Raw genomic sequence first — 57,671 nt, 5'->3', positions numbered from 1 at the left:
CTCGGTGAGGCCGCGCAGCACCGCGTTGGTGCCGAGGACGGCGACGATGCCGATGCCGAGGGGCAGCAGGGCCGCGACCGCGCTGCCGAAGACCGTCACCAGCAGGACGAGGGTCACGGGCAGGGCGATCAGCTCGGCCCGGACCAGGTCCTCCTGGATGATCGTCTGCATCTCGTGCCGCACGGCGACCGGGCCGCCGACGGTGACCTCCACCGGGCCGTGAGCGCCCCGGTAGCGGGGCGCGAGGCGGTCGAGGGTCTCCCCCGCCCGCTTCTCGTCGCCCGTGATGCGGGCGGCGATCAGCGCCTCGTGGCCGTCCTGCGCGCGGAGGGCGGGTGTGCCGGACCGCCAGTAGGAGCCGACGCCGGTGACGCCCCGCTCGCCGGCGAGGCGCTCCGCGAGGCGCCGGGCCTGCGCGGCGACGGCCGGGTCGTCGACCGAGGCGCGGCCCGCGTCGACGAGGAGCAGCAGGTTGGGCCGGGAGCCGGGGAACTCCCGCTCCAGCGCCCTGGTCGCGTAGGTGGACTCCGCGTCCGGGTCCTCCCAGCCGCCGGCCCCCAGGCGGTCGCCGACCCCGCCGCCGGCCAGCACCGCGAGCGCGGTGAGCACCAGGGCGGCCAGCAGCGACAGCCGGGGCCGGGCGGTGACGAAACGGATCCAGCCCCGGACACGCGGTGGCGTGTTGACTTCGGTCATCGTGCGGTGTCCCCTTCACCGTGCCCGTGTCCGTGCGCAGCCGGACGGCGCGGAGCTGCCCTAGACTGGAGAACACGAGAGCTCGCTCGCATTTTCGTCCACCACCAGAATGCGAGCGACATCTCGCGTTTGTCAATCGCGTCCGAGAACCGAGGATCACGCGTGCCCGAGAAGCCCGAGAAGCCCGACAAGGAGACGGCCGAGCAGGGGACGTCCGAGCAGGGGACGTCCGGGGAGGACGGGGCCCCCGAGGCCCGGCCGCGGCGCCGGCAGGCGCGCGGCGAGCGGCGGATCACCCAGCTGCTGGAGGCGGCCGCCTCCGTCTTCTGTACGACCGGCTACACGGCGGCCAGCACCAACGCGATCGCCCGCGAGGCGGGCGTCTCGCCGGGCACGCTGTACCAGTTCTTCCCAAACAAGGAAGCGATCGCGATCGAGCTGGGCGGGCGGCTCATGCACGAGATGCGGGAGGCGTACGGGGAGGCGCTGGCGCCGGTCGATCCGGCCACCCCGCTGGAGGAGGCCGTCGCCGCGGCGGTCGACCGCTTCATCGACTTCAACTGCCGCCATCCGGTCTTCTTCGCGCTGATGCACGGCCCCGACGTCCCGGGCCGCATGGCCGAGGAGCACGACGCGCTGCACGCCACCCTCGTCGGCCGCATCGAGGCGCTGCTGACGCCGTTCCTGCCGGAGGACACCCCGCCCGCCGAGACCGCCCGCGTCGCGCGGATGTGCCTGGGCATCTACAAGTCCGGCCTGGAGCTGGTCCTGGCCCACGAGGGGGCCGAGCGCGAGGCCTACGTCCGGGAGCTGAAGCACGCCGTCTTCCGCTACCTCGACCCCCTGGTCGTGGACTAATACCCCCTAGGGGTATAGTCTGGTGAGCGTGGAGCCCCCTGGGGCTCCCTCCGTCCCACCTGCCTCGAACGCCCGATGAGGAGTACGACATGACCGCCCACACCGACACCGAGGGTTCCGTCGTCACCGTCTACAAGGTGAGCGGGATGAGCTGCGGACACTGCGAGGGCGCCGTCTCCGGGGAGATCTCCTCGATTCCCGGCGTCAGCTCGGTGCAGGCCGTCGCGTCGAGCGGCGAGGTCACCGTCACCTCCGCCGCCCCGCTCGACGAGGAGGCCGTGCGCGCCGCCGTCGACGAGGCCGGCTTCGAACTGGTCGGCAAGGCCTGACCACGCCCGAGCCGCGGGGGCGCGGACCCCGGGCCGCACCGGCCCGTCCGGCCCGGCCCGCCCCCGGCGTCGTGGACTTCCTGGAGTACGGACATGACCAGCACCACCGACCGGGCACCGGCGGACACCGGACCGCAGGCCCGTGAGGTCGAGCTGCTCATCGGCGGCATGACCTGCGCCTCCTGCGCGGCCCGCGTCGAGAAGAAGCTCAACCGCATGGACGGCGTCACCGCCACGGTCAACTACGCGACCGAGAAGGCCCGGGTGACCTGCCCCGCGGACCTGGACGTCGGCGACCTGATAGCCACCGTGGTGAGGACCGGGTACACCGCGCAGGAGCCCGTGCGGGAGGAGCCGCCGGCGGACGGCGCGGACGGGCCCGGGGCGGACCCCGAGCTGACGGCCCTGCGCCGGCGCCTCACCGTCTGCGCGCTCCTCGCCCTGCCCGTCGTCCTGCTCGCGATGGTTCCGGCCCTCCAGTTCGACCACTGGCAGTGGCTCTCCCTCACCCTCGCCGCGCCCGTGGTCGTCTGGGGCGGCCTGCCCTTCCACCGGGCCGCCTGGACGAACGCCCGGCACGGCGCGGCCACCATGGACACGCTGGTCTCGATCGGCACGCTGGCCGCCTTCGGCTGGTCCCTGTGGGCGCTGTTCCTCGGGGACGCGGGCATGCCGGGCATGCGGCACCCCTTCGAGCTCACCGTCGCGCGCGCGGACGGCGCCGCCACGATCTACCTGGAGGTCGCCGCCGGCGTCACCGCCTTCATCCTGCTCGGCCGCTGGCTGGAGGCCCGCTCCAAGCGCCGCGCGGGAGCCGCGCTGCGGGCCCTGATGGACCTGGGCGCCAAGGACGTGGCCGTCCTGCGGGACGGGCGCGAGGTGCGCGTCCCGGCGGACCGGCTGGCCGTCGGCGACCGGTTCGTCGTGCGCCCCGGCGAGAAGATCGCCACCGACGGCACCGTCGTCGAGGGCGGCAGCGCCGTGGACGCCTCAATGCTGACCGGCGAGTCCGTGCCGGTGGACGTCGCGGTCGGCGACGCGGTCACCGGGGCCACGGTCAACGCGGGCGGCCGGATCGTCGTCGAGGCCACCCGCGTCGGCGCCGACACCCGGCTCGCCCGGATGGCGAAGCTCGTGGAGGACGCGCAGAGCGGCAAGGCCGAGGTGCAGCGGCTGGCCGACCGGATCGCCGGCGTCTTCGTGCCGGCGGTGCTGCTGGTCGCGGCGGGCACGGCGGGGGCCTGGCTGGGCCTCACCGGGGACGCCGTCGCCGCGTTCACCGCCGCCGTCGCGGTGCTGATCATCGCCTGTCCGTGCGCCCTGGGCCTGGCCACCCCGACCGCGCTGATGGTGGGCACGGGACGCGGGGCGCAGCTCGGCATCCTCATCAAGGGCCCGGAGGTGCTGGAGTCCACCCGCCGGATCGACACCGTCGTGCTGGACAAGACGGGCACGGTCACCACCGGCCGGATGACCCTCCAGGAGGTGCACGCCGCCGACGGCACCGACGAGAAGGAGGTGCTGCGCCTCGCGGGCGCCCTGGAGCACGCCTCCGAGCACCCGGTCGCGCGGGCCGTCGCCGCGGGCGCCGAGGAGCGGATCGGGCCCCTGCCGCCGGCCGAGCACTTCGCGAGCGTCCCGGGAAGGGGCGTGCGCGGGCGCGTGGCGGGCCACGAGGTCGCCGTGGGGCGCCTCTTCGACGACCTGCCCGCGGAGCTGGCCCGCGCCCGGGAGGAGGCCGAGCGCGCCGGGCGCACGGCCGTCGTGGTCGGCTGGGACGGGGCGGCGCGCGGCGTCCTCGCCGTGGCGGACGCGGTCAAGGAGACCAGCGCCGAGGCGGTCCGCGCGCTGCGCGCGCTGGGCCTCACGCCGGTGCTGCTGACCGGGGACAACCGGACGGTCGCCGAGAGCGTGGCGCGCGGCGTCGGCATCGACCGGGTGATCTCCGAGGTGCTCCCCGAGGACAAGGTGGACGTCGTCCGGCGGCTGCAGGCCGAGGGGCGGTGCGTCGCCATGGTGGGCGACGGGGTCAACGACGCGGCCGCGCTGGCCGCCGCCGACCTGGGTCTGGCGATGGGCACCGGCACGGACGCGGCGATCGAGGCCGGGGACCTGACGCTGGTCCGCGGCGACCTGCGGGCGGCGGCGGACGCGATCCGCCTGTCGCGCCGGACGCTGGCCACGATCAAGGGCAACCTGGTGTGGGCCTTCGGGTACAACGTGGCCGCGCTGCCGCTGGCCGCCGCCGGCCTGCTGAACCCGATGATCGCCGGGGCGGCGATGGCCTTCTCGTCGGTGTTCGTGGTGACCAACAGCCTGCGGCTGCGGGCATTCCGCTGACCCGGCACCGGGACGGCGCCGGAACGGGATTCATCGCCGCGGAACCGGGAGCCGCTATGGAGTCCGGTACGACCCTCACATAAGCTCTTCACAAGCCTTGCGCATCATCCTTACGCTTGGACCTCGTTCGCCGTACCCGGTACTTGCGTACCTAACGGACAAATGCAAGAGACGCAGATCACAGTGATGTGAACGTAACCATCGAAGGGGTTCGAAGGTCTAAGTTGGCGATGTCGGGCAGCGTCTTGGGGGGCGCTTCCTGGCATCTGAGGATGTCTTGGGGGACTTCCTCAGAGGTGCGTTGCCGGGACACGTACACCGGGAAGCTTTGAGCGGCCCTCCCGACGTGCGCTGTCCCGGCAGACCGCACAGCACGACGGCATCACCCGAGCGCGACGAGTTTTGCTCGTTTCGCTCACACAGCGATTCAGGCGCTGTCTTCAGACGCCCGGCCGGATCCCGTGGGGGGAATCCGCACCGGGACATGGGAAGGCGCCCTGGTCGCCGGCCCGTGGGGGGACCGGCGCCAGGGCGCCTTCTGCTGCGTGCGGGACCGCTCGGGCCCGACCCGGCGGGTCAGGCCCGGCGGGTCAGGCCCGGCGGCCGGCGGTCAGCGCTCCTCGACCGGCACGAAGTCGCGCTGGACGACACCCGTGTAGATCTGGCGGGGGCGGCCGATGCGCGAGCCCGGCTCCTTGATCATCTCGTGCCACTGGGCGATCCAGCCCGGCAGGCGGCCGAGGGCGAACAGGACCGTGAACATCTCGGTCGGGAAGCCCATGGCCCGGTAGATCAGGCCGGTGTAGAAGTCGACGTTCGGGTAGAGGCTGCGCGAGACGAAGTAGTCGTCGGAGAGCGCGTGCTCCTCCAGCTTCAGCGCAATGTCCAGCAGCTCGTCGGACTTGCCGAGGGCGGACAGCACGTCGTGCGCGGCGGCCTTGATGATCTTGGCGCGCGGGTCGAAGTTCTTGTAGACCCGGTGGCCGAAGCCCATCAGGCGGACGCCGTCCTCCTTGTTCTTCACCTTGCGGATGAAGGAGTCCACGTCGCCGCCGGAGTCGCGGATGCCCTCCAGCATCTCCAGCACGGACTGGTTGGCGCCGCCGTGCAGCGGGCCCCACAGCGCGTTGATGCCGGCGGAGATCGAGGCGAACATGTTCGCCTGCGAGGAGCCGACCAGGCGGACGGTGGAGGTCGAACAGTTCTGCTCGTGGTCCGCGTGCAGGATGAGCAGCTTGTCCAGGGCGGAGACCACGATCGGGTCGAGCTCGTACTCCTGGGCGGGGACCGAGAAGGTCATGCGCAGGAAGTTCTCGACGTAGCCGAGGTCGTTGCGCGGGTAGACGAACGGGTGGCCGATCGACTTCTTGTACGCGTAGGCAGCGATCGTCGGGAGCTTGGCGAGCAGGCGGATCGTGGAGAGGTTGCGCTGCCGCTCGTCGAACGGGTTGTGGCTGTCCTGGTAGAAGGTGGACAGCGCGGAGACGACCGACGACAGCATGGCCATCGGGTGGGCGTCGCGCGGGAAGCCCCGGTAGAAGTTCTTGACGTCCTCGTGCAGCAGGGTGTGCTGCGTGATGTCGTTCTTGAACGCGGTGAGCTGGTCGACGGTCGGCAGCTCGCCGTTGATGAGCAGGTAGGCGACCTCCAGGAAGGTGGAGCGCTCCGCCAGCTGCTCGATCGGGTAGCCGCGGTACCGCAGGATGCCCTGCTCGCCGTCGAGGTAGGTGATGCCGGATTTGTAGGCGGCGGTATTGCCGTAGCCGCTGTCCAGCGTCACCAGACCGGTCTGGGCGCGGAGCTTGCCGATGTCGAAGCCCTTGTCACCGACGGTGCTGTCGATCACCGGGTAGGTGTACTCGTTGCCGTCGTACCGCAGTACTACAGAGTTGTCGCTCACGTCTTCCCTCACCGACGTTGTGCCTCATCTTCGAGGTGCCCTGACTGTCTCTACCATCCCCCACTTGGCTCAGGAGAGTGCACTCGGGGTCGACCATCGGGCCTATTGGCGGCACTCAGTGCCGTCAACTTGCTCATCCTGCCCCTTGTGTTCCCCTTGGGGAAGTGCCTTGTGACCTTCACGACTCGTTTGATCGATCATTTTTTCCGGGGGGCCGCTCCGGAGGGCGATTTGCGGCGGATCGACCGGCGGCGGTCCGGGGCCGGCCCGCCGGTCAGGATCCGGCGAGCCGGAAGTCCAGGGCCGTGCAGCGCCGGCCCGCCGACACCGTGCGCACCGCCTGCCCGATCGCCTTGCGGGAGCCGACGAGGACCACCAGCCGCTTGGCGCGGGTGACCGCCGTGTAGAGCAGGTTGCGCTGGAGCATCATCCAGGCGCCCGTGGTCACCGGGATGACGACCGCCGGGTACTCGCTGCCCTGCGAGCGGTGGATGGTCACGGCGTACGCGTGGGCCAGCTCGTCCAGCTCGTCGAACTCGTACGGCACCTCCTCGTCCTCGTCCGTCAGCACCGTCAGGCGCTGGTCGACCGGGTCGAGCGCGGTGACCACGCCCACGGTGCCGTTGAAGACACCGTTCTTGCCCTTGTCGTAATTGTTGCGAATCTGGGTCACCTTGTCGCCGACGCGGAAGACCCGGCCGCCGAACCGCTTCTCGGGCAGGTCGGGGCGGCCCGGGGTGACGGCCTGCTGGAGCAGGCCGTTGAGCGTGCCGGCGCCCGCCGGGCCCCGGTGCATCGGCGCCAGCACCTGCACGTCCCGGCGCGGGTCGAGGCCGAACTTGGCCGGAATCCGCCGGGCCGCGACGTCCACCGTGAGCCGCCCGGCGGCCTCCGTGTCCTCCTCGACGAAGAGGAAGAAGTCCTTCATGCCGTCGGTGACCGGGTGCTGTCCGGCGTTGATGCGGTGCGCGTTGGTCACCACGCCCGACTGCTGGGCCTGGCGGAAGACGCGGGTCAGGCGCACGGCCGGGACCGGGCCGCCGTCGGCCAGCAGGTCCCGCAGGACCTCGCCGGCGCCGACGCTGGGCAGCTGGTCCACGTCGCCGACGAACAGCAGGTGCGCGCCCGGCGGCACCGCCTTGACGAGCTTGTTGGCGAGCAGCAGGTCCAGCATGGAGGCCTCGTCGACCACCACCAGGTCGGCGTCGAGCGGACGGTCCCGGTCGTAGGCGGCGTCGCCGCCGGGCTTGAGCTCCAGCAGGCGGTGGACGGTGGAGGCCTCGGCCCCGGTCAGCTCCGACAGGCGCTTGGCGGCCCGGCCGGTCGGCGCGGCCAGCACCACCTTGGCCTGCTTGGCACGGGCCAGCTCCACGACCGAGCGGACCGTGAAGGACTTGCCGCAGCCCGGGCCGCCGGTGAGGACCGCGACCTTCTCGGTGAGGGCGAGCCGGACGGCCGCCTCCTGCTCCGGCGCGAGGTCGGCCCCCGTACGCCCCTTGAGCCAGGTCAGCGCCCGGCCCCAGTCCACGTCCCGGAAGCCCGGCATCCGGTCCTCCTCGGTGCGCAGCAGGCGCAAGAGCTGGGCGGAGAGGGAGAGTTCGGCGCGGTGGAAGGGGACGAGGTAGATCGCGGTGACGGGCTCGCCGCCGTCGGGACCGGGGACCTTCTCGCGTACGACGCCGGGGTCCTCGCCGTCCTCCGGCGGCACGGCCAGCTCGGCGAGGCACTCGATGACCAGGCCCGTGTCGACCTGGAGCAGCTTGACCGCGTCCTTGATCAACTGCTCCTCGGGCAGGTAGCAGTGGCCCTGGTCGGCGGACTGGGACAGGGCGTACTGCAGACCCGCCTTGACGCGCTCGGGGCTGTCGTGCGGGATGCCGACGGACTGGGCGATCCTGTCCGCGGTGAGGAAGCCGATGCCCCAGACGTCGGCGGCCAGCCGGTAGGGCTGGTTCTTCACCACGGAGATCGAGGCGTCGCCGTACTTCTTGTAGATCCGCACGGCGATCGACGTGGACACCTCCACCGTCTGGAGGAAGAGCATGACCTCCTTGATCGCCTTCTGCTCCTCCCAGGCGTCGGCGATCTTCTTCGTCCGCTTCGGGCCGAGCCCGGGGACCTCGATCAGCCGCTTCGGCTCCTCCTCGATGATCCGGAGGGTGTCCGTCCCGAAGTGCTGGGTGATGCGGTCGGCGAAGACCGGGCCGATGCCCTTGACCAGGCCGGAGCCGAGGTAGCGGCGGATGCCCTGGACGGTGGCGGGCAGGACCGTCGTGTAGTTCTCGACGTGGAACTGCTTCCCGTACTGCGGGTGCGAGCCCCAGCGGCCCTCCATGCGCAGGGACTCGCCGACCTGGGCGCCGAGCAGCGCGCCGACGACCGTGAGCAGGTCGCCCGCGCCTCGGCCGGTGTCGACCCGGGCGACCGTGTAGCCGTTCTCCTCGTTGGCGTACGTGATGCGCTCCAGCACGCCTTCGAGGACGGCGAGCCGTCGTTCGCCGGTGGGGTTCCCCGACTGGTTGGTCATGATCCGACGGTACCGGTGGGGTGTGACAAGCCCGCGGCTCAGTTCCTCTTCAGGGCTTCGAGGAAGGGGGCGAAGACGGAGACGGGGAAGGCGAGAGCGGCTCGGGCGGGGGCTTTCGAGTCACGGAGAAGGACGTGGGTGGGGGTGGTGGCGATCTCTACGCACTCGTTGCCGTCGCCCGGGCCCGAGTAGGACGACTTCCGCCAGTTGTCGGGGGTGTCCATGGCAACTCAGAGCTCCTTCGCCAGCCTGCGGATGAAGTCGCGCGACTGTCCGGGGTCAAGTGACGCGGCCTCCACCTTACGAAAACTCGTTCGGTAGGTGTTGATCTGAGCCTCGGAATCGAGGAAGGCGGACCCGTGCAGCGCGTCCCGGACCACGGTGTCCAGTTTGGGCAGCGGGCCGCCCACGTAGCTCATCGTGCTCGACGCGCTCGCGAAGTCGTCCCGGTCCAGGGGCACGACGCGCACGGTGATGTGGCTTGCCTCGGACAGTTCGGCAAGCCGCTTGAGCTGGGCTCTCGAGGCGGCACGGTCGCTGACCCTGATCCGCAGCGCGGCCTCGTGGATCACCGCTTCGTACGGGATGGTGAACTGCTGGCGCTCCTTACGGTGCTGGATGCGCAACTCGATCTCCTCGCCGGTCAGTTCGGGCAGCCGGGACGAGAAGACGGCACGCGAGTACTCCTCCGTCTGCAGCAGGCCCGGCACGTACAGAATCGCGACGTGCCGCAGGAACCGGGCATGGTGTTCCAGCTCGGACAGGTCCAGGAACGACGTGGGCAGCAGGCCCCGGTACTTCTCCCACCAGCCGCGCGTCCGGTCGGTGGCCATCGCCACCAAGGCGTCGACGAACTCCTCGTCGGTACAGGCGTAGTGAGAGGCGAGGCGACGGACGCGCTGCTCGCTCACGCCCGCGAGCGCGGACTCGATGTGGGTGATCTGGGCCGGGCTCACGCCGAGGAGTGAGGCTGCCTGCCGGGAGGTGAGCCCCGCGGCCTCGCGCAGTCTGCGCAGCTCGGTCGCCAGCCGCATCTGACGCGCCGTGGGCTCTCGTCTCTTCACCATCGGCCGCTTCCTCCCAACACGCCCGTGGGCGTGACTCGTTCGGCGTCAGATTACGCGACCGACTTGCAGCGTCCCTACATTTAGATCTACCGTCGGTGACACAGCGATCACTCTACGGAAGCGCACCGCGCCCTCCTGCCAGGACGGCTGCGGCATGCCACCGCCCGTCCCCACGACTCCCCACCGAACGAACGGAGTTGACGCATGCCCGAAAACGAGGCCTGGGAGTACTCCCTCCACATCCCCAACGATCCCCGCGCCGTCACCGTCAGCCGCCGCACCCTCCGCCTGATCCTCACCCTGCACGGACTGATCCGCCTCGTCGACGTGGCCGAACTGCCGGCGGCCGAGCTGGTCTCCAACGCCGTGCGCCACACCGAGGGACCCGCCGCCCTCCGGGTCCGGTGGTCGCCGCCGGGCACGCTGCGGATCGGAGCGTGGGACGCGGACCCCCAACCCCCCGGGCCGCCCTTGCCGTTCACCGGAACGGGGGAACTGGAGAACGGGCGGGGGCTCGCGCTCGTACGGGCCTGCTCCGCCCTGTGGGGGTGGCAGCCGTCGGCCCGGTTCGGGGACCGGGGGAAGTACGTGTGGTGCGAACTGGAGGCCGCGTGATGGTCGGCTCCTCGCACGAGGCCCTGCACCGCATCTTCCAGAAGGACCCGGCCCTGCTGACCCGGGCGTTACAGCGGGTGCTGCACGTGCCGTTCCCCGAACCCCGGGAGATCGCCGCGCTGAACGTGGACCTGACGGAGATCGAACCGGTCGAACGCCGGATGGACACACTGCTGCGGGCGGAGACGGACGAGGGGACCTACCTCCTCGTGGTCGAGTCGCAGGGGAAGGCGGACGAGCGGAAACGGGGCAGTTGGCCCTACTACCTGTCCTACCTCTACGAGAAGTACCGGTGCGAGCCGGTGCTCATCGTCATCACCCAGAGCAGCGCCACGGCGAAGTGGGCCGCCCGGCCCATCCGGTTCGGGTTCCCGGGCTGGAACTCCCTGACCGTGCGGCCGCTCGTCCTGGGCCCGGACAACGTCCCGGTGATCGCCGACGAGCGGCAGGCCGAGCGGGACGTACCCCTCGCGGTGCTCTCGGCCATGACACACGGGCGCGGCCCGCAGGCCCCGGCCATACTGGAATCGCTGGCGTCCGCCCTGCGGACCATCGACTCCGACAGTGCCGCGGTCTTCGTGCAGTTCGTCGACTCGTGCCTGGCCGACCCCCAGGCGAAGCAGATGTGGAGGGACCTGATGACGGCGATCCAGTACTTCTGGCGACACCCGCTGGCGGAGCAGGTACGCGAGGAAGGCCGGGAGGAAGGCCGGGAAGAGGGCCGTCTCGAGGACCGCCGGCAGATGGTGCTCAGCATCCTGGAGTGGCGCGGCATCCCGGTGCCCGACACCGACCGGCAGCGCGTCGACGCCTGCACCGACCTCGGCCGGCTGGAGACCTGGGCCCAGCGGGCCGTCCACGCCACGGACGCGGCCCAGGTGTTCGCCGCCGGATGACCGGTGGACGCGGGCCGGCCGGGCGTCTCGTCCGCCGGCCCCGTCCCGCCCCCAGGCGAAGCAGATACGGAGGGACCCGATGACGGCGATCCAGTACTTCTGGCGACACCCGCTGGCGGAGCAGGTGCGCGAGGAAGGCCGGGAAGAGGGCCGGGAGGAAGGCCGAGAGGGAGGCCGTCTCGAGGACCGCCGGCAGATGGTGCTCAGCATCCTGGAGTGGCGCGGCATCCCGGTGCCCGACACCGACCGGCAGCGCGTCGACACCTGCACCGACCTCGGCCGGCTGGAGACCTGGGCCCAGCGGGCCGTCCACGCCACGGACGCGGCCCAGGTGTTCGCCGCCGGGTGAGCGACCTCCTCGGTCGTGGAACAGGCCGTTCAGGGTCAGGGCCATGGCCGCGCGCTGCGAGGGCCCGGGGCGCAGAGCGCGCACCCCGGGCCCCGCTCATCTGAGCGCCCTTCATCACGATCCGGTCTCGGGTGGTGGTTGAGGGCTTGATTGACGCCCGTGTAATCGATTCCAATCCTCCCTGTCGTCGATGTAATCGATTCCACGAGGAGGTGGGGCGGCGATGGCGAGCATCAAGGACGTCGCCGCCGCGGCGGGCGTCTCCGTCGCGACGGTCTCGCGCGTCCTGAACGAGCACCCGTCGGTCAGCACGGACGCGCGCACGCGCGTGCTGGCCGCCGTCGAGGCCCTGGGCTACCGCCCGAACGCCGTCGCCCGCTCCCTGCGCACCGACCAGACCCGCACCCTCGGCCTGGTCATCAGCGACGTCATGAACCCCTACTTCACCGAACTGGCCCGGTCCGTGGAGGAGGAGGCCCGCGCGCTCGGCTACAGCGTGATCATCGGCAACGCCGACGAGCGGCCCGACCTCCAGGACCACCACGTACGGACCCTGCTGGACCGCCGGATCGACGGTCTGCTGGTCTCCCCCACCGACGGCGGGTCGCCGCTGATGCTGGACGCCGCGCGCGCGGGAACGCCGATGGTGTTCGTCGACCGGTGGATCCCGGGCGTGGACGTGCCGGTCGTCCGGGCGGACGGGCGGGACGCGGTGCGGGCCCTCGTGGCGCACCTGCACGGGCTCGGGCACCGGCGGCTCGCGATCATCGCGGGCCCCGCGGCGACCACCACCGGCCGGGAGCGCGTCGAGGCGTTCCGGGAGGCGCTGGCCGCGTACGGACTGGACCTCCCGGACGCCTACATCGGCCAGGGCGACTTCCAGGCCGGCAGCGGCCGCCGGGTCACCGAGGGATTCCTCGACCTGCCCGAGCCGCCCGAGGCCGTCTTCGCCGCCGACAACCTGATGGCGCTCGGCGCGCTGGACGCGGTCCGCGCGCGCGGGCTGCGCGTCCCCGACGACATCGCGCTGGCCGCGTTCGACGACATCCGGTGGTTCGTGCACACCGATCCGCCGGTCACCGCGATCGCCCAGCCCACCGGCGAGCTGGGGCGGGCCGCCGTGCGCGCGCTGGTCGCCCTGATCGAGGGGCGGCCCGGCGAGTCCGTGACCCTCCCCGCCCGGCTCGTGGTGCGCCGCTCGTGCGGCGAGCCCGGCCCCGCACTGTCCCCCGTACGAAGGAGTACGACGTGAGCGACCCGGACGAGTTGCTGCGCATCGAGGGCATCCGCAAGACCTTTCCCGGCGTGGTCGCGCTCGACGGCGTCGACTTCGACCTGCGCCGCGGCGAGGTGCACGTGCTGCTCGGCGAGAACGGCGCCGGCAAGAGCACCCTCATCAAGACGCTGTCGGGCGCCCACACGCCCGACTCCGGGCGGATCCTGGTCCGCGGCGAACAGGTGCGCATCCAGGGCGCGCAGGACGCCGAGCGGCTCGGCATCGCCACCATCTACCAGGAGTTCAACCTGGTGCCGGACCTGACGGTCGCGGAGAACATCTTCCTGGGGCGGCAGCCGCGCCGCTTCGGGATGATCGACCGCCGGCGGATGGAGGCCGAGGCCGCCGTCCTGCTGGAGCGGGTCGGGGTGACCGTGTCGCCCCGCGCGCGGGTGCGGGACCTCGGCATCGCGCGCCTGCAGATGGTGGAGATCGCCAAGGCGCTGAGCCTGGACGCGCGCGTGCTCATCATGGACGAGCCGACCGCCGTGCTCACCTCCGAGGAGGTGGACCGGCTCTTCGCGATCGTGCGCAGGCTGCGCGCGGACGGCGTCGGGATCGTGTTCATCACCCACCACCTGGAGGAGATCGCCGCCCTCGGCGACCGGGTGACCGTCATCCGCGACGGCCGCAGCGTCGGCCAGGTGCCCGCGTCCACGCCCGAGGACGAGCTGGTCCGGCTCATGGTCGGGCGGTCGATCGAGCAGCAGTACCCGCGCGAGCGGCCCGCCGCCGGTGAGCCGCTGCTCCGGGTCGAGGGGCTGACCCGCGACGGCGTCTTCCACGACGTGGGCTTCGAGGTGCGCGCCGGCGAGGTCGTCGGCATCGCGGGCCTGGTCGGCGCCGGCCGTACGGAGGTGGTGCGGGCGGTGTTCGGCGCCGATCCGTACGACGCGGGCACGGTGACGGTGGCGGGCACGCCGCTCAGGCGCCACGACGTGGGCGCGGCGCTGGCGGCGGGCGTCGGGCTGGTGCCCGAGGACCGCAAGGGCCAGGGACTCGTGCTGGACGCCTCGGTGGCGGAGAACCTCGGCCTGGTGACGCTGCGGTCGGCGACCCGCGCGGGCCTCGTCGACCTCAAGGGACAGCGCGAGGCCGCCGCCCGGATCGCCGGGCAGCTCGGCGTGCGGATGGCGGGGCTCGGGCAGCACGTGCGCACCCTCTCCGGCGGCAACCAGCAGAAGGTCGTCATCGGCAAGTGGCTGCTGGCCGACACCAGGGTGCTGATCCTCGACGAGCCGACGCGCGGCATCGACGTCGGCGCCAAGGTCGAGATCTACCAGCTGATCAACGAACTGACCGCGCAGGGCGCCGCCGTCCTGATGATCTCCAGCGACCTGCCCGAGGTGCTGGGCATGAGCGACCGGGTGCTGGTGATGGCGCAGGGCCGGATCGCGGGCGAGCTCGCGGCCGGCGAGGCCACGCAGGACGCCGTGATGGCACTCGCCGTCAGCACGCCCGGCACCGGAACCACGACTGAGAAGGAGGCCCCCCGTGGCCGCTGACACGCTCAAGAGCACGACGGGCGCGGCCGGCGCCGGGGGCCTGCGCCGCCTCCTGCTCGACAACGGCGCGCTGACCGCGCTCATCGTGCTGGTCGTCGCCATGTCGGCGCTGTCCGGCGACTTCCTGACCGCCGACAACCTGCTGAACGTCGGCGTCCAGGCGGCCGTCACCGCGATCCTCGCCTTCGGCGTCACCTTCGTGATCGTCTCGGCGGGCATCGACCTGTCGGTGGGTTCGGTGGCCGCGCTGTCGGCGACGGTCCTCGCCTGGAGCGCGACCTCCCAGGGCGTCCCGGTCCCGCTGGCCGTGCTCCTGGCCGTCGTGACCGGCATCGCGTGCGGTGTGGTCAACGGCTTCCTGGTCTCGTACGGCAAACTGCCGCCGTTCATCGCGACGCTGGCCATGCTGTCGGTGGCGCGCGGCCTGTCCCTGGTGATCTCGCAGGGCTCGCCCATCGCGTTCCCGGACTCGGTCTCGCACCTCGGGGACACGCTGGGCGGCTGGCTGCCGGTGCCGGTGCTCGTGATGGTCGTCGTGGGCCTGCTCACGGCGTTCGTGCTGGGCCGGACCTACCTCGGCCGGTCGATGTACGCGATCGGCGGCAACGAGGAGGCGGCCCGGCTGTCCGGCCTGCGGGTGAAGCGGCAGAAGCTCGCCGTCTACGCCCTGTCGGGCCTGTTCGCCGCCGCCGCGGGCATCGTGCTGGCCGCCCGGCTCTCCTCGGCGCAGCCGCAGGCCGCCCAGGGCTACGAGCTGGACGCGATCGCCGCGGTCGTCATCGGCGGCGCCTCCCTCGCGGGCGGCACCGGCAAGGCGTCGGGCACGCTGATCGGCGCGCTGATCCTGGCGGTGCTGCGCAACGGCCTCAACCTGCTGTCGGTGTCGGCGTTCTGGCAGCAGGTCGTGATCGGTGTCGTCATCGCGCTGGCGGTCCTGCTGGACACGGTGCGGCGCAAGGCGGGGGCCACGCCGGCCGCGGCCGGCGCGCCGGGCGGCGGGAAGGGCCGGCAGGCGGCGACGTACGTGCTGGCCGCGGTGGTCGCGGCCGCGGTGGTGGGCGCGATGTCGTTCCTGCACGGCGGCTCCCCGCAGGCGAGGACGCAGAAGATCGGCCTGTCGCTGTCCACCCTCAACAACCCCTTCTTCGTGCAGATCCGGGCCGGCGCCGAGGCCGAGGCGAAGCGGCGGGGCGTGGACCTGACGGTCACCGACGCCCAGAACGACGCCTCCCAGCAGGCCAACCAGCTGCAGAACTTCACCAGCGAGGGCCTCGGCTCGATCATCGTCAACCCGGTGGACTCGGACGCGGCCGGCCCGTCGGTCCGCTCCGCGAACCGGGCCGACATCCCCGTCGTCGCCGTCGACCGGGGCGTCAGCGAGGCCGACACGGCGGCGCTGATCGCCTCCGACAACGTCGAGGGCGGCCGGCTGGGCGCCGAGGCGCTCGCCGAGAAGCTCGGCGGCAAGGGCACCATCGTCATCCTCCAGGGGCAGGCCGGCACCTCCGCCAGCCGGGAGCGCGGCGCGGGCTTCGCCGAGGGCCTGAAGGCCTACCCGGGCATCGAGGTGGTCGCGCGGCAGCCCGCGGACTTCGACCGCACCAAGGGCCTGGACGTCATGACCAACCTCCTCCAGGCCCACCCGGACGTCGACGGCGTCTTCGCCGAGAACGACGAGATGGCGCTCGGCGCGATCAAGGCGCTGGGCTCCAGGGCCGGGAAGTCGGTGCAGGTCGTCGGGTTCGACGGCACGCCTGACGGGCTCAAGGCGGTCGAGGCGGGCACGCTGTACGCGTCCGTCGCGCAGCAGCCGAGGGAACTGGGCAGGATCGCGGTCGCCAACGCGCTGCGCGCGGCCGACGGCGGCAGGACCGCCGAGACGGTGAAGGTGCCGGTGAAGGTGGTCACCGAGGAGAACGTGGCCGGCTTCGGCGGCTGACGCCCCGACCCACCCCTACAGGGAGACGCTTCATGTACGACTACGACCTCCTGGTCGTGGGGTCGGCCAACGCCGACCTGGTGATCGGTGTCGAGCGCCGGCCCGGCCCCGGCGAGACGGTGCTCGGTTCCGACCTGGCCGTCCACCCGGGCGGCAAGGGCGCGAACCAGGCGGTCGCCGCCGCCCGGCTCGGGGCCCGTACGGCCCTGCTGGCCCGGGTCGGCGACGACGGGCACGGCCGGCTGCTGCTGGACTCGCAGCGGGCGGCCGGGGTCGACACGGTGGGCGTCCTGGTGGGCGGTGCGCCGACCGGGGTCGCGCTGATCACGGTGGACCCGTCCGGGGACAACAGCATCGTCGTGTCGCCGGGCGCCAACGGCCGGCTGACGCCGCAGGACGTCCGCGCGGCCGGGAGCCTGTTCCAGGCGTCCCGGGTGGTCTCGGCGCAGCTGGAGATCCCGCTGGAGACGGTCGTGGAGGTGGTGCGGAACCTGGCGCCGGGCAGCCGGTTCGTGCTGAACCCGTCGCCGCCGCGCCCGCTGCCCGTAGAGGTGCTGGCCGCCTGCGACCCGCTGATCGTCAACGAGCACGAGGCGCGGGTGATCCTCGGGGAGGCCCGGGTGGGGGACGCCCCGGAGGACTGGGCGCGGGTGCTGCTCGCGAAGGGGCCGCGGTCGGTGGTGGTGACGCTGGGCGCCGAGGGGGCGCTGGTGGCGTCCTCCCGGGGTGTCACGCGGGTGCCGTCCGTGCGGGTGCCCGCCGTGGACACCACGGGCGCGGGCGACGCGTTCACCGCCGCGCTCGCCTTCCGGCTGGGCGCGGGCGCGTCCCTCGCCGACGCGGCGGCGTACGCGGCCCGGGTGGGCGCGGCGGCCGTCACCCGGCAGGGCGCGCAGGACTCCTTCCCGACCGCGGAGGAGGTCGCCGCGCTGTGAAGAAGGGCGGAATCCTGAATCGTCACCTCTCCGGCGCGCTGGCCGAGCTGGGCCACGGGGACGGGGTACTGGTGTGCGACGCCGGCATGCCCGTACCGGTGGGGCCGCGCGTCGTGGACCTGGCCTTCCGGGCCGGGGTGCCGTCGTTCGCCGAGGTGCTGGACGGCCTGCTGGCCGAGCTGGTGGTGGAGGGCGCGACGGCGGCGGCGGAGGTCGAGGCGGCGAACGGCCCGGCGGCGGCCCTGCTGGCGGAGCGGTTCCCCGCGCTGGAGCTGGTCCCCCACGCGCGCCTCAAGGAGCTGTCGGCCGGGGCGCGGCTCGTCGTGCGGACCGGGGAGGCACGGCCGTACGCGAACGTGCTGCTGCGGTGCGGGGTCTTCTTCTGAGGCCGAGGCACCCCGGCGTGCTTCGAGGGGGCCCGGCCCGTCGGCCGTGCCCCCTCGGTCTCCCCTCCCCCAGGACCTCCGCGATCCCCCCGGATCCCCCCTCCCGGAAGTCCTGATGCCCCGTACGACCCGCCGGGTGGGCGGAGGGTTGCACGGGTTCCGGGGATTTTTTTCCGGCGGTCAGGTCGTGTGCGCCACGAACCGCGCCGCCGTCTCGGCCAGGACCTCCCGGCCGTCGCGGGACCACAGGTCCTCGTTGAAGAGCTCCACCTCGATCGGGCCGGTGTAGCCGGCCGCCTCCACGTGGCCCTGCCACTGCCGCATGTCGATCGCGCCGTCGCCGATCTGGCCGCGGCCGTTGAGGACGCCCTCCGGCAGCGGGGTCGTCCAGTCGGCGAGCTGGAAGGTGTGGATCCGGCCGCCCGCACCCGCCCGGGCGATCTGCTCCGGGGCCCGGTCGTCCCACCAGATGTGGTACGTGTCCACGGTCACGCCGACCTGCTGCGCCGGGAACCGTTCGGCCAGGTCGAGGGCCTGGGCGAGGGTCGAGACCACGCAGCGGTCGGAGGCGAACATCGGGTGCAGGGGCTCGATCGCCAGCCGCACGCCGTGCCGTTCGGCGTACGGTCCCAGTTCGGCCAGGGCGTCCGCGATGCGTTCGCGGGCGCCGTTCAGGTCCTTGGAGCCGGCCGGCAGGCCGCCCGAGACCAGCACCAGGGTGTCGGTGCCGAGCGTGGCCGCCTCGTCGACCGCGCGGCGGTTGTCGGCCAGGGCCCGGGCCCGCTCGTCCGCGTCGACCGCGGTGAGGAAGCCGCCGCGGCACAGCGTCGTCACCGTCAGCCCCGCGTCCCGCACCAGCTTGGCCGCCGCCTCGACGCCGTACGCCTGCACCGGCTCGCGCCACAGGCCCACTCCGGGGACGCCGAGCTCCCGGCAGGCGTCCGCCAGCTCCGGCAGCGACAGCTGCTTCACGGTCATCTGGTTGATCGAGAAGCGTTCCAGTCCGTTGCTCACCGGGCCACCCCGTACAGCGCGAGCAGGGTCTTCATCCGTTCCTCGGCCAGCTTCGGGTCCGGGAACAGGCCGAGGGTGTCGGCGAGTTCGTAGGCCCGGGCGAAGTGCGGCAGGGAACGGGCCGACTGCAGGCCGCCGACCATCGTGAAGTGCGACTGGTGGCCCGCCAGCCAGGCCAGGAAGACGACGCCCGTCTTGTAGAAGCGGGTCGGGGCCTGGAAGAGGTGCCGGGACAGCTCGACCGTGGGGTCGAGCAGGGCGCGGAAGCCCTCCGTGTCCCCGGTGTCCAGGACCCGTACGGCCTGGGCCGCCAGCGGGCCCAGCGGGTCGAAGATGCCCAGCAGGGCGTGGCTGAAGCCGTGGTCGTCGCCGGCGATGAGCTCGGGGTAGTTGAAGTCGTCGCCGGTGTAGCAGCGCACTCCCCCGGGCAGGCGGCGGCGCAGGTCGATCTCGCGCCGGGCGTCCAGCAGGGAGATCTTCACGCCGTCGACCTTGTCGGGGTGCGCGGCGATGACCTCCAGGAAGGTGTCCGTGGCCGCGTCGAGGTCGGCCGAGCCCCAGTAGCCCTCCAGCGCCGGGTCGAACATCGGGCCCAGCCAGTGCAGGACCACCGGCTCGGCGGCCTGGCGCAGGAGGTGGCCGTAGACCTCCAGGTAGTCCTCGGGGCCCCGCGCGGCGGCGGCCAGGGCGCGGGAGGCCATGAGGATGGCCTGGGCGCCGGACTCCTCGACGAGCGCGAGCTGCTCCTCGTAGGCCGCGCGGACCTCGGCCAGGGAGGCCGGGGCGGTGAGCTGGTCGGTGCCGACGCCGCAGGCGATGCGGCCGCCGACGGCCCTGGCCTCGGCGGCCGACCTGCGGATCAGCTCCGCCGCGCCCGCCCAGTCCAGGCCCATGCCGCGCTGGGCGGTGTCCATGGCCTCGGCGACGCCCAGCCCGTGCGACCACAGGTGGCGGCGGAAGGCGAGGGTGGCGTCCCAGTCGACGGCGGCGGGCGCGTCGGGCGACACGTCCGCGTACGGGTCGGCGACGACGTGCGCCGCGGAGAAGACGGTGCGGGAGGTGAAGGACGCGCCGGGGGCGAGGGCGAGGGGTTCGGTGCGGGGTTCGTAGGTCCGCAGCCCGCCCTGCGCGTCGGGCAGTTGCAGGGTCACAGGGAGACCTCCGGCACGTCGAGGCGGCGGCCCTCGGCCGAGGACTTCAGGCCCAGCTCGGCGAGCTGCACGCCGCGGGCGCCGGCCAGCAGGTCCCAGTGGTAGGGGGCGTCGGCGTAGACGTGCTTGAGGAACAGCTCCCACTGGGCCTTGAAGCCGTTGTCGAACTCGCCGTTGTCGGGGACCTCCTGCCACTGGTCGCGGAAGACCTCGGTGGCGGGGATGTCGGGGTTCCAGACGGGCTTGGGGGTGGCGCTGCGGTGCTGGACGCGGCAGTTGCGCAGGCCGGCCACGGCGGAGCCCTCGGTGCCGTCGACCTGGAACTCCACCAGTTCGTCGCGGTTGACGCGGACGGCCCAGGAGGAGTTGATCTGGGCGATCGCGCCGCCCTCCAGTTCGAAGATGCCGTAGGCGGCGTCGTCGGCGGTGGCGTCGTACGGCTTGTCGTTCTCGTCCCAGCGCTGCGGGATGTGGGTGGCGGTCAGGGCCTGGACGGACCGCACCCGGCCGAACAGCTCGTGCAGGACGTACTCCCAGTGCGGGAACATGTCGACGACGATGCCGCCGCCGTCCTCGGCGCGGTAGTTCCAGGACGGGCGCTGGGCGGCCTGCCAGTCGCCCTCGAAGACCCAGTAGCCGAACTCGCCGCGCACGGACAGGATCCGGCCGAAGAAGCCGCCGTCGATCAGGCGCTTCAGCTTCAGCAGGCCCGGCAGGAACAGCTTGTCCTGGACGACGCCGTGCTTGATGCCGGCCCGCGCCGCCAGCCGGGCGAGCTCCAGGGCGCCGTCGAGGCCGGTGGCCGTGGGCTTCTCGGTGTAGACGTGCTTGCCCGCCGCGACGGCCTTCTTGATGGCCTCCTCGCGGGCGGAGGTGACCTGGGAGTCGAAGTAGATGTCGACCGTCTCGTCGGCGAGGACCGCGTCCAGGTCCGTCGAGACGTGCTCCAGCCCGTGCCTGTCGGCCAGCGCCCTGAGGGCGTGCTCGCGGCGGCCGACCAGGATCGGCTCCGGCCACAGCACGGTGCCGTCGCCGAGGTCGAGACCGCCCTGCTCGCGGATGGCCAGGATGGAGCGGACCAGGTGCTGGCGGTAGCCCATGCGCCCGGTCACGCCGTTCATGGCGATACGCACCGTCTTGCGTGTCACGTCATTCCCTTCGTACGCGGTCCGCGCGCCGCGTACGCCCCACTGGTCACGGGTTGACTGGTGAGCGTCACAGCAAGCGCTTTCTATCTAGTGAGAAGCTAGCCTCTGCACAGTGGTCCGGACAAGAGCGCGGCGAGGGTCGTGTTGTTCGAGGGGGCGAACAACCGGGGTCCGGGGCCTTAAGGTCTGCTCGGAACCGGGCTCGGAACCACGGCCCCGGACCTGGATGTGTACGAGGACGTACCGCGCGACACGCGCGTGCGAGGGCGTACGACGAGATGCGCGACCGGAGGACTACGAGATGACGGTGACCCTGGCGGACGTGGCGGCCCGCGCGCAGGTCTCCCCCGCGACGGTGTCGCGCGTGCTGAACGGCAACTACCCCGTGGCGGCCTCCACCCGCGAGCGGGTGCTGAAGGCGGTCGACGAGCTGGACTACGTGCTCAACGGGCCCGCGAGCGCCCTGGCCGCCGCCACCTCCGACCTGGTGGGCATCCTGGTGAACGACATCGCCGACCCGTTCTTCGGGATCATGGCGAGCGCGATCCAGTCCGAGATCGGCGGGCCCGGCGGCAGGGCGGGCGGGGAGAGACTCGCGGTCGTCTGCAACACGGGCGGCTCCCCGGAGCGCGAACTGACCTACCTCACGCTGCTCCAGCGGCAGCGGGCGGCGGCGGTCGTGCTGACCGGCGGTGCCATCGAGGACGCGGCGCACCAGGCGGCCATGGCCACGAAGCTGCGGAAGCTGTCGGACGCCGGGACGCGGGTGGTGCTGTGCGGGCGGCCCCCGGCGCCGGACACCGGGGCGATCGCGCTGACCTTCGACAACCGCGGGGGCGGGCAGGAGCTCACCGAGCACCTGATCGGGCTGGGGCACCGGCGGCTCGGGTACATCGCGGGTCCGGAGGAGCGCACCACCACCCGGCACCGGCTGGAGGGGCACCGGGCCGCGCTCGCCGCGCACGGCATCGAGGAGGACCCGCGCTGGACGGTGCACGGCCGCTACGACCGCCGGTCCGGTTACGAGGCCACGCTGGAACTGCTGCGCCGCGATCCGTCGTTGACGGCCGTCGTCGCCGCGAACGACTCCGTCGCGCTCGGCGCGTGCGCGGCGCTGCGCGACTCCGGGCTGCGGATCCCGCAGGACGTGTCGGTCGCCGGCTTCGACGACCTGCCCTTCAGCATCGACGCGGTGCCGTCCCTGACGACGGTCCGCCTCCCGCTCGCCGAGGCGGGCGCCCGGGCCGGCCGCATCGCGATGGGCCGCGAGGAGCCGCCGCCCGGCGGGATCGCCTCGGTACGCGGGGAGTTGATGGTGCGGGGGTCTTCGGCGGTGCCTCGGGGGGAGTGACGGGGGGAGTCGCGGGGCCGGGTGTCCGCGGGGCCGGAGGTTCGGCGAGGCCCGGGGGTCTGCGGGGCCGGGATTTTCCGCGGGCAAGGGTTTTCTGCGGGAGCGAGGTGAGGGGCAGGGCAGGGGGTTCGGCGAGGCCCCGGTGTCCGTGGGGCCGGGGGTTCGGCGAGGCCGGGGAGTTGCGGGGCCGGGGGTTCGGCGGGGCCCGGGTGTCCGCGGGGCTGGGAGTTCGGCGAGGCCCGGGTGTCCGCGGGGCTGGGAGTTCGGCGAGGCCGGGGAGTTGCGGGGCCGGGGGTTCGGCGGGGCCCGGGTGTCCGCGGGGCTGGGAGTTCGGCGAGGCCGGGGAGTCGCGGGGCCGGGGTTCGGCGAGGTCCGGGCGTCCGCGGGGCCGGGATTTTCCGCGGGCAAGGGTTTTCTATGGGAGCGGGGTAGGGGCAGTGCAGGGGTTTTCCGCGGGACCTGCGTGAGGGGCGGGGCAGGGGTCCCGGGCGCCGGCGGGCGGGGACCGGCGGGCGCCGCCGGGCGCGGTTCCCGCGCCGAGCGGAAATCTCCTGGGCCGGCGGCGATGAGTTTCCGCGCCGCCCCCGGTCTTCAGTGCCGTACCGACCGCGCCCCACCGGCCGACCGACGAACCGGAGTACCTCCCATGCGTATCGTGATCAGCGAGTTCATCAGCCTCGACGGCGTCGTCCAGGCCCCCGGCGGCCCCGAGGAGGACACCGACGGCGGCTTCGCGCACGGCGGCTGGAGCCACGCCTTCTTCGACCCGGAGGTCGTCGGCGGCGCCTTCGACGCGGCGCTGGGCGAGGCCGACGCGCTGCTGTTCGGGCGGCGCACCTGGCAGAACATGGCGGCGGCGTGGCCCGGGCGGGCCGGCGACCCCTTCGCCGACCGGATGAACGCCATCCGGAAGTACGTCGTCACCGGCACCCTCGACGACTCCGACCTGACCTGGGACAACACCACCCGCATCCCGGCCGCCGACGCGGTCGCCCACCTGCGCAAGCTGCGCGACGGCGAGAGCGGCAACCTCCTGGTCATGGGCAGCCCCTCCCTCGCCCGCCTGCTCCTCTCCGAGGGGCTGGCCGACGAACTGCGGCTCATCGTGATGCCGGTGGTCCTCGGCGGCGGCAAGTCGATCTTCCCGGACGACGGCACGAAGGCCGCCTTCGAGCTGGTCTCCGCGACCACCGCGCCGACGGGCGCGCAGGTGTGCGTGTACCGCGCGGCGACCCCCGGGGCCTGAGGGGCGGACGCGCGGCACGGACGCCGTACGGCCGCGGACGGACGGGCCGTGCGCGCCCCGCTCTCCGGGGACCGCGCGCCGCGCGCCGGGGACGCCGTCCTGCGCGGGCCCGCGCCCGGCGGCCTCGGCCGGACCGTGCGGCGCGACGCCGCCCGCCACGCCGCCGGGCACGGCCGGAACGGCGCGTGCGAGAGCCCGGTCGCCCGGATCGGCGCCGGCTTCGCCGCGGACCACGACCCGGACCGGGAGCGGGTGTGGACCGCCGAGCCGGACGGGCGGCCGGTGGACGGCGTGATGCACGGCCGGGACGCGGCGACGGGGCCGCCCGGCCGCGGCTGCCGCTCGTCGAGCCGGGCGCCCGCGGCCTCGGCATCGGCGACCGGCTCGTGCGGACCGTCACCGGCTTCGCGCGCGAGGCCGGCTCCCGCGAGGCGGCGCGGTGGACCGACGACGTCCTCACCGCCGCCCGCCGCGTCCACGAGCGCCACGGCTTCGTCCCGGCCGCCGGGGCGCCCCGCCACCCGCCCGGCCGGGACCCGGTCGGCCAGGACCGGCGGCCGGACCCGGACGCGACGCCCGCGTAGGCGGAGGGTTCAGCGGCGGGGCGGCGGGTAGTGTCCGTTTCCATGAAGCTGGCGTTCTCCACCCTCGGTGTCCCCGGCCTGCCCCTGACCGACGTGCTGCGGCTCGCGACCGCGCACGGCTACCACGGCGTCGAGCTGCGCGCCCACCCCGAGGAGCCGGTCCACACCGGCCTCGGCCCCGGCGAACGGACCGACGCGGCCGCCGCGTGCAAGGCGGCCGGCGTCGAGATCCTGGGCCTGGCGGGATACGTCCGGGTCGCCGCGCCGGGCGACGACGAACCCGTCCTCGCCGAGCTGCGCGCCCTCCTCGACCTCGCCCGCGACCTCGGCGCCCCGTACGTCCGGGTCTTCCCCGGCGGCGACCCGTCCCAGAGCCCCGAGGAGGCCGACGCGACGGCCGCCCGGCGCCTGGGCACCGCCGCCGAGTACGCCACCGACGCGGGCGTGCGCATCCTGCTGGAGACCCACGACTCGCACCGCACGGCCGCCGACGCCATCCGCGTCCTCGGCCTGGTCGGTCACCGCCAGGTCGGCGCCCTGTGGGACGTCATGCACACCTGGCTGGGCGGCGAGCAGCCCTCGGAGAGCTTCGCGGCGCTCTCCCCCTACCTCGGGTACATCCAGGTGAAGGACATCGCCTCCGCCGACGACACCACCCCGCTGCCGCTCGGCGCGGGGGTGCTGCCGCTGGCCGAGTGCGTGGAGGTCCTGTCCCGGCACGGCTGGGACGGCTGGCTGTGCTGGGAGTACGAGAAGCGGTGGCACGCGTCCGCCCCCGGCCTGCCCGGCCTGCTGGACACCGGGCGCGAGCACCTGGCCCGGCTGCTCAACGACTCGGCCTGACGGGCTCCTCCACGGCGACGGGCGCCCCGGCCGGCCGGGGGTGGCGCGGGCCGCCGCGCCCGGGCAGCGACGTCAGCGCCACCCCGCCGACCAGCAGCGCCGCCGCGCAGCCCCGCAGCCAGCTCACCGGCTCGCCGAGGAACAGGGCCGCCGAGGTCATCCCGAAGACCGGGACCAGCAGCGAGAACGGCGCGACGGTGGAGGCGGGGTGGCGGCGCAGCAGCAGGCCCCACGCGCCGAACCCGAAGACCGTGGTGACCCAGGCGACGTAGAGGACCGTGCCCGCGCCCTGCCAGTCCAGGGCGCGCAGCGCGGCCAGGTCCCGGGAGGGGCCCTCCACCAGCAGGGACAGGGCCAGCAGGGGCAGGACCGGGACGGTGCTGACCCAGACCATGAAGTTGAGCGCGTCGGGCGGCGCCGCCTTGCGGGTCAGGACGTTCGAGGCGCCCCAGCAGGCCGCCGCCGCGACGACGAGCGCGAAGGCGCCGAGCGGGCCGGAGACGCCCTCGTCGACCGCCGCCACGCCGATCCCCGCCAGCGCCACCAGCATGCCGAGCAGGCGGACCCGGGAGAGGCGTTCGCCCAGGGCGAGGCAGGCGAACAGGGCGGTGAACACCGCCTGGACCTGGAGCACCAGCGACGACAGGCCGGCCGGCATCCCGGCGCCCATGCCGACGAACAGCAGCCCGAACTTGGCGACCCCGAGCGCCAGCCCCACCGCGACGATCCACTTCCAGGCCACCTTCGGGCGCCCCACGAGGAAGACCGCGGGGAGCGCCGCCGCCAGGAAGCGCAGGGCGGAGAACAGCAGCGGCGGGAAGTGGCCGAGGCCGATCTCGATGACGGTGAAGCTGACGCCCCAGGAGGCGGCGACGAGGACGGCGAGGGCGAGGTGGGCGGGGCGCATGCGTCGATGATCACGCGTGCGGACCGTGAAGCACCAGCGAATCCTGCTGCATGGTGGGATGAAGCAACGCTGATCAGTCCTCACCGACCAGGAGGAACCGTGCTCGACCTCCAGCGGCTGCGCGCCCTGCACGCCGTCTCCGTCCACGGCACGGTCGGCGCCGCGGCCGCCGCGCTCGGCTACACGCCCTCGGCGGTGTCCCAGCAGATCGCCAAGCTGGAGCGGGAGACCCGGACGGTGCTGCTGGAACGGGCGGGCCGCGGCGTGCGGCTCACCGAAGAGGCCCGCCAACTGGCCGCCACCGCCCAGGAGTTGATGGGCATCGTGGAACGGGCCGAGACCGGCCTCGAGGAGCGGCGCGGGGTGCCGGCCGGGCGGCTGACCGTCGCGGCCTTCCCGTCGGCGGCCCGCGGTCTGATGCCCGCGGTCCTGGCCGAGCTGGGCGAGCGGCACCCCGCGCTGGACGCCCGGCTCACCGAGGTCGACCCGCACCTGTCGGTCGACCTGGTCGCCAAGGGCGCCGTCGACCTGGCCGTCGCCCACGACTGGGACATCGCGCCGCTGCCGGCTCCGGCGGGCCTGGAGCAGGAGGTCATCGGGGACGACCTGTGCGACCTGCTCGTCCCCGAGGGGCACCCCTTCGCCGGGCGGACGGCCGTACGGCGCGCCGAGCTGGGCGGGCAGCGGTGGATCTGCCAGCCGCCCGGCCGGGTCTGCCACGACTGGCTGGTGCGCACGCTGCGCGCGGCCGGGCACGAGCCGGACATCGTCCACCGGGCCGAGGAGAACCCGACCCTGGTCGCCCTGGTGGCCGCCGGGCTGGGCATCGCGCTCATCCCCCGGCTGGGCCGCGGCCCGCTGCCCGCCGGCGTGGTGCAGGTGCCGCTGGACCCGATGCCGGTACGGCGGCTGTACGCCCTGTGGCGGACGGGCGCGGCCCGCCGCCCGGCCATCAGGGAGACCGTCCGCGCCCTCACCGCCCACTGGCCCCGCGTCACGGCCGCGCCCCTGCCGGGCCCCTCCCGTCCCCCCGGTCCCGGCGGCACCGATGCGCGGGACCCGGGAACCCGGCCCGTCCCCCGTCCGTCCAAGGCGCAGGCTGCCGGATGAGTCACCGTGGTGCGGTGTCGGCCCTCGCTGCTGGCTGCGATCGCTGACCCACCCTCTCCGCCGCACCCCGGCCGGCACCGTGCCGCCACCGGCGCGTCCCCTCCCGGCGCGCCGGTGGCGGCCCCTTCCGGCACACCCCGGGTCCCTCCCGTGCTGCGGCACCGCGCCGGGTTACTGTGCATTCCCTTGACCGGCAGAAACTTCCCGGTTATTGGTGACTCCCTGGAAGTTTCCTTCAGCGGTTCCCCTCCGGAAGGAGCGCACGTGCCCGACACCAGCACGGGAAGCACGGGAAACACCGCGGTCCCCTCCAGACGCACGGTCCTCGCGGCCACGGCGGGCCTGTCGGCGGCCCTGGCGGCCGGCGGCACCGCCCGCGCCGGCGCCCGGCCCGGCGAGGACTCCCTGCGCGCCCTCGTCGCCCGGATGACGCTGGAGGAGAAGGTCGGCCAGCTCTTCGTGACGCGGGTCTACGGCCACTCCGCCACCGCGCCCGACCAGGCCGACGTCGACGCCAACCTCAAGGAGCTCGGCGTCCGCACGGCCGCCGAGCTGATCGCCCGTTACCGGGTCGGCGGCATCATCTACTTCGCCTGGGCGCACAACACCCGCGACCCGCACCAGATCGCGGACCTGTCCGACGGCATCCAGCGGGCGTCCCTGGAGCTGCCGCGCGGGCTGCCCGTGCTGATCTCCACCGACCAGGAGCACGGAGCGGTCGCGCGCGTGGGCGAGCCCGCCACCCTGTTCCCCGGCGCCATGGCGATCGGCGCCGGCGGCTCCCGCTCCGACGCCCGGACCCTCGGCCGGATCGCGGGCCGCGAGCTGCGCGCGATGGGCATCCGGCAGGACTACGCGCCCGTGGCCGACGTGAACGTGAACCCGGCCAACCCGGTCATCGGCGTGCGGTCGTTCGGCGCCGACCCGCGGGCGGTGGCCCGGCTGGTGGCCGCCGAGGTCACCGGGTACCAGCGCTCGGGGGTCGCGGCGACCGCCAAGCACTTCCCCGGGCACGGCGACACCGCCGTCGACAGCCACACCGGCCTCCCCGTCATCCCGCACAGCCGCGCGCAGTGGGAGGCGCTGGACGCGCCGCCCTTCCGCGCCGCGATCGCGGCCGGCGTCGACTCGGTCATGACGGCTCACCTGGTGGTCCCCGCGCTCGACGGGTCCGGCGACCCGGCCACCCTCTCCCGGCCGATCCTCACCGGCATCCTGCGCGAGGAGCTCGGCTACGACGGGGTGGTGGTCACCGACTCCCTGGGCATGGAGGGCGTCCGGACCAGGTACGGCGACGACCGGGTGCCGGTGCTCGCGCTGAAGGCGGGCGTCGACCAGCTCCTCAACCCGCCCGACCTGGACCTGGCCTGGCACGCCGTCCTGGCGGCGGTGCGGGACGGCGAGCTCACCGAGGACCGGCTCGACACGTCGGTGCTGCGCGTCCTGCGGCTGAAGGCCAAGCTGGGACTGCTGCGCGACCCGTACGTCGGCCAGGCCGGCGTGGACCGCGCGGTGGGGGTCCGCGCGCACCTGGCGGCGGCCGACCGGATCGCCGAGCGCACGACGACCCTGCTCGTCAACGAGGGCCGTCTGCTGCCGCTCTCCCGGCGCCGGCACCCGCGGCTGCTGGTGGTCGGCGCCGACCCGGCCTCCCCCTCCGGCACCACCGGCCCGCCGACCGGCGTGCTCGCGGAGGCGCTGACCGCCCTCGGCTTCACGGCCACCGCCCTGCCGACCGGCACCGCGCCCTCCGCGGAGACCGTCGCCCGGGCGGTCGCGGCGGCCGGGGACGCGGACGCGGTGGTGGCGGCCACGTACAACGTCACGGCGTCCGGCGGCCAGCGCACGCTCGTCGAGCGGCTCCTGGCGACCGGCAGGCCGGTGGTGGCGGTCGCCCTCCGCAACCCGTACGACGTGGCCCGGCTGCCCGGCGTGCCGGCCGTGCTGGCGGCGTACTCCTGGACCGACGTCGAACTGCGGGCGGCCGCGCGGGTGATCGCGGGGCGGGTGGCGCCGCGCGGCAGGCTGCCCGTGCCGGTGCCGCGGGCGGACGACCCCGCGCAGGTGCTGTACCCCATCGGGTACGGGCTGTCGTACTAGGCGTACGCCACGGGCCGGGCGCACCGCCCCCACCCTGCGCAAAGCACCCCGTACGCCTGGCGTGACCCGCCGCGGGGGGTCACGCTGGACGGGTACTCGGGGGGACGGCGATGCGCGAGAGATGGTCTGCGGGGGTGGTGTGCGGGCTCGGCGCGCTGCTCGCGGCCCTGCTGACGGGGTGCCAGGCCCCGTCGGGCGCCGGTGCGCGGGACGGCCGGCTCGGCGAGCGGGCCGGCACCGCGCCGGCGCCGGTGCCGAGCCGGACGTCCGGGTACGGGGCGGTGTTCCTCGCGGTCGGCGAGTGCAGCTCCTTCGGCCGGACGGCCTTCACCGAGGTGCCGTGCGACGGCGAGCGGGCCGCGGCCCGGGTCGTGGCCCGGCACGACGGCACGGTCGCCGACGGGCCGCGCTGCCCGGCGACCACGGACTTCGTCCTGCACATCAGCGAACAGCACCCGGCCCTCGACGAGGACGGCGACGGGGCGGTGCCGCGGGGCTACGCCTGCATGCGCGGCCTGCAGCCGCCGCACCCCGGCGACCCCGGCGGCGGGGGCGGCCCCCGCACGATCGTCGGCGACTGCGTCTACGGCTCCGGCGACGGGCAGGTCCGCGAGACGGCCTGCGACGGCACCGGCCGGGAGGAGCCGGAGTACGAGGTGACGAAGGCGGTCCGCACGCGCGCGGACTGCCCGGCGTCGACGGCCCTGTACGTCCGGCTGGGCGGCCGGACGCCGGTGGGCTGCGCCCGGCCGGTGTGAGCGGCGGCCGGGCGCAGCGGCGGCGTCACGGACGCAGCGTGCGCTCCGCGCCCCGCTTGTCCAGCTTCGCGTCGAACGTCGCCAGCGGCCTGGCCGCCGACGGGTCCGCCTGCACCGCGGCCGGGGCGACGCCCGCCCAGTCGAGGATGCGGGCGGTGGCGAGGGCCTTCTCCTCGGCGACGAGGCCGGCCACGTTCGCGCCGTGGTTCAGGCCGGGGGCCGTCAGGACGTAGGAGTCCTCGGCCCCCTTGCCCAGCCGGAACGGTTCGGCGCCCCACGGGTCGTTCTCGCCGTAGACGAAGAGCATGTGCCGGGCGTTGTGCCGCACCCAGCGGTCGACGTCCCGCATGACCGACGGCTGGAACCGCATCGGGATCTCGCGCGGCACGAAGTTGCGCGGCGGCTGGTAGCCGTAGCGCAGGTACTTCCTCTCGATGTGCGGGAAGTGGATGGTGGGCGCGCCCAGCTGGGTGCCGGCCTGGTAGTAGTACGGCGTGTACGGCTCCAGGCCCTGGTCGGTGTAGAAGGAGAAGCCGGAGATCGTGTCGACCGAGGTCCAGATCTCCTCGTCGGTGGCGTTCTTCGCGTCGGCCGGGATCCGGTCGCAGTCCTTCAGCAGGCTGTACTGCCAGAAGCCCCACACGTAGTCGAGGACGGTCGCCTCGTAGGCGCGGTCCAGGCTGCCGATGGTGGTGAAGGTGTAGCCGTTCTCGGCGGCGTAGGCCGCGTACCTCTCCTTCAGCGCCTCGCGGCGCACCAGGGCCTCGCGCTGCACGCCGTTCAGCCGGTCGCGGCACTCCTCGGTGCCGACGCGGGCGAAGAAGCGGTCGTAGGCCGAGTCCTCCTTGTTCACCACGTCGTTGGGGGCGACGTACGCGACGACGCCGTCCATGTCCCGGGGGTAGAAGCGCTCGTAGTAGGTGGCGGTCATGCCGCCCTTGGAACCGCCCGTGGAGATCCAGTTCTCGGTGTAGACGCTCTTCAGGGCCTTGAAGACGCGGTGCTGGTCGCTGGCCGCCTGCCAGATGTCCAGCTCGGACCAGTCGGCCGGGTCGGGCCGGGACGGGCTGAAGAAGCGGTACTCCAGGGAGACCTGGTTGCCGTCCACGATCTGCGTCGGCTCGCTGCGGCGCGGTGCCGTGGAGACGTGGTAGCCGCTGGTGTAGAAGACGGTCGGCCGCGTGACGTCCTTGTGCAGCACGGTGATGCGCTGCCGGAACGTGCCCTTCGCCGGGCTGCGGTGGTCCACCGGCTGGGTGTAGGTCAGGACGAAGAAGCGGTACCCGGTGTACGGCTTCTCCTCCACCAGGCTCATGCCCGGTATGGAGAGCAGTCTCTCCTTGATGTCGGCGGTGCCGGCCGGGCCGGTGGCCGCCGGCTCGGCGGCGGTGGCCGCTGTCGCCGTACTCAGTGTGCCTATGAGCACCGTGAGCGCCAGCAGCCATCTGAGCGCCTTGCGCATGCGCACTCCCCTGTGAGACAGATGTGCGCCGGAAGCTAGCGGACCAACTCGGCCCAGCACCAGGGGACATGGGGATAACCCTGTATCGAGGGGGGTGTCAGCACAGGATCCAGCCGGAGCTGACCGACCCGCGGCCCACCCGGCCCTTCACCCACACGCAGCGCTGCCCGGCGTGCACGGTCACCGGGCCGGCCCGGTACCTGTAGCGGCCCTCGTCGACGACGGGCCGGCCGCCGCGCGCCCGCACGCTGACCGACATGGTGCGCTCGGTGCCGGGGTTCCCGGGGAGCGTGACGGCGCAGACGTAGCCGTTGCGCTTGTAGACGACGACCGAGCCGGTGGAGAACGGCAGTGTCCTGACCTTGCGCCCGGCGCAGTGGGCGGCGGCCCGCGCCTCGCCGGGCGCGGCCAGGGCGAGCAGCCCGGACGCGGTCAGCACGGCCGTGCCGACCACCAGCCGTCGGCGTATCGCTCCACTGTCCACAGCCGTCCTCCGTACCGCGACCACCACGCATCGGCGTACGGAGGTACGGACGCACGACGTATGCCGGATGGTTGCACGACCGTCACGAGGACACGGCCACGGACCCCCGCTCGCCGCCCGGCTGGCCGGTGCCCCCGATGAACGTGCGCCACAGCTCGGCGTAGCGGCCGTCGCGGGCGAGGAGCTCGTCGTGGGTGCCGTCCTCCACGACCCGGCCGTGGTCCATGACGACGACCCGGTCCGCGCGGGCGGCGGTGGTGAGGCGGTGGGCGACGACCAGGGTGGTGCGGCGGCCCGCCAGCCGGTCCGTCGCCCGGTTGACCTGTGCCTCGGTGGCCAGGTCGAGGGCGGCGGTCGCCTCGTCGAGGAGCAGGATGTCCGGGTCGACCAGCTCGGCGCGGGCCAGGGCGATCAACTGCCGCTGCCCGGCGGAGAGGTTGCGGCCGCGCTCGGACACCTCGTGGAGGTAGCCGCCCTCCAGCGTGGCGATCATCTCGTGCGCGCCGACCGCCCGGGCCGCCGCCTCGACCTCGGCGTCGGTGGCGTCGGGGCGGCCGTAGGCGATGGCGTCGCGGACGGTGCCCTGGAAGAGGTACGCCTCCTGCGGGACGACGCCCAGACGGTGCCGGTAGGAGGTGAGGTCGAGGTCGCGCAGGTCGGTGCCGTCGACGGTGACCCGCCCGGCGGTCGGGTCGTAGAAACGGGCCACGAGCTTCACCAGGGTCGACTTGCCGGCGCCGGTCTCGCCGACGAACGCGACGGTCTGCCCGGCGGGGACGCGCAGGTCGACCCCGCCGATGGCCTCCTCGTCCGCGCCGTAGGAGAAGTGCACGTCCTCGAAGGCGATCTCGCCGCGCAGGGAGCGCACCTCCAGCGGCTCGGCGGCGGACCCGGTGGACGTCGGCTCCCGGAGCAGCTCCTGGATGCGGCCCAGGGAGACCGACGCCTGCTGGTAGCCGTCGAAGACCTGGGAGAGCTGCTGCACCGGCGCGAAGAACAGGTCGATGTAGAGCAGGTAGGCGACCAGCGCGCCGGCCGTCAGCGTGCCGTCGTCGACCCGGGCGCCGCCCGCCACCAGCACGGCCACCGCGGCGATCGACGACAGGAACTGCACGAACGGGAAGTACACCGAGATGAGCCGCTGGCCGCGGACGCGGGCGCGCCGGTAGCTGTCGCTGCGCTCGGCGAACCGCCGCTCGCCGTCCCGCTCGCGCCGGAAGGCCTGCACGATCCGCAGCCCGGCGACCGACTCCTGCAGGTCGGCGTTGACCACCGACACCCGCTCGCGGGCCAGTTCGTACGCCTTCACGCTGGCCCGGCGGAAGAAGAAGGTGGCGACGATCAGCGGGGGCAGGGTGGTGAAGACGACGAGGGCGAGCTGCACGTCGATGACGAGCAGGGCGACCATGATGCCGAAGAAGGTGACGACCGAGACGAAGGCCGTGACCAGGCCCGTCTGCAGGAACGTCGACAGCGCGTCGACGTCGGTCGTCATCCGGGTCATGATCCGGCCGGTCAGCTCCCGCTCGTAGTAGTCGAGGCCGAGCCGCTGGAGCTGGGCGAAGATCTTCAGGCGCAGCGCGTACAGGACGCGTTCGCCGGTGCGGCCGGTCATGCGGATCTCGCCGGTCTGCGCCGCCCACTGCACGACCACCGTCAGCAGCGCCAGCAGCGAGGCCGCCCAGACCGCGCCGAGGGCGGCCCGGGTGACACCGTCGTCGATGCCGTCGCGGATCATGACCGGCAGCAGCAGGCCCATGCCGGCGTCGACGGCGACGAGCGCCAGGCTGACGAGCAGCGGGGTGCCGAACCCGCCCAGCAGGCGCCGCAGCCCGTACGACTCCTCGGGCCGGACCGCGCGCGCCTCGTCGATGCCGGGGGTGCCGGTGGCCGGGGGCAGTGCCTCGACCCGGGCGAGCAGCTCGGGGGTGGCCGGGCTGCCGTGCAGCGCCGCGTCCCGGGGCTCCCGCTCCCCCGCCCACAGCCGGGGCGTGATGCCGCGCTCGGCGTCGAACTCGGCGTCCAGCTCGTCCCGGACGGAGGTGTCCTCCCGGGGCGCGGCGGGCCGCTCGTGGCCCGGGGAGACGCCGCCGAGCTCGTCGGGGTCGGTGAGCAGCCGCCGGTACAGGGCGGAGCGTTCCTGGAGCTCGTCGTGGGTGCCGATGTCGGCGAGCCGGCCGCCGTCCAGGACGGCGATGCGGTCGGCGAGGTTCAGGGTGGAGCGGCGGTGGGCGATCAGCAGGGTGGTGCGGCCCCGCATGACCTCCTTCAGCGCCTCGTGGATCTCGTGCTCGACGCGCGCGTCGACGGCGGAGGTGGCGTCGTCCAGGACCAGCAGGCGCGGGTCGGTGAGGATCGCGCGGGCGAGCGCGATGCGCTGGCGCTGGCCGCCGGAGAGGGTCAGGCCGTGCTCGCCGACCGCGGTGTCGTAGCCGTCGGGCAGCTCGGCGATGAACCGGTCGGCCTGGGCGGCCCGGGCGGCGGCCTCGATCTGCTCCTGCGTGGCGTCGGGGCGGCCGTAGGCGATGTTGTTGCGGACGGTGTCGGAGAAGAGGAAGGAGTCCTCGGGGACCAGCCCGATCGCGGCCCGCAGCGACGTCAGGCTCAGCTCGCGCACGTCGTGGCCGCCGACCAGGACGGCGCCGCGCGTGACGTCGTAGAAGCGCGGCAGCAGCAGGGAGACGGTGGACTTGCCGGAGCCGGAGGAGCCGACGACGGCGAGGGTCTCGCCGGGGCGGATCTCGAAGGAGAGGCCGTCGAGGACGGGACGGCCGGGCTCGTAGCCGAAGGAGACGTCGTCGAACTCGACGGTGGCGGGGGCGTCGGCGGGCAGCTCCCTGGTGCCGTCGGTCAGGGAGGGCTCGGTGTCGATCAGCTCCAGGACGCGTTCGGTGCCCGCGCGGGCCTGCTGGGCGACGGTGAGGACCACGGCGAGCATGCGGACCGGGCCGACGAGCTGGGCGAGGTAGGTCGAGAAGGCGACGAACGTGCCGAGGGTGATGTCGCCGCGCACGGCCAGCCAGCCGCCGACCGCGAGCATGGCGACCTGGCCGAGGGCGGGCACGGCCTGGAGGGCCGGGGTGTAGGTGGCGTTGAGCCGGATGGTGCGCAGCCGCCCGGCGAACAGCCGGCGGCCGGCCTCCCGGAGCTTGCCGGTCTCCTGCTCCTCCTGCCCGAAGCCCTTGACCACCCGGACGCCGCTGACGGCGCCGTCGACCACCCCGGCGACGGCGGCGGCCTGGGCCTGGGCGTACCAGGTGGCGGGGTGCAGCCGGGTGCGGCTGCGCCGGGCGATCCACCACAGGGCCGGGGCGACGGCGAGGGCGACCAGCGTGAGCGGCGGCGACAGCCACGCCATGACCACCAGGGAGATCAGGAAGAGCATGAAGTTCCCGATGGTCATCGGGAGCATGAAGAGCAGGCCCTGGATGAGCTGGAGGTCGCTGGTGGCCCGGCCGACCACCTGGCCGGTGGACAGCTCGTCCTGGCGGCGGCCGTCGAGCCGGGTGATCGTCGCGTACATCGCCGTGCGCAGGTCGTGCTGGACGTCGAGGGCGAGCCGGCCGCCGTAGTAGCGGCGGACGTAGGTGAGGACGTAGACGAGCAGCGCGGCGGCGACCAGGGCGCCGGCCCACACGGCCATGCCCCGGGTGTGGTCGCCGATCACGTCGTCGATGATCACCTTGGTGATCAGGGGGACGACGGCCATGACGGCCATGCCGGCCAGCGAGGAGCCGAGGGCGAGGACGACGTCCCGGGGATGGCTCCAGGCGTGACCCCACAGCCGTCGTGCCCATCCCCGTTTCGCTTCCACGCCGGTGCCCTCCGATCGTCCTGATCTTCCGCAAGGCACCAACGCGGGCAGAAGCGGATTTCATCCCTCCGTCACAAACGCGCGGCCGGGCCGCGGGGTCCGCCGCCGGGGGTCCGCGCCGGGGGGCCGGTCAGACGCGGACGCGCAGGCGGAGGAAGCGGGTGGTCTGGACGGGGTTCTGGTTGTCGTCGCTGACCAGGAGGACCGTCAGGCGGCCCTTGCTCCGGCCCGTGACCGCCATGCCCTCGATGTTGTCGAGGAGAGGGTTGGGCTGGGGCTGCTTCGCGGTGGCGCCGAGGTCGGGGCAGGCCGCGAGGTCCGCCAGCAGCGTCTTGCCGGCCGGCCGGACGCCGTCCTGGCCGGTGAGGGTCTCGATCCCGCTCGTGTCCGTGGCGTGGCGCGGGTCGGCCAGGTAGAGGCGGACCGTGTTGCCGGTCCCGGCGGTGAAGCCGCGCTCCAGGACGAGGAGGCGGCCGTCGGGCAGGGCCGCGACCTCGGGGACGCCGAGGCCGGGGTCGGCGCGGTAGGCGTACTGGGGGCCGAGGACGAAGCGCCCGTGCCGGCGCTGCCAGGTCGGGAGGCGGACGATGCCCGGGGCGTCGCCGGACAGGGCGTACTCCATGGACGCCAGCAGGGTGCGGCCGCCGGGCAGCAGGGTCAGTCCCTCGAAGGTGCCGTTGGGGGCGGCGCGCCCGGCCGGGGCCGGGCGCAGCGCGTCCGGCACGGGCAGGCGGTCGAGGATCCGGCCGTCGGGGGCGTGGCGGCGTACGGCCGGCTCGGTCTCGGAGCTGATCAGGTACGTGCCGTCGCGGTCGGCGACGAGCCCTTCGGAGTCCAGGGCGGCTCCGCCCTCGTCGGCGAGCGGGACGACGCCCCGGGGCGCGAGCGTCCGCCCGTCCAGGCGGAACAGCGCGGAGCGGTCGGAGAGCGCGGCGAGCGAGCCGTCGCGCCGGACGGCGAGCGCGGAGAGGTTGCCGACGAAGGTGCCCTCGTACGTGGTCTTGTCGAGGGCGTCGGAGAAGCGGTCGAGGGCGACGGAGGGCGAGCAGGCACGGCTCCCCCCGGCGTTCGCCGGTCCGGCGGCGGTCAGGCAGGCGGCCGCCGCCAGGCCGGCGGTGACGGCGGCGAGGACGGTGCGTACGGTTCGCGGGCGCATGGGCGTCACCGTAGGGCGGGCCGGTGACGGGCGGGAGGCGGCGCGGTGAAGCGTCAGCCCGCGGCCGCCAGGTCGCGGTGGACGACCTTGGCCACGGCCTGGATGGTCGCGATGCCGTAGTTCATGGTGCTGTTGCCGTGGGTGAGCACGGTGATCGTGTAGTCGTGGCCGCCGCCCTTGAACGCGCCGACGCTGTGCACGCGCCAGCCGTACGTGGCGCGCTGCAGCCAGCCGTTCTTCACGGCCACGGAGACCCCGGCGGGCACCCCGTACGGCGTGCCCCAGCGCTGCGAGGAGACGACCTGGCCCATCAGCTTCAGGATGTAGGCGCGGGAGTTGTCGCTGAGGACCGTGTTCTTCGCCGTGACCAGCTTGAGCAGCTTCTGCTCGTCGGTGACGGTGATCCGGGTCAGGCCCCAGTAGCCGTTCGCGCCCGGCACGGTCTGGGTCATCCCGGCGGCGGCGAGGAAACCCTTGATCTTCGTCAGGCCCAGCTGCTTCCACAGGGTGGAGGTCGCCGTGTTGTCCGACTTGGTGATCATGGCGGTGGCGAGGGAGGCCTCGCGGTCGGTGAGGTACCGGTTGTGCTTCTTCGCGTCCCACAGCAGGACGGCGAGCACGGTGACCTTGACGACGCTGGCCGAGTCGTAGGCGGTCGACGGGCGCAGGGTGCAGGTCGTGCCGGTGGTCCGGTCGTGCAGACCGACGGCGACGGTGCCCGAACGGCCCGCGAGGGCGCCCGTGATGTCCTTCTTCAGCTTGTCGGCGAGTCCGGCCTTGGCGGACGTGCAGCTGACGGCCGGCGTGGCCGCGGCGGCGGGCGAGGCGGCGGCGAGCGGCAGGAGCACGCCCGCGCCCGCACCGGCCGCCAGCAGTCTCGCGCGGCGGGATATCCCATGAGTCATGCCCCTCTTGACTCATGGACGGGTGGGAAAGGTTGTAGTCCCCCGGGAAGGTCGCGGCGCGCCGGGCGGACACCGCGCCCCGGACGGACACCACGTGCCGGACGGGCAACCGCGCGCCCGGCGGACGGCCCGGGCGGCTTCACAGGCGGGGGCCAGCCGCGGCACAGCGGGCGCCAACCCCCGCTGTCCACCATGCCGGAGTGACATCTGCCACCGATCCCCGTCTCCGCGCCCCCGCGCCCCCCGAGTCCGGCGCCGGGCCCGCCCCCGCGCGCTGGTCGCTCCCCGTCCTGATCGCGATCATGGTCCTGGCGGCGGTGCTCTACGCCTGGAACCTGTCCTCCGCCGGTCTCAACAGCTACTACAGCGCCGCCGTGCTGAGCGGCACGCAGAGCTGGAAGGCCTGGTTCTTCGGCTCGCTGGACGCGGGCAACTTCCTCACCGTCGACAAGCCGCCGCTCGCGCTGATGGTCATGGGCCTGTCGTGCCGCGTGCTCGGGTACGGCACCTGGCAGATGATGGCGCCGATGATCGCGGCGGCCCTCGCCACGATCTGGATCCTGCACGCCTGCGTCAAGCGGGTGTTCGGCCCCGGCGCGGCCGCCGTGGCCGCGCTGGTGCTGGCCCTGACGCCGATCACGGTCGCCATCAACCGCGACAACAACCCCGACACCCTGCTGGTCCTCCTGATGGTGGCGGGCGCGGCCCTCGCGCTGCGGTCCGTGCGGACCGGCCGGCTGCTGCCGCTGCTGGGGTCGGCCGCCTGCTTCGGCCTGGCCTTCAACACCAAGATGCTGCAGGGCTGGATCGCGCTGCCGGCGGTCTTCGCGGTGTACCTGTACGCGGCGCGGCCGGGGCTCGCCCGGCGGATCGCGCACCTGCTGGCCGCGGGTGCGGTGCTCGCCGTCTCCAGCTTCTGGTGGGCGGCGGCCGTCTCGCTGGTCCCGGCCTCCGCGCGCCCGTACATCGGCGGGTCGACGGACGGCACGGCCTGGGACCTGATCACGGGCTACAACGGCCTCGGCCGCATCCTCGGCGGTGACGGCAACGGCGGGGGCGGCGGAGGCGGCGGCTTCTCTGGCACCGCCGGCATCGGCCGCCTGTTCAACGACGTCCTCGGCGGGCAGATCTCCTGGCTGATCCCCTTCGCTGCGCTGGCCTGCGCCGGCGGCCTGGTGCGGTGCGGCCGCGCCCCGCGCACGGACCTCACGCGAGCCGCGCTGGTGCTGTGGGGCGGCTGGACCGCCCTGCACTACCTGACCTTCGCGATGGCCGAGGGCACCATGCACCCGTACTACACGACCGCGCTCGCGCCGGGCATCGCGGCGCTGTGCGGGGGCGGCGGCCTGCTGCTGCTGCGTGCCTTCCGGGCCGACCGGCGCTGGGTCTGGGTGCTCCCGCTGGGCCTCGCGGTCACCGCGCTGTGGGCCGTCGTCCTGCTGCGCCGGGCCTCCGGCTGGAACAGCTGGCTGTGGCCGTCGATCGCGGTCCTCATGGCGCTGGCCGTGGCGGGGCTGCTCGTCTTCCGCTCCGGCCGCCGGGCGCGGCTGCTGGCGGCGTCCGTGGCCGCGGCGGTCGTCGCGGCGGTGGCGGGCCCGGCCGCGTACGCCTGGTCGGTGCCGGCCGGGTCGGGCGGCGGCATGAGCGGGACCAACCCGACCGCGGGCCCGGCCACGGGCAGCGGCTTCGGGGGGCCCGGCGGCGGAGGCGGCCGGGGCTTCGCGGGCGGGGGCGAAGGCGGGCCGGGCACGGGTGAACCGCCGGGCGGAACCGCGCCGTCGGACGGCCAGGGGGGCGGCTTCCCTGGCGGGGGCGCGCCGAGCGGGGCCCCGGCCGCCGGTGACGCGAGCGGCCGGGACGGCCGGACCGGCGGAACCGGTCAGGGCGGCGGGCAGGCTCCCGGCGGCATGGGCGGCGGCGGCATGGGCGGCGGCGCGAGCAGCGAGCTGATCGCGTACCTGAAGAAGCATCAGGACGGCGCCACCTGGCTGCTCGCGGTGTCCGGTTCGCAGAGCGCGGCGCAGCTGATCCTGAGCAGCGGACAGCCCGTCATCTCCATGTGGGGCTGGTCCGGCTCGGACGAGGCGATGACCCTCGCCAGGCTCAAGGAGCTGGTGAAGGCGGGCGACCTGCACTACGTCCAGGTCGGCGGCGGCGGCATGGGCGGCGGCAGCGGCCTGAGCTCCGAGGTCACGGCGTGGGTGCGGGAACACGGCACGGCGGTGCGGGCGAGCGAGTACGCCTCCGCGTCCGCCTCGGCCGCGGACACCGGCACCGACTCCGGCTCCGGCTCCGGCTCCGGCTCCAGCACCGGCGACTCCGCGAGCGGCACGGAGTCCACCTCCACGGTCTACCGCCTGGACCCGTCGGACGTCACCTGACGTTCCGTCCCCTCACCTCCCGCGCACGGCCCCCGCCCCCCCCCGGGCGGGGGCCGTCGCCGCGCACCGGTTCGCGCAGCGTCACGCGCTCGATACGCCCCGTTCATGGACATGACTGCATGTGCATGCCACTCTCCGGGTTGCCCCTCCTCAACCCGCGTAGATGGGACTCCCCATGCCGTCGACACGCATACGCCGCCGGAAGCCGCCGGCGCTGGCCGTCGCCGCCGCCCTGGTCGGCCTGACCGCCCCCGCGCTCACCGCCACCCCCGCCGCCGCGACGACGACCGCGTACGACGCGACGTACTACAGGAACGCCGTCGGCAAGACGGGCACCGCCCTGAAGTCGTCCCTGCACACCATCATCAGCAGCCAGACCAAGCTGTCGTACTCGGCGCTCTGGGAGGCCCTGAAGGTCACCGACCAGGACCCGGCCAACAGTGCCAACGTGATCCTGCTGTACTCCGGCAAGTCCCGCAGCAAGAGCCTCAACGGCGGCGACGTCGGCGACTGGAACCGCGAGCACGTCTGGGCGATCTCGCACGGCGACCTCACCACCTCGACCGGTCCGGGCACCGACCTGCACCACATCCGCCCCGAGGACGTGACCGTCAACTCCATCCGCGGCAACAAGGACTTCGACGAGGGCGGCAGCGCGGTCGGCGGCACCACGACCAGCTACACCGACTCCGACTCCTTCGAGCCGCGCGACGCCGTCAAGGGCGACGTGGCCCGCATGATCCTGTACATGGCCGTCCGCTACGAGGGCGACGACGCCTGGGCCGACCTGGAGCCCAACGACCGCGTCGGCAACGGCAGCAGCCCCTACACCGGACGGCTGTCGGTCCTGAAGCAGTGGAACGAGCAGGACCCGCCGGACGCCTTCGAGGAGCGCCGCAACCAGGTCATCTACGACAGCTACCAGAAGAACCGCAATCCGTTCATCGACCACCCGGAGTGGGTCGAGGCGATCTGGTAGCCCCGGACGCGCCGGTGTCCGGGACCCGTACGCCCGGCGCGGACGCGCCCGGGGCCCGGCGGGGCGTTCCCTCGCCGGGCCCCCGGTTCGCCCCAAGAGGTGGTGTGGGCGGCCGTACCGCGCGGCCCGGCCCGCTCCGCCGGGACCATGGCATCGCCCCGGCACGTCCGCCGGGGCGATCCGCGTCCACGACCCCTCCTGGAGAGTGCCGTGAAGACTCGTTCCTGGTCCCTCGCCGCCGCCCTGACCCTGACCGCGCTCCTGCTGCCCGCCCACACGGCGTCCGCCGCGCCGGCCGCCCCGCCGTCCTGTCCGGACGGCTCGGTGTGCTTCTGGAGCGGCGAGGGCTTCGGCGGCGACTACTGGGAGTGGACCGCGCGCAGCGGCTACCGCGACATGCCGCCCCGCCTCCACGACCGCGTCGGCTCGTTCGTGGCCAGTACCCGGGCCTGCTTCGTGAACTGGCAGCCGGTCGAGAAGCGCGACGTGTTCAACGGCGACTGGCGCTCCCGCTACCGCGGCGACTTCGGCGGCCGGATCGACGGGGTGGGTCCGGGCGCCTGCTGACCCGCCGGGCTCAGCCCCGGTGCGTCGGCGCGAACATCCGCAGCACGGCGGGCAGGACGACCACCCGGGGGCCGGGGGCCGACAGCGCCTCGGCGAGGTCGGTCTCCAGCGTCCCGGGGGTCGTGCGGACCGCCGGGACCCCGAACGCCCCGGCGAGGGCGACGAAGTCGGGCCGGGTCAGTTCCGTCGCCGTCGCCTGCCCGAACGCGTCGGTCATGTACTCGCGCAGGATGCCGTAGCCGCCGTCGTCGACGATCAGCCAGGTGACGTCCAGGTCGTGCTGCCGCGCGGTGGCAAGCTCGGCGATCGAGTACAGCGCGCCGCCGTCGCCGGAGACCGCCAGCACCGGCCGGGTGGGGTCGGCGACCGCCGCGCCGAGGGCCGCCGGGAAGGCGTAGCCGAGGCCGCCGGCGCCCTGCGCGGAGTGCATGGTGTTCGGCTTCTTCGGGTCGAACGCGGACCACGCCCAGTACGCCAGGATCGTCATGTCCCAGAAGGAGGGGGCGTCGGCGGGCAGGGCCCGGCGCACCGACGCCAGCACCTCCTGCTCCGCCGCGAGGTCCTGCTCCGCGAGGCGCCCGGCCACCTTGGACAGCAGGGCCCGGACCCGCTCGGGCGCCTCGGGGTCCTGCCGCTCCCCGACGGTCTCCAGCAGCGCCTGGAGCGCGAGGCGGGCGTCCGCGTGGATGCCGAGCGCCGGGTGGTTGGACTCCAGCTTGCCGAGGTCGGCCTCGATCTGGATCACCCGGCCGCGCGGCGCGAACGTGTGGTAGTTCGAGGAGAGTTCACCGAGGCCGGAGCCGACGACCAGCAGGACGTCGGCGTCCTCCAGGAAGTCGGTGGTGTGGCGGTCCTCCAGCCAGGACTGCAGCGACAGCGGGTGGTTCCAGGGGAAGGCGCCCTTGCCGCCGAAGGTGGTGACGACCGGGGCCCGGAGCCGCTCCGCGAGCTGCCGCAGCTTACGGGAGGCGTCCGCCCGGACGACCCCGCCGCCCGCGACGATCAACGGGCGCTCGGCGCGGGACAGCAGGTCGGCGGCGACGGCGGTCAGCTCGGGGCGCGGCGCCAGCTCCTCCGGGGTCGCGTCCAGGCCGGTCACCTGCGGCAGCGACGTCCCGGCCAGCAGCACGTCCTGCGGGATCTCCACCCAGACCGGGCCGTGCGGGGCGGTCAGCGCCGACTGCCAGGCCGCGGCGATCGCGGAGGGGATCTGCGAGGGGGTGCGGACGGGGTGCACGGACTTGACCACGCCCCGGAACACGGCCGCCTGGTCGGGCAGTTCGTGCAGGTAGCCGTGGCGGCCGCCGCCCAGCCCGGCCGTCGGGACCTGGCTGCCGATCGCCAGCACGGGTGCCGAGGCCGCCGCCGCCTCCTGGAGCGCGGCCAGCGACATCAGCGCGCCGGGGCCGGTCGACAGCAGCAGCGGCGCCGCCTCGCCGGTGATCCGGCCGTACGCGTCCGCCGCGAAGCCCGCGTTGTTCTCCGCCCGCAGGCCGACGTACCGGAGGTCGGAGCGGCGCAGGGCGTCGAACATGCCGAGGGCGTGCTGGCCGGGCAGGCCGAAGACGGTGGTCGCGCCCAGCCCGGCCAGCGTCTCCACGACCAGGTCCCCGCCGGTGCGCCCCGGGGGCGGGTTCAGCGCGGCCTCGGTCTGCGCGGCGGTCGGACGGAGCACCAGGTCGTGGTCGTGGGTCACTGCGCTGCCTTCTCCTGGGCGATCTGGCGGGACATGATCGTCGTCAGCTCGTACGCCGTGTGGGACGCGGCGACGGACGTGATCTCGGCGTGGTCGTAGGCGGGCGCCACCTCGACGACGTCCGCGGAGACCAGGTTGCAGGATGCCAGGCCGCGCAGGATCTCCAGCAGTTCGCGGGAGGTCATGCCGCCGGCCTCCGGGGTGCCGGTGCCGGGCGCGTGCGCCGGGTCGAGGCAGTCGATGTCGATGGAGATGTACAGCGGGCGGTCGCCGATGCGCTGGCGCAGCTGGTCGGCGACCTCGTCGGCGCCCCGGCGGTAGATGTCCGCCGAGGTGACGATGCCGAAGCCCATCTTCTCGTCGTCGGTGAGGTCCTGCTTGCCGTACAGCGGGCCGCGGGTGCCGACGTGGGAGAGCGCCTCGGTGTCGAGGATGCCCTCCTCCACGGCACGGCGGAACGGGGTGCCGTGGGTGTACTCGGCGCCGAAGTACGTGTCCCAGGTGTCGAGATGGGCGTCGAAGTGGAGCAGGGCGACGGGGCCGTGCTTCTTGGCGACCGAGCGCAGCAGCGGCAGGGCGATGGTGTGGTCGCCGCCCAGGGTCATCAGGCGGGCGCCGGTGCCGAGCAGGTCGTCGGCCGCGGCCTCGATCGTCTCCACGGCCTCGTTGATGTTGAACGGGTTGACCGCGATGTCGCCGCCGTCGGCGACCTGGGCGAGGGCGAAGGGGGAGGCGTCCTGCGCCGGGTTGTAGGGGCGCAGCAGCCGGGACGCCTCGCGGATGGCGTTGCCGCCGAAGCGGGCGCCCGGCCGGTACGAGACGCCGGAGTCGAACGGCACGCCCACCACGGCGACGTCGGCGCGGCCGACCTCGTCGAGGCGGGGCAGCCGGGCGAAGGTCGCGGGACCGGCGTACCGCGGGATGCGGGAGGAGTCGACGGGGCCGCGGGGCGTCTCGTTGCTGCTCATGGGAACTGCCTTCTTTCCTACGCTTCGTCGCGTATGTGCTGCTTGCGTCCCGACTCTACTGGGATGCCGGGACCGGTTCGGACAGGGGTTCGGGGGCCCGGCCGGCCAGGCGCTCGCGCCAGGCGGCGAGCACGGTGGCGTCGGTGGCCGGGGTGGCCAGGGAGACCGCCACGTAGGCGGCGAGGGAGGCGAGCAGGCCGTAGTAGACGGGCTCGTTGGCGAGGATGCCGTAGCCGGCCATCAGGCCGACCACCGCGAGGCCGCCGGTCACGACGGAGGCCAGGGCGCCCTGCACGGTGCCGCGCCGCCACAGCAGCCCGCCGAGGACGGGCACCAGGAGGCCGCCGACGAGGAGGTTGTAGGCGACGGTCAGCGCCTCGACGACGTCGTTCAGCGCGATGGCGGTGCCGGTCACGGCGAGCCCCATGACCAGGATGAAGGCGCGGTTGCCCTTCACCTCGTCGTGCTCCCCGCCGGCGGGCCGGACGGCGCCGCGCAGCCGCGACCAGATGTCGTTGTCGGCGACGGTCGCGCAGGCGATCAGCGCGCCGGAGGACGTCGACATCACGGCCGCGAGCGCCGCCGCGAGCACCAGGCCGCGCACGCCGACGGGCAGTTCGTCCTTGACGATGGTGGCGAAGGCGTCGTCGGGGCTGGCGAGGCCGGGGTAGAGCACCTTGGCCGCGGTGCCGATGACCGCGCCGGCGACGGCGTAGGCGAGGCAGTAGGTGCCCGCGACCGTGCCGCCCCACTTGGCCGTGCGGTCGCTGCGGGCGGTGAAGACGCGCTGCCAGATGTCCTGCCCGATGAGCATGCCGAAGGTGTAGATCAGCACGTAGGTGAAGATCGTCTCGCCGCCGATGCCCAGCGGGTCGAAGTACCCGGTGGGCAGCTGCGCCCTCATCTCGGCGAAGCCGCCCGCCTTGACGACGGCGATCGGCAGCAGCAGGAGCAGCACGCCGATCGTCTTGACCACGAACTGCACCATGTCGGTGAGCGTGATCGACCACATGCCGCCGAGCGTGGAGTAGGCGACGACGATCGAGCCGCCGAGCACGATCGCCAGGGTCCGGTCCATGTCGAACAGGACGTCGAAGATGGTGGCGTAGGCGATGGTCGACGTCACGGCGAGCATGAGGGTGTACGCCCACATGACCACGCCGGTGATGAGGCCCGCCCGGCCGCCGTAGCGCAGGTCCAGCATCTCGGAGACGGTGTAGACCTTCAGGCGGGCGATGCGCGCCGAGAAGAGGACGGACAGCGCGAGCAGGCCGAGGCCGATGGTGAACACCATCCAGGCGCCGGACAGGCCGTACTGGTAGCCGAGGCCCACGCCGCCGATGGTGGAGGCGCCGCCGAGCACGATCGCCGCCATGGTGCCGGAGTACATCGCGGGCCCGAGGCGGCGGCCGGCCACCAGGAACTCGCTCTTGGACCGGGCGCGGCGCATGCCCCACCAGCCCATGGCCAGCATCGCGGCCAGGTAGACGACGATGACGGTGTAGTCGACGGCCATGCGGGGCCTCCTTCGCGCACTCTCGGTGGCGTGTCGTGCAGGTACCGGGGAGAAGCCGGCAGTGGCCCGCGGGGACATCCGCCCGTACCCGCGCCTGCCGGTCCGGACCGACCCTAGGTGGCCGGAAAGCGACTGCGAAGTGTACGTTTCCTCCATCCGGCCGCCGTGGAGTGGAGGAAACGCACACCATGCCCGATCCCGCGGTCCCGCCGACGCCCCCGGTGCCCCTCGCGGCCCTGCTCGCCCGCGAGGACCTGGCCCTGCGGCAGATCGCCGGCCCCGAGGACCCGGACACCGTGATCCACTGGGCGCACACCTCGGAGATGGCGGACCCGTACCCCTATCTGCTGGGCGGGGAGCTGCTGCTCACGGCGGGCGTGCACGTCCCGGGGGCGGCGGGGACCGGGACCTATTTCGACGACTACGTCTCCCGGATCGTGGCGGCGGGCGGCGCCGCCCTCGGCTTCGGGGTGGCGCCCGTGCACGACACCGTCCCGCGCGCCCTGGTCGCCGCCTGCGACGCCCACGGGCTGCCGCTGCTGGAGGTGCCGCCGCAGACCACCTTCTCGGGCGTGGCCCGCGCGGTCTGGCAGCTGATGGCGCAGGCCCGCCTCGCGGAGCTGCGCCGGGTGACCGAGGCCCAGCAGTCCCTGGCCGCCGCCGCGGCCCGCCCCGACCCGGTCCCGGCCGTGCTGCGGCAGCTCGCCGGGCGGCTGGGCGGCCGGGCGGTGCTGTACGGGCCGGAGGGGGCGCCGCTCGCGGCGGCCGGGCGCCAGGTGCCGGACGAGGCCACCGAGGCGCTGGCGGCCCTGGCCCGGGAGGTCACCCGGCGCGCCTCCGCCACCGCCACCGACACCCGCGCCGGCACCCGCCTGGCCGCCTACGCCCTCGGCACCGGGCAGGGTTTCGTGCTCGGCGTGGCGGCCCCGCGGCGCGCCGCCGCCGACCACACCGTGGCCTCCGTCGCCGCCGTGCTGCTCTCCCTCCTGACCGGCGAGCACCAGAGCGCCTCGGGCGCGGCCCGCTCCTCCGCCCTCGTACGGCTGCTGCTGGGCGCCCCGCCCGAGGAGGTGGCCCCGCTGCTCGGCGCCGGGGCCTGGCACGTGGTGCACGCCCGCCCGGACACGGGCGCCCCGGACGCCGTTGCCGCCTCCGCGCTGGGCGCCGCCCTCGGCTCGCCCCTGGTCGACACGGGCCGGGACGCCGTCCGCGTCCTCGTCCCCGCCGACCGGGCGCCCGCCCCGCTGCCCGGCTGGACGCTGGGCGTCAGCGCCGCCGTCCCCCCGGGCGACTGGCCGGCCGCCGACACCCAGGCGGCCCGCGCCCTGGCCCGGGCCCGGGCCACCCGCGCGGCCCTGGTCCGGCACGGCGACCGCCCGGTCCTCGCCGACCTGGTCGCGCCCGACGAGGCCGCCGCCCACGCCCGGGCCCTGCTGGCCCCGGTCGCCGGCCGGCCCGCCCTCACCGAGACGCTGCGCACCTGGCTCTCCCTGCACGGCAGCTGGGACCGGACGGCCGTCGCCCTGGCCGTCCACCGCAACACCGTGCGCCAGCGCATCGCCCGCTGCGCGGCCCTGCTGGAGGCCGACCTGGACGACCCGGACGTACGGATGGAACTCTGGTTCGCGCTGCGCCGGTTGTGAGTACGGGGGCTCAGCCGCGCCGAGTACGTGACGCACGTCCCAGGGGGCGCTGTGCCGGAGACGCCCACGGGCGGCTGCCCCACAATGGGTGCCATGCCGATACCCGGGACGCCCAGCCGCGCCGAACTCGTCCAGCACCTCGTCAGGACCCGTATCGCGGGCGAGGTCGCCACACCGCGCGAGAACAACCTCTCCCACTACCGCAAGCTGGCCAACGGCGACCGCCACTACTGGCTCGGCCTGGAACTCGGCGACCGCTGGACCGACGAGCAGGACGTCCTCGCGGTGATGGCGGAACGGTGCGGCGTGAACGACGACCCCGGGCACCGCCACGGCCAGGACACCATCGACCCGGAGCTGACCGTGGCCGCGCTGGAGCGGATGGCCGGGCGGCTGCGCAAGGCGGCGGACGGGCAGCAGCGGGTGCTGTTCGCCACCGGCCACCCGGGCGGCCTGCTGGACGTGCACCGCGCCACGGCCGCCGCCCTGCGCGCGGCGGGCTGCGAGATCGTCGTCATCCCGGACGGACTCCAGACGGACGAGGGGTACGTCATGCAGTTCGCGGACGTGGCGGTGCTGGAGCACGGCGCCACGCTGTGGCACACCCACTCCGGCGAGCCGATGAAGGCGATCCTGACCGGCCTGGAGCGCGCGGGCCGCCCGCTGCCCGACCTGGTCGTCGCCGACCACGGCTGGGCGGGGTACGCCGGCCAGCACGGCGTGGACTCGGTGGGCTACGCCGACTGCAACGACCCGGCGCTGTTCCTCGCCGAGGCCGAGGGCACCGTGCAGGTGACGGTCCCCCTCGACGACCACGTGGTCAGCCCCCGCTTCTACGACCCGATGACGCGGTACCTGCTGGCGGAGGCCGGGCTGATCTGAAGGGCCGGGGACTGCCGTTCGGATCACGCCGCGGGCGCGGGGCCCGCGCACCGGCGCCGACGACATGCAGCCGATTCCCTGCGACCGATCCGGACGACAGCACCTAGCCGCGCGGCACGCGGACCACGCCCTCCTGGATGACCGAGACGGCCAGGCGCCCGTCCTGCGTGTAGATGCGGGCCTGGCCCAGGCCCCGGCCGCCGTGCGCGGACGGCGACTCCTGGTCGTACAGCAGCCACTCGTCGGCGCGGAACGGGCGGTGGAACCACATGGCGTGGTCCAGCGAGGCCCCGACCACGTCGCCGACGGCCCAGCCGCCGCGCCCGTGCGCGAGCAGCACCGAGTCCAGCAGGGTCATGTCGGAGACGTACGTGGCGAGCACGACGTGCAGCAGCGGGTCGTCGACCTCGCGGTCCAGCTTGCCGTCGGTGCGGAACCACACCTGGGAGTGCGGCTCGCGGGGCTCGCCGAACCGGCCGAACGGCGGCGCGTCGACGTAGCGCAGGTCGACGGCGGCCCGCGCCTCGACGAACCGCTCCACGACCTCCGGGTCGAGGTGGCCGTAGCTGCGCAGCCGCTCCTCGGAGGTGGGCAGCGTGGCCGGGTCCGGCGCGGGCGGCATGGGCGCCTGGTGCTCCAGGCCGTCCTCGTGCTCCTGGAACGACGCCGAGAGGTGGAAGATCGGCTTGCCGTGCTGGACGGCGACCACCCGGCGGGTGGTGAAGGAGCGGCCGTCGCGGATCCGGTCGACCGTGTAGACGATGGGCGTGCCCGGGTCGCCGGGGCGCAGGAAGTACGCGTGCAGCGAGTGCGCCGGCCGGTCGGCGGGGACCGTCCGGCCGGCGGCGACGAGCGCCTGCGCGGCGACCTGCCCGCCGAAGACCCGCGGCACGACGGCGGACCGGGACCGGCCGCGGAAGATGTCCTCCTCGACCCGCTCCAGGTCGAGCAGGTCGAGGAGGTCCTGAAGTGCCTGACTCATGAGGTCAGTTGTATACGGCAGGGATTTCGCGGGCCTTACAGACCCATGTCCTTCGCGATGATCGTCTTCATGATCTCGCTGGTGCCGCCGTAGATGCGGTTGACCCGGTTGTCCGCGTACAGGCGGGCGATCGGGTACTCGTTCATGTAGCCGTAGCCGCCGTGCAGCTGGAGGCAGCGGTCGATGACGCGGTGCGCGACCTCGGTGCAGAACAGCTTGGCGGAGGCGGCCTCCGCCGGGGTCAGCTCACCGGCGTCCAGGGCCTCGGTCGCGCGGTCGGCGACGGCCTCGGCGGCGTCCACCTCGGCCTGGCAGGCGGCCAGTTCGAACTTGGTGTTCTGGAAGTGGGCGACCGGCTTGCCGAAGACGGTGCGCTCCTGCACGTACTGCTTGGCGAACCGGACGGCGGCCTTGGCCTGCGCGTAGGCGCCGAAGGCGATGCCCCAGCGCTCGGAGGCCAGGTTGTGGCCGAGGTAGTAGAAGCCCTTGTTCTCCTCGCCGAGCAGGTCCTCGACGGGCACCTTGACGTCGACGAAGGCCAGCTCGGCCGTGTCGGAGGTGCGCAGGCCCAGCTTGTCCAGCTTGCGGCCGATGGAGTAGCCCTCGGACTTGGTGTCCACGGCGAACAGCGAGATGCCGAAGCGGCGGTCCTCGGCGGTCGGCGCGGAGGTCCGGGCGCAGACGATGACCTTGTCGGCGTGCACGCCGCCGGTGATGAAGGTCTTGGCGCCGTTGAGGACGTAGTGCGTGCCGTCCTCGCTCAGCCTGGCGGTGGTCTTCATGCCCGCGAGGTCGGAGCCGGTGCCCGGCTCGGTCATCGCGATGGCCCACATCTCCTCGCCGGTGACGAACTTCGGCAGGTAGCGCTTCTTCTGCTCGTCCGTGGCCAGCATCTTGATGTACGGCAGGGCGAGCAGCACGTGCACGCCGGAGCCGCCGAACTGGACGCCCGCGCGGGCGGTCTCCTCGTAGAGGACGGCCTCGAACTTGTGGCTGTCCATGCCGGCGCCGCCGTACTCCTCCGGCACGTTGATGCCGAAGATGCCCAGCTCGCCGAGCTTGTAGTAGAACTCGCGGGGCGCCTGGCCCGCCGCGAACCACTCGTCGTAGACCGGGACGACCTCGGCCTCGATGAAGGCGCGAAGGGTCTCCCGGAACGCCTCGTGATCCTCGTTGAACACCGTACGGCGCACGCCGCCACCTCCACGTACTCTCGGCATGTCTAAGCGCTTGCTCAGATTCAAGGTACCGGCGGGTAGCGAGAGGCGTAAAGAGTGGGGGCGCCGTAACGCTCGTCACGCCGCGCCGGTGTCCGCCTTGCCGTAGCGGCGGAACTCGGACGTGTCGACCGTCCAGGGGCCGAACGGCACGGAGTCGCCGTAGATGTAGGCGTCCTTGCGGGTGTAGCGCCCCTTGCACGGATCGGAGTGCACTTCGATCGTTCCGGTACGCGGGTCGACGATCAGGTAATGGGCGATGCCCATGGCCGGATAGTCGGCGAGCTTCTCGATGTAGTCGTTGTCGGGGCTGGACGGCGAGACGATCTCCACGACCGCCAGGACCTCCGCCGCGTCGACGGCCAGGCCCTCCTCGTCGAGGACGGCCTCGGGGATGACGACCGCGTCGGGAAGGCGCATGCGGCCGATCGCGGGGTGCTCGATCTCCGGGCCACCGGCGCAGATGTAGCCGGGGTGCGTGACGAGAAGCTGGTCGTCCAGCTGCTTGCAGACGCGGCGGACCGTGCCCTCGTGGCGCTTCGACGGGCACATCATGGCCAGTATCGGGCCGGACGGTCCGATCTCGACGCTCCAGGCCCCTTCGAGCTGCTCGGCGTAGGCCCCGAGCCGCTCGGCGATCGCGCGCATCTTCGCGTAGTCCATGCCCATGGCCCCAGGGTAGTGAACCGGAGGCCCGCCGACGGGCCCGTCGCTACCGCTCGGCCGCCGCCGCGAACGCCCCCCGCGCCATCCGGTGCAGCAGCTCCGCCGTGGCCCCGCGACCCGGCAGGGCGCCCGGACGGCCCAAGTGCGGGGTGGAGTTCAGCAGGCCGAAGACCGAGTGGACCGCCGAACGGGCGGACGGTTCGGTCAGGCCCGGGTAGACCCCGCGCACCACCTCCACCCACAGCTCGACGTACTGCCGCTGGAGCTGGCGCACCAGCTTGCGGTCGCTGTCCCGGAGGCGGTCCAGCTCGCGGTCGTGCAGGGTGATGAGGGGACGGTCGTCGAGCGCGAAGTCGATGTGCCCCTCGATCAGCGAGTCGAGGACCGCCCCGGCCGGCACCCCGTCGGCCTCCGCCAGGCGGCGCTTCGCGCCCGTCAGCAGCTGACCGCTGATGCCCACCAGCAGCTCCGCGAGCATCGCGTCCTTGCCCGCGAAGTGCCGGTACAGCCCGGGTCCGCTGATGCCGACCGCGGCGCCTATCTCGTCGACCCCGACGCCGTGGAAGCCGCGCTCGGCGAACAGCCGGGCGGCCTCCTTGAGGATCTGCTCGCGGCGGGTGGAGGCGTCGGTTCTGGTGGCCATGCGAGCAATTCTAGACAGCGGGGTTAGCGGTCGTTAACCTGAGGGAAATGCGTTAACGCTCATTAACAAGGTGAGGGGACCGCAGGATGCACGAGGCACCGGAGCTTCACAGCGCGGCCGATCCCGCGTCGGAGGCCTTTCGGGCCAACGAGGAGGCGCACCGCGCCCTCGTGGCGGAGCTGCGCGCCAAACTGGCCGCCGCCCGGCTGGGGGGCGGGGAGAAGGCCCGGGCGCGGCACACCGCGCGCGGGAAGCTGCTCCCGCGCGACCGCGTGGACACCCTTCTCGACCCCGGCTCGCCCTTCCTGGAGCTGGCCCCGCTGGCCGCGGACGGGCTGTACGACGGACAGGCCCCGGCGGCCGGCGTCATCGCGGGGATCGGGCGGGTCTCGGGACGCGAGTGCGTGATCGTCGCCAACGACGCCACCGTCAAGGGCGGCACGTACTACCCGATGACCGTGAAGAAGCACCTCAGGGCCCAGGAGGTGGCCCTGGAGAACCGGCTGCCGTGCCTGTACCTGGTCGACTCCGGCGGCGCCTTCCTGCCCATGCAGGACGAGGTCTTCCCGGACCGCGACCACTTCGGCCGGATCTTCTACAACCAGGCCCGGATGTCCGGCGCCGGCATCCCGCAGATCGCGGCCGTGCTCGGCTCCTGCACGGCCGGCGGGGCGTACGTCCCGGCGATGAGCGACGAGGCCGTGATCGTGCGCGACCAGGGCACCATCTTCCTCGGCGGTCCCCCGCTGGTGAAGGCGGCCACCGGCGAGGTCGTCACCGCGGAGGAGCTCGGCGGCGGCGAGGTGCACTCCCGGGTCTCCGGCGTCACCGACCACCTCGCCGAGGACGACGCCCACGCCCTGCGCATCGTCCGCACCATCGTCTCGACCCTCCCCGCGCGCGGCCCGCTGCCCTGGGAGGTCACTCCGACGGCCGAACCGAAGGTCGATCCCCACGGCCTCTACGGCGCCGTGCCCGTCGACTCCCGCACCCCCTACGACGTCCGCGAGATCATCGCGCGCGTGGTCGACGGCTCGCGGTTCGCCGAGTTCAAGTCCGAGTTCGGGCAGACCCTGGTCACCGGCTTCGCCCGGATCCACGGCCACCCGGTCGGCATCGTCGCCAACAACGGCATCCTGTTCTCCGAGTCCGCCCAGAAGGGCGCCCACTTCGTCGAGTTGTGCGACCAGCGCGGCATCCCGCTGGTGTTCCTCCAGAACATCTCCGGCTTCATGGTCGGCCGGGACTACGAGGCGGGCGGCATCGCCAAGCACGGCGCCAAGATGGTCACGGCCGTGGCGTGCACGCGCGTGCCGAAGCTGACCGTGGTGGTCGGCGGGTCGTACGGCGCCGGGAACTACTCGATGTGCGGCCGGGCGTACTCGCCCCGCTTCCTGTGGATGTGGCCCAACGCCAAGATCTCCGTGATGGGCGGCGAGCAGGCCGCCTCGGTCCTCGCGACCGTCAGGCGGGACCAGCTGGAGGCCCGGGGCGAGCAGTGGCCCCTGGAGGACGAGGAGGCCTTCAAGGCGCCGATCCGCGCCCAGTACGAGCGCCAGGGAAGCGCCTACTACGCCACCGCGCGCCTCTGGGACGACGGCGTGATCGACCCGCTGGAGACGCGGCAGGTGCTGGGACTGGCTCTGACCGCGTGTGCCAACGCCCCGCTGGGTGAACCCCAGTTCGGCGTCTTCCGGATGTGACAGGGGGACTTGGACGAATGTTCGACACCGTACTCGTGGCCAACCGGGGCGAGATCGCCGTCCGCGTCATCCGCACCCTGCGGTCGATGGGCGTGCGCTCCGTGGCCGTCTTCTCCGACGCGGACGCCGACGCCCGGCACGTCCGCGAGGCCGACACCGCGGTCCGGATCGGACCGGCCCCGGCGGCCGAGAGCTACCTGTCGGTGGAGCGGCTGCTGGAGGCCGCCGCCCGCACCGGCGCCCGGGCCGTCCACCCCGGCTACGGCTTCCTCGCCGAGAACGCCGGTTTCGCGCGCGCCTGCGCCGAGGCGGGCCTGGTCTTCATCGGCCCCCCGGCGGACGCCATCGCCCTCATGGGCGACAAGATCCGCGCCAAGGAGACCGTCCGGGCGGCGGGCGTGCCCGTGGTGCCCGGCGGACGCGACCCGGAGCTGGCCGAGGCGGCCCGCGCGCTGGGCGCCCCCGTGCTGCTGAAGCCCTCGGCGGGCGGCGGCGGCAAGGGCATGCGCCTGGTGCGGGACCTCACCCTGCTGGAGGACGAGATCGCCGCCGCCCGCCGCGAGGCCCGGGCCTCCTTCGGCGACGACACGCTCCTGGTCGAGCGGTGGATCGACCGCCCCCGGCACATCGAGATCCAGGTGCTGGCCGACGGCCACGGCAACGTGATCCACCTCGGCGAGCGCGAGTGCTCCCTCCAGCGCCGCCACCAGAAGATCATCGAGGAGGCGCCCTCCGTCCTGCTGGACGAGGCGACCCGGGCGGCGATGGGCGAGGCGGCCGTCCAGGCGGCCCGCTCCTGCGGCTACCGGGGCGCGGGCACGGTGGAGTTCATCGTCCCCGGCGAGGACCCGACGTCGTACTACTTCATGGAGATGAACACCCGTCTCCAGGTGGAGCACCCGGTCACCGAGCTGGTCACCGGCCTTGACCTGGTGGAGTGGCAGCTGCGGGTGGCGGCGGGCGAGCCGCTGCCCTTCGGGCAGGACGAGGTCCGCCTCACCGGCCACGCGGTCGAGGCCCGCATCTGCGCCGAGGACCCGGCGCGCGGCTTCCTGCCGTCCGGCGGCACGGTGCTGCGGCTGCGCGAGCCCCGGGGAGGCGGTGTCCGCACGGACTCCGGGCTCAGCGAGGGCACCGAGGTCGGCAGCCTGTACGACCCGATGCTGTCCAAGGTGATCGCGTACGGCCCCGACCGGGCCACGGCGCTGCGCCGGCTGCGCGCGGCCCTCGCGGAGACCGTCACGCTGGGCGTGCAGACCAACGCCGGGTTCCTGCGGCGGCTGCTGGCCCACCCGGCGGTGGTGGCCGGGGAGCTGGACACCGGGCTGGTGGAGCGGGAGGTGGACGGGCTCGTCACCACCGACGTGCCGGAGGAGGTGTACGAGGCGGCGGCGGCCGTCCGGCTGGAGGCGCTGAAACCGGCGGGCGACGGCTGGACGGACCCCTTCTCGGTGCCGAGCGGCTGGCGGCTGGGCGGCGAGCACCGGCCCGTCACGGTCCACCTGCGGGCCGCGGGCGACCCCGTGGCGTACGTCCCGCGCGGCACGCACACCGTCACCGACGACCGGGTGTCCGTCACCCTGGACGGCGTCCGCCACACCTTCCACCGCGCCGCCGACTGGCTGGGCCGCGACGGCGACGCCTGGCACGTGCGCGACCACGACCCGGTCGCCGCGTCCCTGACCCGGGCCGGGCAGGCGGGCGCGGACTCGCTCACGGCGCCGATGCCGGGCACGGTCACCGTCGTGAAGGTCGCCGTCGGCGACGAGGTGGCGGCCGGTCAGAGCCTGCTGGTGGTCGAGGCGATGAAGATGGAGCACGTCGTCTCCGCCCCGCACGCCGGCACCGTCACCGAACTGGACGTGGCGCCGGGCACCACGGTCGCCATGGACCAGGTGCTGGCGGTCATCGCACCCCACGAGGAGGCGGCGCAGTGACAGTCGAAGGTCTCCCCATGGCCGTCCCCGCGGCGGGCCTGCCCGCCCGCGTGCGCATCCACGAGGTGGGCGCGCGCGACGGCCTGCAGAACGAGTCGGCGACCGTCCCGACCGAGGTCAAGGCGGAGTTCGTCCGCCGCCTGGCCGGCGCGGGCCTGACGACGATCGAGGCGACCAGCTTCGTGCACCCCAAGTGGGTGCCCCAACTGGCCGACGCGGAGCGGCTGTACCCGCTCGTCGCCGACCTCCCGGTCGCCCTGCCGGTCCTCGTCCCGAACGAGCGCGGCCTGGACCGGGCCCTGTCGCTCGGCGCCCGCCGGGTGGCCGTCTTCGCCAGCGCCACCGAGTCCTTCGCCAAGGCCAACCTCAACCGCACGGTGGACGAGGCGCTGGCGATGTTCGAGCCGGTGGTGGGACGGGCCCGGGCGGCGGGCGGCCACGTCCGCGGCTACCTGTCCATGTGCTTCGGCGACCCCTGGGAGGGCGCGGTCCCCGTCCCGCAGGTCGTCCGGGTGTGCCGGGCACTGCTCGACATGGGCTGCGACGAGCTGAGCCTCGGCGACACCATCGGGGTGGCGACGCCCGGCCACGTCACGGCGCTCCTCACCGCCCTGAACGAGGCCGGCGTTCCCACCGCCGCCCTGGGCGTCCACTTCCACGACACCTACGGCCAGGCGCTGGCCAACACCCTCGCGGCGCTCCAGCACGGAGTGACCACCGTCGACGCCTCCGCGGGCGGCCTGGGCGGCTGCCCGTACGCCCGGTCCGCCACCGGCAACCTCGCCACCGAAGACCTCGTGTGGATGCTGCGGGGCCTCGGCATCGACACCGGAGTCGACCTCGGCCGCCTCGTCGCCACGAGCGCGTGGATGGCCGACCACCTGGGCCGGCCCAGTCCGTCCCGCACCGTCCGAGCCCTGTCCCACGAGGACACCAAGGAGCAGTGATCACGATGGACCACCGTCTCTCCCCCGAGCTGGAGGAACTGCGGCGCACCGTCGAGGAGTTCGCCCACGACGTGGTGGCGCCCAAGATCGGCGACTTCTACGAGCGGCACGAGTTCCCGTACGAGATCGTCCGCGAGATGGGCCGCATGGGGCTGTTCGGACTGCCGTTCCCGGAGGAGTACGGCGGCATGGGCGGGGACTACCTGGCGCTGGGCGTGGCCCTGGAGGAGCTGGCCCGGGTGGACTCCTCGGTCGCCATCACCCTGGAGGCCGGGGTCTCCCTGGGCGCGATGCCGATCCACCTGTTCGGCACGGAGGAGCAGAAGCGCACCTGGCTCCCCCGGCTGTGCTCCGGCGAGATCCTGGGCGCCTTCGGCCTGACGGAGCCGGACGGCGGCTCGGACGCGGGCGCGACCCGCACCACGGCCCGGCTCGACCCGGACACCGACGAGTGGGTGATCAACGGCACGAAGTGCTTCATCACCAACTCCGGCACGGACGTCACGGGCCTGGTGACGGTGACGGCGGTGACGGGCCGCAAGCCGGACGGCAGGCCGCTGATCTCCGCGATCATCGTCCCGTCGGGCACGCCCGGCTTCACGGTCGCCGCCCCCTACTCGAAGGTCGGCTGGAACGCCTCGGACACCCGCGAGCTGTCCTTCTCCGACGTGCGCGTCCCGGCGGCCAACCTGCTGGGCGAGGAGGGCCGCGGCTACGCCCAGTTCCTGCGCATCCTCGACGAGGGCCGCATCGCCATCGCGGCGCTGGCGACGGGCCTGGCGCAGGGCTGCGTGGACGAGTCGGTGAAGTACGCGAAGGAACGGCACGCCTTCGGCCGCCCGATCGGCGCGAACCAGGCCGTCCAGTTCAAGATCGCCGACATGGAGATGAAGGCCCACACGGCCCGCCTCGCCTGGCGCGACGCGGCGAGCCGCCTGGTCGCCGGCGAGCCCTTCAAGAAGGAGGCGGCCCTGGCGAAGCTGTACTCCTCCACGGTCGCCGTCGACAACGCCCGCGACGCCACCCAGATCCACGGCGGCTACGGCTTCATGAACGAGTACCCGGTCGCCCGCATGTGGCGCGATTCCAAGATCCTGGAGATCGGCGAGGGCACGAGCGAGGTGCAGCGGATGCTGATCGCACGGGAGTTGGGGCTGGCGGGCTGAAAGGGTGGTGGGGGTGGCCCCGCCCCGGGCCACCCCCCCAAACCGGCCAACAGCGTAGAAACCCCCACCCCCCACCAAACCCCCCCCACCACAACACCCCAACCCCCATGGTGCCCCCCCACAGCGA

At 73.7% G+C, this 57,671-nt stretch carries 47 protein-coding genes and 1 pseudogene (1 of these 48 running past the window's edge); 27 read left to right on the top strand and 21 right to left on the bottom strand.

The annotated features are described in order from the left end of the window. Positions 1-696 carry the beginning of an MMPL family transporter gene (locus ACIF8T_RS01005; protein ID WP_400029797.1) on the bottom strand. It extends 1,632 nt beyond the left edge of the window, so 696 of the gene's 2,328 nt are visible here — the first part of the coding sequence; it begins with the start codon at positions 694-696; the stop codon falls past the left edge of the window. Positions 697-858: 162 nt separating this feature from the next. Between ACIF8T_RS01005 and ACIF8T_RS01000 the strand changes: the two genes are divergently transcribed. The 3 genes from ACIF8T_RS01000 to ACIF8T_RS00990 all read left to right on the top strand — a co-directional run bounded on the left by ACIF8T_RS01000 (position 859) and on the right by ACIF8T_RS00990 (position 4,223). Then, positions 859-1,554 carry a TetR/AcrR family transcriptional regulator gene (locus ACIF8T_RS01000; RefSeq protein WP_400029795.1) on the top strand — a complete coding sequence of 232 codons (696 nt, stop codon included), beginning with the start codon at positions 859-861 and terminating at the stop codon, positions 1,552-1,554. An 89-nt stretch (positions 1,555-1,643) separates the two neighbouring features. Continuing rightward, positions 1,644-1,883: a heavy-metal-associated domain-containing protein gene (locus ACIF8T_RS00995; protein ID WP_400029793.1), complete on the top strand. Its 240-nt coding sequence runs from the start codon at positions 1,644-1,646 to the stop codon at positions 1,881-1,883. A 93-nt stretch (positions 1,884-1,976) separates the two neighbouring features. Then, on the top strand, positions 1,977-4,223 hold the full coding sequence (locus tag ACIF8T_RS00990) for a heavy metal translocating P-type ATPase (protein ID WP_400029791.1): 2,247 nt from the start codon (positions 1,977-1,979) through the stop codon (positions 4,221-4,223). Positions 4,224-4,833: 610 nt separating this feature from the next. Here the strand turns inward: ACIF8T_RS00990 and ACIF8T_RS00985 are convergent. From ACIF8T_RS00985 to ACIF8T_RS00970, 4 genes are all read right to left on the bottom strand, one after another. Continuing rightward, complete coding sequence (locus ACIF8T_RS00985) at positions 4,834-6,123, bottom strand: citrate synthase (protein ID WP_400029789.1); 1,290 nt, start codon at positions 6,121-6,123, stop codon at positions 4,834-4,836. 274 nt (positions 6,124-6,397) lie between these two features. Further along, on the bottom strand, positions 6,398-8,650 hold the full coding sequence (locus ACIF8T_RS00980) for an ATP-dependent RecD-like DNA helicase (protein ID WP_400029787.1): 2,253 nt from the start codon (positions 8,648-8,650) through the stop codon (positions 6,398-6,400). A 38-nt stretch (positions 8,651-8,688) separates the two neighbouring features. Then, entirely contained in the window at positions 8,689-8,874 is a 186-nt protein-coding gene (locus tag ACIF8T_RS00975) for a DUF397 domain-containing protein (protein ID WP_400029785.1), read from the bottom strand. A gap of 6 nt (positions 8,875-8,880) precedes the next feature. Then, entirely contained in the window at positions 8,881-9,717 is an 837-nt protein-coding gene (locus tag ACIF8T_RS00970) for a helix-turn-helix domain-containing protein (RefSeq protein WP_400029783.1), read from the bottom strand. Between the two features lie 204 nt (positions 9,718-9,921). On the opposite strand from ACIF8T_RS00970, the gene ACIF8T_RS00965 reads away from it, so the two are divergent. The 8 genes and pseudogenes from ACIF8T_RS00965 to rbsD all read left to right on the top strand — a co-directional run bounded on the left by ACIF8T_RS00965 (position 9,922) and on the right by rbsD (position 17,618). Continuing rightward, positions 9,922-10,332, top strand: coding sequence for an ATP-binding protein (locus tag ACIF8T_RS00965; RefSeq protein WP_400029781.1), 411 nt, complete (start codon positions 9,922-9,924; stop codon positions 10,330-10,332). Further along, positions 10,332-11,228, top strand: coding sequence for a hypothetical protein (locus ACIF8T_RS00960; RefSeq protein ID WP_400031438.1), 897 nt, complete (start codon positions 10,332-10,334; stop codon positions 11,226-11,228). Before ACIF8T_RS00965 ends, ACIF8T_RS00960 begins: the two co-directional genes overlap by 1 nt. Positions 11,229-11,310: 82 nt before the next feature. After that, positions 11,311-11,577, top strand: a pseudogene (locus tag ACIF8T_RS00955) (hypothetical protein); the annotation flags it as partial. Between the two features lie 223 nt (positions 11,578-11,800). Further along, positions 11,801-12,829: a LacI family DNA-binding transcriptional regulator gene (locus tag ACIF8T_RS00950; protein WP_400029779.1), complete on the top strand. Its 1,029-nt coding sequence runs from the start codon at positions 11,801-11,803 to the stop codon at positions 12,827-12,829. Next, positions 12,826-14,358, top strand: a complete 1,533-nt coding sequence (locus ACIF8T_RS00945; RefSeq protein WP_400029777.1) for a sugar ABC transporter ATP-binding protein — start codon at positions 12,826-12,828, stop codon at positions 14,356-14,358. Before ACIF8T_RS00950 ends, ACIF8T_RS00945 begins: the two co-directional genes overlap by 4 nt. Continuing rightward, entirely contained in the window at positions 14,348-16,297 is a 1,950-nt protein-coding gene (locus ACIF8T_RS00940) for a substrate-binding domain-containing protein (RefSeq protein WP_400029775.1), read from the top strand. The genes ACIF8T_RS00945 and ACIF8T_RS00940 overlap by 11 nt, the downstream gene beginning before the upstream one ends. 32 nt (positions 16,298-16,329) lie before the next feature. Continuing rightward, entirely contained in the window at positions 16,330-17,232 is a 903-nt protein-coding gene (locus ACIF8T_RS00935) for a ribokinase (RefSeq protein WP_400029773.1), read from the top strand. Further along, a complete protein-coding gene (gene rbsD, locus ACIF8T_RS00930) occupies positions 17,229-17,618 on the top strand; it encodes a D-ribose pyranase (RefSeq protein ID WP_400029771.1) in 390 nt (129 codons plus the stop codon). Before ACIF8T_RS00935 ends, rbsD begins: the two co-directional genes overlap by 4 nt. A 180-nt stretch (positions 17,619-17,798) precedes the next feature. On the opposite strand, the gene ACIF8T_RS00925 is transcribed toward rbsD, so the two are convergent. From ACIF8T_RS00925 to ACIF8T_RS00915, 3 genes are read right to left on the bottom strand one after another with little or no spacing between them, the layout of a single operon-like run. Continuing rightward, positions 17,799-18,596: a sugar phosphate isomerase/epimerase family protein gene (locus tag ACIF8T_RS00925; RefSeq protein WP_400031436.1), complete on the bottom strand. Its 798-nt coding sequence runs from the start codon at positions 18,594-18,596 to the stop codon at positions 17,799-17,801. Positions 18,597-18,628: 32 nt separating this feature from the next. Then, the gene (locus tag ACIF8T_RS00920; protein ID WP_400029769.1) at positions 18,629-19,783 is read right to left on the bottom strand and encodes a dihydrodipicolinate synthase family protein; all 1,155 of its coding nucleotides are present in this window, start codon (positions 19,781-19,783) and stop codon (positions 18,629-18,631) included. Beyond that, positions 19,780-20,931, bottom strand: coding sequence for a Gfo/Idh/MocA family protein (locus ACIF8T_RS00915; RefSeq protein ID WP_400029767.1), 1,152 nt, complete (start codon positions 20,929-20,931; stop codon positions 19,780-19,782). The genes ACIF8T_RS00920 and ACIF8T_RS00915 overlap by 4 nt, the downstream gene beginning before the upstream one ends. A gap of 301 nt (positions 20,932-21,232) precedes the next feature. Between ACIF8T_RS00915 and ACIF8T_RS00910 the strand changes: the two genes are divergently transcribed. The 4 genes from ACIF8T_RS00910 (at position 21,233) to ACIF8T_RS00895 (ending at position 24,955) form a co-directional block, all read left to right on the top strand. Continuing rightward, complete coding sequence (locus tag ACIF8T_RS00910) at positions 21,233-22,282, top strand: LacI family DNA-binding transcriptional regulator (RefSeq protein ID WP_400029765.1); 1,050 nt, start codon at positions 21,233-21,235, stop codon at positions 22,280-22,282. Positions 22,283-22,928: 646 nt separating this feature from the next. Next, a complete protein-coding gene (locus tag ACIF8T_RS00905) occupies positions 22,929-23,528 on the top strand; it encodes a dihydrofolate reductase family protein (RefSeq protein ID WP_400029763.1) in 600 nt (199 codons plus the stop codon). A 254-nt stretch (positions 23,529-23,782) separates the two neighbouring features. Continuing rightward, the gene (locus ACIF8T_RS00900; protein ID WP_400029761.1) at positions 23,783-24,112 is read left to right on the top strand and encodes a GNAT family N-acetyltransferase; all 330 of its coding nucleotides are present in this window, start codon (positions 23,783-23,785) and stop codon (positions 24,110-24,112) included. Between the two features lie 42 nt (positions 24,113-24,154). Further along, positions 24,155-24,955, top strand: coding sequence for a sugar phosphate isomerase/epimerase family protein (locus ACIF8T_RS00895; RefSeq protein ID WP_400029759.1), 801 nt, complete (start codon positions 24,155-24,157; stop codon positions 24,953-24,955). On the opposite strand, the gene ACIF8T_RS00890 is transcribed toward ACIF8T_RS00895, so the two are convergent. Next, positions 24,939-25,862 (bottom strand): EamA family transporter, encoded by a 924-nt coding sequence (locus tag ACIF8T_RS00890; RefSeq protein ID WP_400029757.1) that lies wholly within the window; start codon positions 25,860-25,862, stop codon positions 24,939-24,941. The two genes, ACIF8T_RS00895 and ACIF8T_RS00890, sit on opposite strands and share 17 nt — an antisense overlap. A 99-nt stretch (positions 25,863-25,961) precedes the next feature. On the opposite strand from ACIF8T_RS00890, the gene ACIF8T_RS00885 reads away from it, so the two are divergent. The 3 genes from ACIF8T_RS00885 (at position 25,962) to ACIF8T_RS00875 (ending at position 29,830) form a co-directional block, all read left to right on the top strand. Continuing rightward, positions 25,962-26,972, top strand: coding sequence for a LysR family transcriptional regulator (locus ACIF8T_RS00885; protein WP_400029755.1), 1,011 nt, complete (start codon positions 25,962-25,964; stop codon positions 26,970-26,972). Between the two features lie 264 nt (positions 26,973-27,236). Beyond that, entirely contained in the window at positions 27,237-29,072 is a 1,836-nt protein-coding gene (locus ACIF8T_RS00880) for a glycoside hydrolase family 3 protein (RefSeq protein WP_400029753.1), read from the top strand. Between the two features lie 110 nt (positions 29,073-29,182). Next, positions 29,183-29,830 carry a hypothetical protein gene (locus ACIF8T_RS00875; RefSeq protein ID WP_400029751.1) on the top strand — a complete coding sequence of 216 codons (648 nt, stop codon included), beginning with the start codon at positions 29,183-29,185 and terminating at the stop codon, positions 29,828-29,830. Positions 29,831-29,855: 25 nt separating this feature from the next. On the opposite strand, the gene ACIF8T_RS00870 is transcribed toward ACIF8T_RS00875, so the two are convergent. From ACIF8T_RS00870 to ACIF8T_RS00850, 5 genes are all read right to left on the bottom strand, one after another. Beyond that, positions 29,856-31,292, bottom strand: coding sequence for a S28 family serine protease (locus ACIF8T_RS00870; RefSeq protein ID WP_400029749.1), 1,437 nt, complete (start codon positions 31,290-31,292; stop codon positions 29,856-29,858). 97 nt (positions 31,293-31,389) lie between these two features. Beyond that, the gene (locus ACIF8T_RS00865; protein ID WP_400029747.1) at positions 31,390-31,776 is read right to left on the bottom strand and encodes a hypothetical protein; all 387 of its coding nucleotides are present in this window, start codon (positions 31,774-31,776) and stop codon (positions 31,390-31,392) included. An 82-nt stretch (positions 31,777-31,858) separates the two neighbouring features. Continuing rightward, complete coding sequence (locus tag ACIF8T_RS00860; protein WP_400029745.1) at positions 31,859-35,590, bottom strand: ABC transporter ATP-binding protein; 3,732 nt, start codon at positions 35,588-35,590, stop codon at positions 31,859-31,861. A 130-nt stretch (positions 35,591-35,720) separates the two neighbouring features. Further along, positions 35,721-36,746 (bottom strand): esterase-like activity of phytase family protein, encoded by a 1,026-nt coding sequence (locus ACIF8T_RS00855; protein WP_400029743.1) that lies wholly within the window; start codon positions 36,744-36,746, stop codon positions 35,721-35,723. A gap of 53 nt (positions 36,747-36,799) precedes the next feature. Next, on the bottom strand, positions 36,800-37,651 hold the full coding sequence (locus tag ACIF8T_RS00850; protein WP_400029741.1) for a serine hydrolase: 852 nt from the start codon (positions 37,649-37,651) through the stop codon (positions 36,800-36,802). A gap of 200 nt (positions 37,652-37,851) precedes the next feature. Here ACIF8T_RS00850 and ACIF8T_RS00845 point away from each other — a divergent pair, with 200 nt between their 5' ends. The 3 genes from ACIF8T_RS00845 (at position 37,852) to ACIF8T_RS00835 (ending at position 41,578) form a co-directional block, all read left to right on the top strand. Further along, positions 37,852-40,032 (top strand): ArnT family glycosyltransferase, encoded by a 2,181-nt coding sequence (locus ACIF8T_RS00845; RefSeq protein WP_400029739.1) that lies wholly within the window; start codon positions 37,852-37,854, stop codon positions 40,030-40,032. A gap of 175 nt (positions 40,033-40,207) precedes the next feature. Then, entirely contained in the window at positions 40,208-41,011 is an 804-nt protein-coding gene (locus ACIF8T_RS00840; protein WP_400029737.1) for an endonuclease I family protein, read from the top strand. 210 nt (positions 41,012-41,221) lie between these two features. After that, on the top strand, positions 41,222-41,578 hold the full coding sequence (locus ACIF8T_RS00835) for a peptidase inhibitor family I36 protein (protein ID WP_400029735.1): 357 nt from the start codon (positions 41,222-41,224) through the stop codon (positions 41,576-41,578). Between the two features lie 10 nt (positions 41,579-41,588). Here the strand turns inward: ACIF8T_RS00835 and ACIF8T_RS00830 are convergent, their stop codons facing one another. The 3 genes from ACIF8T_RS00830 to ACIF8T_RS00820 are packed head-to-tail and all read right to left on the bottom strand — an operon-like array spanning position 41,589 to position 45,758. Then, positions 41,589-43,274, bottom strand: a complete 1,686-nt coding sequence (locus ACIF8T_RS00830) for a thiamine pyrophosphate-binding protein (RefSeq protein WP_400029733.1) — start codon at positions 43,272-43,274, stop codon at positions 41,589-41,591. Beyond that, the gene (gene speB / locus ACIF8T_RS00825) at positions 43,271-44,242 is read right to left on the bottom strand and encodes an agmatinase (protein WP_400029731.1); all 972 of its coding nucleotides are present in this window, start codon (positions 44,240-44,242) and stop codon (positions 43,271-43,273) included. Before speB ends, ACIF8T_RS00830 begins: the two co-directional genes overlap by 4 nt. A gap of 55 nt (positions 44,243-44,297) precedes the next feature. After that, positions 44,298-45,758, bottom strand: a complete 1,461-nt coding sequence (locus tag ACIF8T_RS00820) for a sodium:solute symporter (protein WP_400029729.1) — start codon at positions 45,756-45,758, stop codon at positions 44,298-44,300. Positions 45,759-45,946: 188 nt separating this feature from the next. Here ACIF8T_RS00820 and ACIF8T_RS00815 point away from each other — a divergent pair, with 188 nt between their 5' ends. Both ACIF8T_RS00815 and ACIF8T_RS00810 read left to right on the top strand, forming a co-directional pair. Further along, a complete protein-coding gene (locus ACIF8T_RS00815) occupies positions 45,947-47,401 on the top strand; it encodes a PucR family transcriptional regulator ligand-binding domain-containing protein (RefSeq protein ID WP_400029727.1) in 1,455 nt (484 codons plus the stop codon). 93 nt (positions 47,402-47,494) lie between these two features. Next, positions 47,495-48,283, top strand: a complete 789-nt coding sequence (locus ACIF8T_RS00810; protein WP_400029725.1) for a phosphatase — start codon at positions 47,495-47,497, stop codon at positions 48,281-48,283. 103 nt (positions 48,284-48,386) lie between these two features. Here the strand turns inward: ACIF8T_RS00810 and ACIF8T_RS00805 are convergent, their stop codons facing one another. The 4 genes from ACIF8T_RS00805 to ACIF8T_RS00790 all read right to left on the bottom strand — a co-directional run bounded on the left by ACIF8T_RS00805 (position 48,387) and on the right by ACIF8T_RS00790 (position 51,791). Next, positions 48,387-49,265, bottom strand: a complete 879-nt coding sequence (locus tag ACIF8T_RS00805) for an acyl-CoA thioesterase (RefSeq protein WP_400029723.1) — start codon at positions 49,263-49,265, stop codon at positions 48,387-48,389. Between the two features lie 35 nt (positions 49,266-49,300). Next, positions 49,301-50,458, bottom strand: coding sequence for an acyl-CoA dehydrogenase family protein (locus tag ACIF8T_RS00800; protein ID WP_400029721.1), 1,158 nt, complete (start codon positions 50,456-50,458; stop codon positions 49,301-49,303). Between the two features lie 102 nt (positions 50,459-50,560). Continuing rightward, positions 50,561-51,145, bottom strand: a complete 585-nt coding sequence (locus ACIF8T_RS00795) for a Uma2 family endonuclease (protein ID WP_400031434.1) — start codon at positions 51,143-51,145, stop codon at positions 50,561-50,563. 49 nt (positions 51,146-51,194) lie between these two features. Beyond that, a complete protein-coding gene (locus ACIF8T_RS00790) occupies positions 51,195-51,791 on the bottom strand; it encodes a TetR/AcrR family transcriptional regulator (RefSeq protein ID WP_400029719.1) in 597 nt (198 codons plus the stop codon). A gap of 86 nt (positions 51,792-51,877) precedes the next feature. On the opposite strand from ACIF8T_RS00790, the gene ACIF8T_RS00785 reads away from it, so the two are divergent. Genes ACIF8T_RS00785 through ACIF8T_RS00770 form a run of 4 tightly spaced genes read left to right on the top strand, consistent with a single transcriptional unit; the run spans position 51,878 to position 57,544 of the window. Further along, positions 51,878-53,494 carry a carboxyl transferase domain-containing protein gene (locus tag ACIF8T_RS00785; RefSeq protein ID WP_400029717.1) on the top strand — a complete coding sequence of 539 codons (1,617 nt, stop codon included), beginning with the start codon at positions 51,878-51,880 and terminating at the stop codon, positions 53,492-53,494. 17 nt (positions 53,495-53,511) lie between these two features. Continuing rightward, a complete protein-coding gene (locus ACIF8T_RS00780) occupies positions 53,512-55,431 on the top strand; it encodes a biotin carboxylase N-terminal domain-containing protein (protein ID WP_400029716.1) in 1,920 nt (639 codons plus the stop codon). 17 nt (positions 55,432-55,448) lie between these two features. Continuing rightward, positions 55,449-56,378 (top strand): hydroxymethylglutaryl-CoA lyase, encoded by a 930-nt coding sequence (locus tag ACIF8T_RS00775; RefSeq protein ID WP_400031432.1) that lies wholly within the window; start codon positions 55,449-55,451, stop codon positions 56,376-56,378. Between the two features lie 5 nt (positions 56,379-56,383). Then, entirely contained in the window at positions 56,384-57,544 is a 1,161-nt protein-coding gene (locus ACIF8T_RS00770; RefSeq protein WP_400029714.1) for an acyl-CoA dehydrogenase family protein, read from the top strand. Positions 57,545-57,671: the final 127 nt, after the last annotated feature.

The organism is Streptomyces sp. NPDC085946 (assembly GCF_044540485.1).
Lineage (GTDB): Bacteria > Actinomycetota > Actinomycetes > Streptomycetales > Streptomycetaceae > Streptomyces.
Note: the sequence above shows the minus strand (reverse complement) of the source record. Positions and strands in the feature narration are given on the sequence as shown.

Coding starts and splice junctions, on each gene's coding strand:
- ACIF8T_RS00960 (WP_400031438.1), top strand. CDS start 10,332: ATGGTCGGCTCCTCGCACGAGGCCCTGCACCGCATCTTCCAGAAGGAC.
- ACIF8T_RS00965 (WP_400029781.1), top strand. CDS start 9,922: ATGCCCGAAAACGAGGCCTGGGAGTACTCCCTCCACATCCCCAACGAT.
- ACIF8T_RS00895 (WP_400029759.1), top strand. CDS start 24,155: ATGAAGCTGGCGTTCTCCACCCTCGGTGTCCCCGGCCTGCCCCTGACC.
- ACIF8T_RS00810 (WP_400029725.1), top strand. CDS start 47,495: ATGCCGATACCCGGGACGCCCAGCCGCGCCGAACTCGTCCAGCACCTC.
- ACIF8T_RS00790 (WP_400029719.1), bottom strand. CDS start 51,791: ATGGCCACCAGAACCGACGCCTCCACCCGCCGCGAGCAGATCCTCAAG.
- ACIF8T_RS00820 (WP_400029729.1), bottom strand. CDS start 45,758: ATGGCCGTCGACTACACCGTCATCGTCGTCTACCTGGCCGCGATGCTG.
- ACIF8T_RS00910 (WP_400029765.1), top strand. CDS start 21,233: ATGACGGTGACCCTGGCGGACGTGGCGGCCCGCGCGCAGGTCTCCCCC.
- ACIF8T_RS00890 (WP_400029757.1), bottom strand. CDS start 25,862: ATGCGCCCCGCCCACCTCGCCCTCGCCGTCCTCGTCGCCGCCTCCTGG.
- ACIF8T_RS00905 (WP_400029763.1), top strand. CDS start 22,929: ATGCGTATCGTGATCAGCGAGTTCATCAGCCTCGACGGCGTCGTCCAG.
- ACIF8T_RS00855 (WP_400029743.1), bottom strand. CDS start 36,746: ATGCGCCCGCGAACCGTACGCACCGTCCTCGCCGCCGTCACCGCCGGC.
- ACIF8T_RS00935 (WP_400029773.1), top strand. CDS start 16,330: ATGTACGACTACGACCTCCTGGTCGTGGGGTCGGCCAACGCCGACCTG.
- ACIF8T_RS00870 (WP_400029749.1), bottom strand. CDS start 31,292: ATGCGCAAGGCGCTCAGATGGCTGCTGGCGCTCACGGTGCTCATAGGC.
- ACIF8T_RS00970 (WP_400029783.1), bottom strand. CDS start 9,717: ATGGTGAAGAGACGAGAGCCCACGGCGCGTCAGATGCGGCTGGCGACC.
- ACIF8T_RS00950 (WP_400029779.1), top strand. CDS start 11,801: ATGGCGAGCATCAAGGACGTCGCCGCCGCGGCGGGCGTCTCCGTCGCG.
- ACIF8T_RS00975 (WP_400029785.1), bottom strand. CDS start 8,874: ATGGACACCCCCGACAACTGGCGGAAGTCGTCCTACTCGGGCCCGGGC.
- ACIF8T_RS00815 (WP_400029727.1), top strand. CDS start 45,947: ATGCCCGATCCCGCGGTCCCGCCGACGCCCCCGGTGCCCCTCGCGGCC.
- ACIF8T_RS00785 (WP_400029717.1), top strand. CDS start 51,878: ATGCACGAGGCACCGGAGCTTCACAGCGCGGCCGATCCCGCGTCGGAG.
- ACIF8T_RS00775 (WP_400031432.1), top strand. CDS start 55,449: ATGGCCGTCCCCGCGGCGGGCCTGCCCGCCCGCGTGCGCATCCACGAG.
- ACIF8T_RS00805 (WP_400029723.1), bottom strand. CDS start 49,265: ATGAGTCAGGCACTTCAGGACCTCCTCGACCTGCTCGACCTGGAGCGG.
- ACIF8T_RS00995 (WP_400029793.1), top strand. CDS start 1,644: ATGACCGCCCACACCGACACCGAGGGTTCCGTCGTCACCGTCTACAAG.
- ACIF8T_RS00850 (WP_400029741.1), bottom strand. CDS start 37,651: ATGACTCATGGGATATCCCGCCGCGCGAGACTGCTGGCGGCCGGTGCG.
- ACIF8T_RS00840 (WP_400029737.1), top strand. CDS start 40,208: ATGCCGTCGACACGCATACGCCGCCGGAAGCCGCCGGCGCTGGCCGTC.
- ACIF8T_RS00990 (WP_400029791.1), top strand. CDS start 1,977: ATGACCAGCACCACCGACCGGGCACCGGCGGACACCGGACCGCAGGCC.
- speB (WP_400029731.1), bottom strand. CDS start 44,242: ATGAGCAGCAACGAGACGCCCCGCGGCCCCGTCGACTCCTCCCGCATC.
- ACIF8T_RS00925 (WP_400031436.1), bottom strand. CDS start 18,596: ATGACCGTGAAGCAGCTGTCGCTGCCGGAGCTGGCGGACGCCTGCCGG.
- ACIF8T_RS00980 (WP_400029787.1), bottom strand. CDS start 8,650: ATGACCAACCAGTCGGGGAACCCCACCGGCGAACGACGGCTCGCCGTC.
- ACIF8T_RS00795 (WP_400031434.1), bottom strand. CDS start 51,145: ATGGACTACGCGAAGATGCGCGCGATCGCCGAGCGGCTCGGGGCCTAC.
- ACIF8T_RS00770 (WP_400029714.1), top strand. CDS start 56,384: ATGGACCACCGTCTCTCCCCCGAGCTGGAGGAACTGCGGCGCACCGTC.
- ACIF8T_RS00875 (WP_400029751.1), top strand. CDS start 29,183: ATGCGCGAGAGATGGTCTGCGGGGGTGGTGTGCGGGCTCGGCGCGCTG.
- ACIF8T_RS00780 (WP_400029716.1), top strand. CDS start 53,512: ATGTTCGACACCGTACTCGTGGCCAACCGGGGCGAGATCGCCGTCCGC.